Source organism: Corallococcus sp. AS-1-6 (genome assembly GCF_020037015.1).
Classification (GTDB): Bacteria; Myxococcota; Myxococcia; order Myxococcales; family Myxococcaceae; genus Corallococcus.
On sequence record NZ_JAIQDE010000013.1, the window covers coordinates 113,948 to 171,218 of the forward strand.

At 70.8% G+C, this 57,271-nt stretch carries 48 protein-coding genes (2 of these 48 cut by a window edge); 16 read left to right on the top strand and 32 right to left on the bottom strand.

Annotation, left to right across the window (positions count from 1 at the left end; genetic code table 11):
- Positions 1-495, bottom strand: partial view of a dienelactone hydrolase family protein gene (locus K8612_RS19695; RefSeq protein ID WP_223763409.1) — the 5' portion only. 246 nt of this gene lie to the left of the window's left edge; 495 of the gene's 741 nt are visible here — the first part of the coding sequence; it begins with the start codon at positions 493-495; its stop codon lies beyond the left edge, outside the window.
- 129 nt (positions 496-624) lie between these two features.
- Positions 625-1,491: a hypothetical protein gene (locus K8612_RS19700; protein ID WP_223741617.1), complete on the bottom strand. Its 867-nt coding sequence runs from the start codon at positions 1,489-1,491 to the stop codon at positions 625-627.
- A 236-nt stretch (positions 1,492-1,727) separates the two neighbouring features.
- Between K8612_RS19700 and K8612_RS19705 the strand changes: the two genes are divergently transcribed.
- Both K8612_RS19705 and K8612_RS19710 read left to right on the top strand, forming a co-directional pair.
- Positions 1,728-2,843, top strand: a complete 1,116-nt coding sequence (locus tag K8612_RS19705; protein WP_223763410.1) for an alpha/beta fold hydrolase — start codon at positions 1,728-1,730, stop codon at positions 2,841-2,843.
- Positions 2,844-2,861: 18 nt separating this feature from the next.
- Positions 2,862-3,377 carry a GNAT family N-acetyltransferase gene (locus K8612_RS19710; protein ID WP_223741619.1) on the top strand — a complete coding sequence of 172 codons (516 nt, stop codon included), beginning with the start codon at positions 2,862-2,864 and terminating at the stop codon, positions 3,375-3,377.
- On the opposite strand, the gene K8612_RS19715 is transcribed toward K8612_RS19710, so the two are convergent.
- From K8612_RS19715 to K8612_RS19725, 3 genes are all read right to left on the bottom strand, one after another.
- The gene (locus K8612_RS19715) at positions 3,358-6,099 is read right to left on the bottom strand and encodes a PQQ-dependent sugar dehydrogenase (protein WP_223763411.1); all 2,742 of its coding nucleotides are present in this window, start codon (positions 6,097-6,099) and stop codon (positions 3,358-3,360) included. The genes K8612_RS19710 and K8612_RS19715 overlap by 20 nt on opposite strands.
- A gap of 33 nt (positions 6,100-6,132) precedes the next feature.
- Complete coding sequence (locus K8612_RS19720) at positions 6,133-6,675, bottom strand: hypothetical protein (protein WP_223763412.1); 543 nt, start codon at positions 6,673-6,675, stop codon at positions 6,133-6,135.
- 174 nt (positions 6,676-6,849) lie between these two features.
- Positions 6,850-7,404, bottom strand: a complete 555-nt coding sequence (locus K8612_RS19725) for a hypothetical protein (RefSeq protein ID WP_223741624.1) — start codon at positions 7,402-7,404, stop codon at positions 6,850-6,852.
- Positions 7,405-7,606: 202 nt separating this feature from the next.
- On the opposite strand from K8612_RS19725, the gene K8612_RS19730 reads away from it, so the two are divergent.
- On the top strand, positions 7,607-8,944 hold the full coding sequence (locus K8612_RS19730) for a S9 family peptidase (protein WP_223763413.1): 1,338 nt from the start codon (positions 7,607-7,609) through the stop codon (positions 8,942-8,944).
- Between the two features lie 7 nt (positions 8,945-8,951).
- Here K8612_RS19730 and K8612_RS19735 read toward each other — a convergent pair whose 3' ends face one another.
- Both K8612_RS19735 and K8612_RS19740 read right to left on the bottom strand, forming a co-directional pair.
- On the bottom strand, positions 8,952-9,980 hold the full coding sequence (locus K8612_RS19735) for a prephenate dehydrogenase/arogenate dehydrogenase family protein (RefSeq protein WP_223763414.1): 1,029 nt from the start codon (positions 9,978-9,980) through the stop codon (positions 8,952-8,954).
- A 101-nt stretch (positions 9,981-10,081) separates the two neighbouring features.
- Entirely contained in the window at positions 10,082-11,584 is a 1,503-nt protein-coding gene (locus K8612_RS19740; RefSeq protein ID WP_223763415.1) for a hypothetical protein, read from the bottom strand.
- A gap of 517 nt (positions 11,585-12,101) precedes the next feature.
- On the opposite strand from K8612_RS19740, the gene fusA reads away from it, so the two are divergent.
- From fusA to K8612_RS19770, 6 genes are all read left to right on the top strand, one after another.
- Complete coding sequence (gene fusA, locus K8612_RS19745) at positions 12,102-14,207, top strand: elongation factor G (protein ID WP_223763416.1); 2,106 nt, start codon at positions 12,102-12,104, stop codon at positions 14,205-14,207.
- 127 nt (positions 14,208-14,334) lie between these two features.
- Positions 14,335-15,591: an RNA polymerase sigma factor gene (locus tag K8612_RS19750; protein WP_223741715.1), complete on the top strand. Its 1,257-nt coding sequence runs from the start codon at positions 14,335-14,337 to the stop codon at positions 15,589-15,591.
- 142 nt (positions 15,592-15,733) lie between these two features.
- Positions 15,734-16,873 (top strand): glycosyltransferase family 4 protein, encoded by a 1,140-nt coding sequence (locus tag K8612_RS19755; RefSeq protein WP_223763417.1) that lies wholly within the window; start codon positions 15,734-15,736, stop codon positions 16,871-16,873.
- A gap of 21 nt (positions 16,874-16,894) precedes the next feature.
- A complete protein-coding gene (locus K8612_RS19760) occupies positions 16,895-18,031 on the top strand; it encodes a glycosyltransferase family 4 protein (protein ID WP_223763418.1) in 1,137 nt (378 codons plus the stop codon).
- A gap of 335 nt (positions 18,032-18,366) precedes the next feature.
- Positions 18,367-19,005: a bacteriocin fulvocin C-related protein gene (locus K8612_RS19765; protein ID WP_223763419.1), complete on the top strand. Its 639-nt coding sequence runs from the start codon at positions 18,367-18,369 to the stop codon at positions 19,003-19,005.
- Between the two features lie 109 nt (positions 19,006-19,114).
- Positions 19,115-20,650, top strand: a complete 1,536-nt coding sequence (locus K8612_RS19770) for a hypothetical protein (RefSeq protein ID WP_223763420.1) — start codon at positions 19,115-19,117, stop codon at positions 20,648-20,650.
- A gap of 39 nt (positions 20,651-20,689) precedes the next feature.
- Here K8612_RS19770 and K8612_RS19775 read toward each other — a convergent pair whose 3' ends face one another.
- Positions 20,690-21,934, bottom strand: a complete 1,245-nt coding sequence (locus K8612_RS19775) for a glycosyltransferase family 4 protein (protein WP_223763421.1) — start codon at positions 21,932-21,934, stop codon at positions 20,690-20,692.
- 298 nt (positions 21,935-22,232) lie between these two features.
- Between K8612_RS19775 and K8612_RS19780 the strand changes: the two genes are divergently transcribed.
- The 4 genes from K8612_RS19780 to K8612_RS19795 all read left to right on the top strand — a co-directional run bounded on the left by K8612_RS19780 (position 22,233) and on the right by K8612_RS19795 (position 29,978).
- The gene (locus K8612_RS19780; protein WP_223763422.1) at positions 22,233-24,053 is read left to right on the top strand and encodes an aminopeptidase P family protein; all 1,821 of its coding nucleotides are present in this window, start codon (positions 22,233-22,235) and stop codon (positions 24,051-24,053) included.
- A gap of 100 nt (positions 24,054-24,153) precedes the next feature.
- Complete coding sequence (locus tag K8612_RS19785) at positions 24,154-24,516, top strand: hypothetical protein (RefSeq protein ID WP_223741633.1); 363 nt, start codon at positions 24,154-24,156, stop codon at positions 24,514-24,516.
- A 246-nt stretch (positions 24,517-24,762) separates the two neighbouring features.
- On the top strand, positions 24,763-28,161 hold the full coding sequence (locus K8612_RS19790; protein ID WP_223763423.1) for a Dauer Up-regulated: 3,399 nt from the start codon (positions 24,763-24,765) through the stop codon (positions 28,159-28,161).
- 230 nt (positions 28,162-28,391) lie between these two features.
- Positions 28,392-29,978: a peptidoglycan-binding protein gene (locus tag K8612_RS19795; protein ID WP_223763424.1), complete on the top strand. Its 1,587-nt coding sequence runs from the start codon at positions 28,392-28,394 to the stop codon at positions 29,976-29,978.
- Positions 29,979-30,012: 34 nt separating this feature from the next.
- Here K8612_RS19795 and K8612_RS19800 read toward each other — a convergent pair whose 3' ends face one another.
- The 4 genes from K8612_RS19800 to K8612_RS19815 form a co-directional block, all read right to left on the bottom strand.
- Positions 30,013-30,597: a TetR/AcrR family transcriptional regulator gene (locus K8612_RS19800; RefSeq protein ID WP_223741636.1), complete on the bottom strand. Its 585-nt coding sequence runs from the start codon at positions 30,595-30,597 to the stop codon at positions 30,013-30,015.
- Between the two features lie 63 nt (positions 30,598-30,660).
- Positions 30,661-31,836, bottom strand: coding sequence for a toxin-antitoxin system YwqK family antitoxin (locus tag K8612_RS19805; protein WP_223763425.1), 1,176 nt, complete (start codon positions 31,834-31,836; stop codon positions 30,661-30,663).
- Between the two features lie 148 nt (positions 31,837-31,984).
- A complete protein-coding gene (locus K8612_RS19810) occupies positions 31,985-33,214 on the bottom strand; it encodes a S8 family serine peptidase (protein WP_223763426.1) in 1,230 nt (409 codons plus the stop codon).
- Between the two features lie 150 nt (positions 33,215-33,364).
- Positions 33,365-35,524 (bottom strand): M13 family metallopeptidase, encoded by a 2,160-nt coding sequence (locus tag K8612_RS19815; RefSeq protein WP_223763427.1) that lies wholly within the window; start codon positions 35,522-35,524, stop codon positions 33,365-33,367.
- A gap of 215 nt (positions 35,525-35,739) precedes the next feature.
- Here K8612_RS19815 and K8612_RS19820 point away from each other — a divergent pair, with 215 nt between their 5' ends.
- From K8612_RS19820 to K8612_RS19830, 3 genes are all read left to right on the top strand, one after another.
- Positions 35,740-36,396, top strand: coding sequence for a GNAT family N-acetyltransferase (locus K8612_RS19820; RefSeq protein WP_223763428.1), 657 nt, complete (start codon positions 35,740-35,742; stop codon positions 36,394-36,396).
- Entirely contained in the window at positions 36,393-37,937 is a 1,545-nt protein-coding gene (locus tag K8612_RS19825) for a CocE/NonD family hydrolase (protein ID WP_223763429.1), read from the top strand. Before K8612_RS19820 ends, K8612_RS19825 begins: the two co-directional genes overlap by 4 nt.
- A gap of 84 nt (positions 37,938-38,021) precedes the next feature.
- A complete protein-coding gene (locus K8612_RS19830) occupies positions 38,022-39,629 on the top strand; it encodes a hypothetical protein (RefSeq protein WP_223763430.1) in 1,608 nt (535 codons plus the stop codon).
- 29 nt (positions 39,630-39,658) lie between these two features.
- On the opposite strand, the gene K8612_RS19835 is transcribed toward K8612_RS19830, so the two are convergent.
- The 20 genes from K8612_RS19835 to mdcG all read right to left on the bottom strand — a co-directional run.
- Entirely contained in the window at positions 39,659-40,090 is a 432-nt protein-coding gene (locus tag K8612_RS19835; protein WP_223741643.1) for an excinuclease ATPase subunit, read from the bottom strand.
- Positions 40,091-40,107: 17 nt separating this feature from the next.
- Entirely contained in the window at positions 40,108-41,346 is a 1,239-nt protein-coding gene (locus K8612_RS19840) for a beta-ketoacyl-ACP synthase (RefSeq protein ID WP_223763431.1), read from the bottom strand.
- The gene (gene fabG / locus K8612_RS19845) at positions 41,343-42,074 is read right to left on the bottom strand and encodes a 3-oxoacyl-ACP reductase FabG (RefSeq protein ID WP_223763432.1); all 732 of its coding nucleotides are present in this window, start codon (positions 42,072-42,074) and stop codon (positions 41,343-41,345) included. The genes K8612_RS19840 and fabG overlap by 4 nt, the downstream gene beginning before the upstream one ends.
- Positions 42,067-42,534, bottom strand: coding sequence for a hotdog family protein (locus K8612_RS19850; protein ID WP_223741646.1), 468 nt, complete (start codon positions 42,532-42,534; stop codon positions 42,067-42,069). Before K8612_RS19850 ends, fabG begins: the two co-directional genes overlap by 8 nt.
- Positions 42,531-43,712, bottom strand: a complete 1,182-nt coding sequence (locus K8612_RS19855; protein WP_223763433.1) for a beta-ketoacyl-ACP synthase — start codon at positions 43,710-43,712, stop codon at positions 42,531-42,533. The genes K8612_RS19850 and K8612_RS19855 overlap by 4 nt, the downstream gene beginning before the upstream one ends.
- 6 nt (positions 43,713-43,718) lie before the next feature.
- A complete protein-coding gene (locus K8612_RS19860) occupies positions 43,719-44,285 on the bottom strand; it encodes a DUF3261 domain-containing protein (protein WP_223741648.1) in 567 nt (188 codons plus the stop codon).
- Positions 44,273-45,502 carry an NAD(P)/FAD-dependent oxidoreductase gene (locus K8612_RS19865; protein ID WP_223763434.1) on the bottom strand — a complete coding sequence of 410 codons (1,230 nt, stop codon included), beginning with the start codon at positions 45,500-45,502 and terminating at the stop codon, positions 44,273-44,275. The genes K8612_RS19860 and K8612_RS19865 overlap by 13 nt, the downstream gene beginning before the upstream one ends.
- Entirely contained in the window at positions 45,499-47,796 is a 2,298-nt protein-coding gene (locus K8612_RS19870; RefSeq protein ID WP_223763435.1) for an MMPL family transporter, read from the bottom strand. The genes K8612_RS19865 and K8612_RS19870 overlap by 4 nt, the downstream gene beginning before the upstream one ends.
- The gene (locus K8612_RS19875; protein WP_223763436.1) at positions 47,786-48,394 is read right to left on the bottom strand and encodes an outer membrane lipoprotein carrier protein LolA; all 609 of its coding nucleotides are present in this window, start codon (positions 48,392-48,394) and stop codon (positions 47,786-47,788) included. Before K8612_RS19875 ends, K8612_RS19870 begins: the two co-directional genes overlap by 11 nt.
- Positions 48,391-48,810 carry a thioesterase family protein gene (locus tag K8612_RS19880; RefSeq protein WP_014398647.1) on the bottom strand — a complete coding sequence of 140 codons (420 nt, stop codon included), beginning with the start codon at positions 48,808-48,810 and terminating at the stop codon, positions 48,391-48,393. The genes K8612_RS19875 and K8612_RS19880 overlap by 4 nt, the downstream gene beginning before the upstream one ends.
- A complete protein-coding gene (hutH, locus tag K8612_RS19885; protein ID WP_223763437.1) occupies positions 48,800-50,359 on the bottom strand; it encodes a histidine ammonia-lyase in 1,560 nt (519 codons plus the stop codon). Before hutH ends, K8612_RS19880 begins: the two co-directional genes overlap by 11 nt.
- Positions 50,331-51,278 (bottom strand): acyltransferase, encoded by a 948-nt coding sequence (locus K8612_RS19890; RefSeq protein WP_223741653.1) that lies wholly within the window; start codon positions 51,276-51,278, stop codon positions 50,331-50,333. The genes hutH and K8612_RS19890 overlap by 29 nt, the downstream gene beginning before the upstream one ends.
- A complete protein-coding gene (locus K8612_RS19895) occupies positions 51,275-52,012 on the bottom strand; it encodes a glycosyltransferase family 2 protein (RefSeq protein WP_223741654.1) in 738 nt (245 codons plus the stop codon). Before K8612_RS19895 ends, K8612_RS19890 begins: the two co-directional genes overlap by 4 nt.
- Entirely contained in the window at positions 52,009-53,718 is a 1,710-nt protein-coding gene (locus K8612_RS19900; RefSeq protein ID WP_223763438.1) for an AMP-binding protein, read from the bottom strand. The genes K8612_RS19895 and K8612_RS19900 overlap by 4 nt, the downstream gene beginning before the upstream one ends.
- A complete protein-coding gene (locus K8612_RS19905; protein ID WP_223741656.1) occupies positions 53,711-54,262 on the bottom strand; it encodes a hypothetical protein in 552 nt (183 codons plus the stop codon). Before K8612_RS19905 ends, K8612_RS19900 begins: the two co-directional genes overlap by 8 nt.
- Positions 54,259-54,519 carry an acyl carrier protein gene (locus K8612_RS19910; protein ID WP_223741657.1) on the bottom strand — a complete coding sequence of 87 codons (261 nt, stop codon included), beginning with the start codon at positions 54,517-54,519 and terminating at the stop codon, positions 54,259-54,261. The genes K8612_RS19905 and K8612_RS19910 overlap by 4 nt, the downstream gene beginning before the upstream one ends.
- 35 nt (positions 54,520-54,554) lie before the next feature.
- Positions 54,555-54,818 carry a phosphopantetheine-binding protein gene (locus K8612_RS19915; RefSeq protein ID WP_207048466.1) on the bottom strand — a complete coding sequence of 88 codons (264 nt, stop codon included), beginning with the start codon at positions 54,816-54,818 and terminating at the stop codon, positions 54,555-54,557.
- Positions 54,805-55,584 carry a 1-acyl-sn-glycerol-3-phosphate acyltransferase gene (locus K8612_RS19920; RefSeq protein WP_223741658.1) on the bottom strand — a complete coding sequence of 260 codons (780 nt, stop codon included), beginning with the start codon at positions 55,582-55,584 and terminating at the stop codon, positions 54,805-54,807. Before K8612_RS19920 ends, K8612_RS19915 begins: the two co-directional genes overlap by 14 nt.
- Positions 55,577-56,308, bottom strand: a complete 732-nt coding sequence (locus tag K8612_RS19925; protein WP_223741659.1) for a beta-ketoacyl synthase chain length factor — start codon at positions 56,306-56,308, stop codon at positions 55,577-55,579. The genes K8612_RS19920 and K8612_RS19925 overlap by 8 nt, the downstream gene beginning before the upstream one ends.
- Before the next feature lie 347 nt (positions 56,309-56,655).
- Positions 56,656-57,271 carry the 3' portion of a malonate decarboxylase holo-[acyl-carrier-protein] synthase gene (gene mdcG, locus K8612_RS19930; RefSeq protein ID WP_223741660.1) on the bottom strand. The gene runs 44 nt beyond the window's last position, so 616 of the gene's 660 nt are visible here — the last part of the coding sequence; its start codon lies beyond the right edge, outside the window; the stop codon is at positions 56,656-56,658.

Below are 57,271 nucleotides of genomic sequence, written 5' to 3' on the forward strand. Positions count from 1 at the left end.
GCGGTGGGGGCTGTCGGGCGAGTCCGTGGCCAGCCGGCCGCCATGGGACGACGCCACCGCGCCGATGCGGTCCGGGAAGTCCGCGCCCATGCGCACGGCGAGGCCGCCGCTGAAGCAGTAGCCGGCCACGCCCGCCTTCGGGCCCTTCACGAAGGGCTGCCGCGCGAGGAAGTCCAGCACCGCGCCCGCGTCCATCTTCAGGCGCTCCGGCGTCAGCGCTCCGGCGAGGCCGAAGAAGCGCTTGCGGAACGCCTCGTCCGCGAAGGAGCCCCGGGCGAGGTCCAGCTTCGAGGTGGGCCCCTCCCGGTAGAACACGTTGGGCAGCAGCACGACGTAGCCGGACTTCGACAGGCGCCGGGCCATGTCCTCGAAGACGGGGCGGATGCCAAAGGCATCCGGAATCATGATGACCGCCGGCCACGGCCCGGAGCCCTCCGGCCGGGCCCACTTCGCGTCCATCACTCCGTCCGCGGTCTTGATGTCGACGTCCTGCATGGCGTGGGTGACCTCCCGCGCGGGCGGTGCATGCGCCCGGCAGGAGGGTGACACCACACGCGCGGGCTGCGCGCCATCCGTTTCGTGACGGGCCCCCTCCTCCCCGCGCGAAACGGACACTGGCCTGGACTACTTGACGCAGTTGCTCCAGCCGCGCTTGCTGTTGCTGACCGTCATCTCCCAGTAGCGGGTGCCGCTGTTGTAGTCGATGGAGACGCCGTCGTTGTAATCGCTGGTGTTGAAGTTGCCGCCGATGCCGGACAGCAGGCAGGCCACGCCACCCGGGTCGTAGGCCAGGTTGTGCGTGAAGGTGCCGGGGTTGCCCGCGATCCACAGCCAGCCGCCCGCGTCCGTGGGGACGTCCACGCAGATGGCGCGAGCGCCGCCGGACGCGCCCAGGTTGCCGCCCAGGTACCAGTTGTACCCGTCATTCCAGACCCGGGCGTAGTCGGAGTTGGACGTGAAGCCGCCCGCGGCCTCCACCTGCGTGAGGAAGCAGCGGCGCGACGCGGTGACCGCGCCCAGCAGCTTCGCCGCCTGGCCGTCGTACCAGGCCATCTCCGGGGTGCGGTTGGTGGCGGTGTTGAGGCATTGGACGGCCGTGCTCAGCGCCTTGCTGTTGGACTGGTTGATGAAGATCTGCCAGTTGCCCGCGTACTGGAACACGCCCGCGCCCGCCCAACTGGTGCCCTTCAGGTTGCCCTGGATGCCGCGCAGGAAGCAGGTCCGGTTCGTCGCGGTCCCGATGGCCGTGGAGGTCAGGCCGTTGGCGGAGGTGCCCCACCAGTACGAGCCGCCCAGGGACACCGCCTGCTCGCTCGTCCCGAGCGCCGCGTCCTCCGGGGCCACGGGGGCGGCCGTCTCGGTGACGGCGTCGCCCGGCGCGGCCTCGCCCATCATGGCTTCGTCCATCATCGGGTCGCCGCCGCAGCCCGCCGCGAAGAGGCAAAGGGGCGCCGCCAGGAACAGCTTCCGCGCGAAGTGATTCGTGTGCATGTCGCTTCTCCGTCGTTTGGAAATGCCGTGGCGGGCCATGAGCAACGGGGATGCCAGCGCCGCGTCCCTGGAGCGCGTGCCGACACTGGGCGTGGGGAACGGCAAGCCTTGCGCGTCCACGCCGCGTGCGGGACGGCAAGGCTTGCACGGACGGCAAGAGTTGCACGAGGTGTCCTCCGAGCGCGGCTCCTGGCAGGATCGCGCGCGAGCCAAAGGAGCGGGAGGGCAAGGTGGGCATGCATCGCGAAGGCGCGGCCGGGGTCCGGATGCTGTTGCTGCTGGCCGCGTTGGCCGGGGCCGACGCGCGGGCGGAGGTGACGCGCGCGGAGTTCCTGGTGCCGTCGGAGGAGGGCATCGAGGTGTCCGTGCGCGAGGTGAAGGACACGGGCATGCAGGTGGCCAACCTGCCGCCGCTCATCCTCCTGCACGGCGCGCGGGTGCCGGGGCGGGCCTCGTTCGACCTGCCCGTCGAGGGCGGCTCCCTGGCGGCGGAGCTCGCCCGCGCGGGGCACGCGGTGTACCTCATGGATGCGCGCGGCTATGGCGGCTCCACGCGGCCCCTGGCCATGAGCACGCCCGCGAGGGGCCGGCCCCTGGTGGGCTCGCACGAGGTCGTCCAGGACGTGCACGCGGTGGTGGGCTGGGTGAAGGCGCGCACGGGGCAGCGCCGCGTGGGGTTGGTGGGCTGGGCCACGGGAGGGCACTGGGCGGGCATGTACGCCAGCCTCCATCCGGACGACGTCAGCCACCTGGTGATGCTCAACGCGCTCTACGCGGGCAGCGCGGAGCACAAGATGCTGGGGAAGGGCACGGACTTCGAGGACCCGAAGCGGCCGGGGCACTTCAACGCGGAAGGCCTGGGCGCCTACCGGTGGAACACAGGCGCGTCGCTGATGGCCGTGTGGGACCGGCAGCTCCCCGAGGCGGAAGAGGAGCGGGTGAAGTGGAGGGACCCGGAGGTGGCGGCGTCGTTCCAGCGCGAGGCGGTCACGAGTGATCCGCTGGGGCCGTCACGCACGCCGTTCGCCTTCCGGGCGCCGTCCGGGGCGTTGGAGGACAGCTTCTACCTGGCCACGGGACGGCAGTTGTGGGACGGGGCGTCCATCACGGCGAAGGTGCTCATCCTGCGCGCGGAGAACGACTTCTGGAGCCGGCCGGAGGACGTCACGCGCCTCCAGGAGCACCTGAACCACGCGGCCAGCGTGAAGGCCGTGGTGCTCCCGGGCGCGACGCACTTCGTGCACCTGGAGCGGCCGGAGCGGGGCCGCCGGCTCCTCATGGACGAGCTGCTGCGCTTCACCGGCGCCCGCGTCACCCCCGCGACGAAGCCCCCGAAGCCGGCCCCGCCGTGAGCCGCTAGACTGGTGGGGATGATTTCCATCCGGAGACTCGAACAGGCGACCCCCGGGGAGCTGGAGGCGCTGGCCGAACTGCTCATCGACTCCGTCGAAGGCGGCGCGTCGGTGGGCTTCCTGCCGCCGCTCTCGCGGGACGCGGCGGAGGGGTACTGGCGGGGCGTGCTCGCGGCGCTGGGGCCGGGGCTGCTGCTCTGGGTCGCGGAGGTGGACGGGCGCATCGACGGCACCGTGCAGCTCGCGCCGTCGCTGCGTCCCAACGGGCTGCACCGCGCGGAGGTGCAGAAGCTGCTCGTGCACTCGCGGGCCCGAGGCCAGGGGCTCGCGTCGCGGCTGCTCCAGGAGGTCGAGCAGTACGCCCGGGGCGCGGGGCGCACGCTGCTGGTGCTCGACACGCTGGCGGGCTCGAAGGCGGAGGCCGTCTACCGGCACTTCCAGTGGCAGCGCGCCGGAGAGATTCCCGACTGGGCGCGGCACACCGACGGTGAGCTGCACCCCACGGTCCTCTTCTTCAAGCGACTGGTCCCCTGACGCTCGCGCACGAGTGCTTGCGCCGGGTGGCCAGCGCGACGAGCGCCAGCCACGCGAGCGGCGCCACCGGGGCCGCGCCGCAGCCGCAGCCGGAGTCGTCCTCGGGCAGGGGGTTGCCCGCGCCTGCGTCCGGATTCCCCGCGCCCGCATCCGGTCCGCCCGCCTCGCAGCTCCCGTCTCCGACACAGACCGTCACCGTGGCTTCGGCGGTCGCGCCCGCCGTGTCCGTCACCACGAAGCGCAGGGTGTGCGGGCCCGGCGATAGGCCCGTGGTGTCCCAGCGGCCCGGCGCGCCACCGAAGTAGAGGCGGGTGTCCGAACGGTCGTCCGTGTAGGCCAGCGTGCCGTCCACGTAGAACCCTGCGCCGGTGCAGCCCACGTCGTCCTCGCACTCGCCGAAGAACTCCGCCGTGGCTCCGGAAACGCGCTCGCCCTGGGTGGGACGGATGAGGACGGCGCGCGGCGGTTCATCCACCTTCGCGGTGAGGCTGAAGGCCTGCTCCGCGTCCGGCGACACGCCGTTGGCCGCCCGCACGCGCACGTCCACGGTGCCCGCCGCCGTCGGCGTCCAGGTGATGAGGCCGGTGGTCGCGTCGATGCTCATGCCCTGCGGCACCGTGCCCTCCAGCGAATACGTGGGCCGGGGCCGGCCCACCGCCTCCACGTCGTAGCGGTACTCGACGCCCACCAGGGCGGTGGTGACCTGCGTGGAGGTGATGGTGGGCGGCAGCGGTTCGTCATCCGCCTCCACGGCCTCCAGCGTGCGCGCGTCCAGGCCCGGCATGGCGAGCGTGAGGGTGGCCGTGCCGTCCACGTTGTCCGCGTCCTGCGCCGCCTGGAGCGTCACGGTCTGGGGCGTGCTCCAGTTGGACGTCGTGAACGTGAGCGTGGACGCGGAGGCCACGCTGATGTCCGGGTCCCCCTGCGTGGGCGCCACGGTGACGGTGACGTTCGACGAGGGCCTCAGCGACAGCGACACGTCGAAGGTGGCGGTGCCGCCCTCGGGCACGGTGAGCCGGGCGGTGGACAGCACCAGCCGGGGCGAGTTGTTGTCGATGGTGGTGGCCACCACCGACTCGGTCGTCAGGCCCTCCGAGGCCACGGTGAAGGTGGCGACGTCCGCGTCCGCGTCCGCGTCCTCCACCGCCTCGAGCACCACGACCTGCGGCACGTTCCAGTTCGTGGGGGAGAAGGTCAGCGTTCCACCCCCCGACAGGCGCACGTCCTCGGAGCCGCCCAGGGCCCGCGCCACGTCCACCGTCACGGGCGCGGTGGGCGCCTGCGCCAGCCGCACGGTGAAGGCCGCGCGCCCGCCCTCCATCAGGCGCAGGTTGAGCCCGGACACGACCAGCTTCTGGCCGGTGGCCGTGGGCATCACCCGGCGCACCACGCCGTTGGTGTACCCCAGCATGTAGAGCGCGCCGTCCGGTCCCACGCTCATGTCCACGTTGGCGGAGAAGCCCGTCCCCCACGCGTCCACCGTCGCCACCGAGTTGTCCGCCGCCAGCGTGGCGCGCGTCACCTGGGCGCTGTTGAAGTCGCCGAAGAAGTAGTTGCCGCGGTACTCCGGCGGGAAGAGGGTGGCGTCGTAGAAGACGCCGCCGGTGATGGAGCCTCCCAGCGCCTGCGTCATCGCGGAGCCGCCGCCACTGGTGGCGTCCGGCAGGCCCGGCTGGGCCACGGTGAAGGTCGTCGTGGTGGGCGCGTTGTCGGCGCTGGCGACGTAGAAGTCGCCGTCGAAGCTCGCGTCGCCCACGCCTTCAAGCGTGAGCTTCTCCCCCTTGCGGAAGCCGTGCGGCGTGGCCGTGGTGAAGGTGGTGATGCCCCCGCTGCGCACCGCGCCCGTGGCGGTGAGGTTGCGCGTGTCCGTCCCGTTGGTGCGGTACTTGATGACGGGAGGGATGAAGTCGTTGGTGAGGGGCTGGTTGTTCTCGTAGTCGTTGTAGCCGGCGTGGCTGCGCCGGTTCACGATGAAGACCTGCTCGTAGTTCGTGCCCACGCCGTTGACCCACAGCAGGCCGGTGGTGGGCTGGAACGTGAAGGTGAAGGGATTTCGCAGGCCGCGCGCCCAGATGTATTCGTTGTTGGGGCCCACGCCGTCGTTGAACGGGTTGTCATTGACGGGCGTGCCGTCCAGGTTGGCGCGGCTCACCTTGGCCGCCAGCGACGTCAGGTCCGCGTCCACGCCGGTACCGTTGCCCAGGTCTCCAATGGACCAGTAGAGCTTCCCGTCCGGCCCGAAGCCCAGCCCGCCGCCGTCGTGGTTGTTGCCCGCCGTGGGCAGCCCGGTGACGATCTCCGTGCGCGCGATGCCCGTGCCGTGGGAGTCCGTGTAGCGGACGATGCGCTGCTCGGAGGCGGAGACGGTGACGAAGAAATAGACGTACCGGTTGACCACGTAGTTCGGGTCGAACGCGATGCCGATGAGGCCGCACTCGCTGTTGGTGTGGACCGCGGGCTCCGTGGCGAACGTGCGCGTCACCAGCGTGGAGGTGCCGGGCTGCGTCTCCAGCACGCCGTCCTTCATGGCCACCGTCCGCACGACGCCGTTCTTCAGCGTGACGAACAGCCGCCCCGAGCCATCCGGCGCCCACGCCATGCCGGTGGCGGGCGTCAGGCTGCTGGACGAAAAGGCCGTCTCCACGAAGCCCGCCGGCACGGCGGCCTGGGCTGGCGCGGACATCATCAGGAACAACAGTGAGGCCATGAGGGGCGTGCGCATGGCCTCCAAGCCTACCGCACCCGGAGTGGGTCCCTACCGCGTCGCGGTGAAGTTCCGTTGGATGAGGCACTTCACGCTGCTGTCCTCGGTGGAGAAGAGCTCCAGCGTGTACTCACCCTCGATGCGCGAGCTGTCCGTGTCCGAGCGGGGCGCGGGCGCGGCCACCGTCGAGCGGATGTCCAGGGTGCGCCGGACCTTCTCCTCGGTGAGGATGCGGGCCGTGGAGAAATCGAGCCTCCGTGCGGGCTCGCCGGAGTAGTGGGTGGACAGCTCGTCGTCGCCGAACCGCGTGGTGATGTAGCTGCCGCCCGTCATCGTCAGCACGAGCGGGCCCTGGGGCAGGCGCTGGCCCAGGGCCTCGCATCCCTCGCCAGGCGGCGATGTGTCCTCGAACTGGAGTGTGTAGGTGCCCGCGATGGCGCAGCCCTCCTCACAGTCGGGATAGGTGTTGCCGCCACAGCCCGGGTTCCCCATGCCGCTGCCCATCGTCATCATGCCCACGGCGAGCAGCACCGGGATGCGGAGGAACGTCACGGCCTTCGGAGAGCGGGCGCTGCGCGGCGATTCGCTGTGCATGAAAGACTCCAGGTGCAACGGGAGGCATCAGCCTAGCCAATGCCTGCCCGGGTTCGCACCTGGGGTCCGGGGTGCTTCACACGACGACGGCGCGTGTCACAGCGTGACGTTGCCGGACACGACCTCGGTGAACTTGCAGAGGATGTCGCTGGCGTGGGGACACACCCCGTGAAGTCAGGGCCTGCGGGACGCCACGGCGGGCGCGGCGCTCATCGCCTGGCTGAGCTTCCGGGCCCCTTCCGAGAAGGCGCCGCGCGCGAGCTCCTGACCGGAGGTGCCGAGCACCTGGGCGAACACCCGGTTGAAGCCCTTCTCCAGCCCCATGGACTTGTGGGGTTCCCCCTTGGAGTCCGCGACCATGTAGAGCGACGAGTCCAGCTCGGCGGGCGGTGCCTCGCCCTTCTGGCGGTACAGGTCCTTCATGGCGGCGAGCGACTCGTCGTGGCTCTTGCGGATCTCCCCTCGCGCCATGCCCTTGAAGAGGCCCGGGACGTCGCGCAGGTCCACGTGGATGACGACGATGGGCTTCTTCTCACGCACGTCGTAGATGAACTGGGAGGCGCGCTGGCGCAGCTCCTCCTTGGTTCCCTTGTTGGCATACAACACCAGCGTGGGCCGACCCTGCCCGATGGGGACCTCCTTGCCGAACACGTCCTTGAGTTCAGCGGCGCTGGCCGGGATGGCTCCCAGCAATCCGAGCAAGCAGGTCAGCAGGGCGGTCTTCTTCATGCAGTGGCTCCTAAGGGTGAAGAAACGCATTGGGTCCACCAACATCGCCATCCCCACCCTGAATCCCGAGCGGTGCATTCAGTCCGTCCCCGGCGATGAGGGGCCGGCTTGGCGAGCCCTGGCACGCAAAGGCTGGGTTGGGTGACAGATGTGAAGGCCAGGGGTGTTCGAGCCGCCAGCACTTCGCTGGAGGCCAGAGACCATGGGCATCACACTGGACCGTCGCTCCCTCATCCAAGCCAGTCTGGGATTGACCGGGGGGCTCGCGCTCCTCCGGGGCGCTCCCGCCGAGGCGGCCGGACGGCCGTTCACGACGTCCGCGTCCCCGGACGCGCCCCGGCCCTGGTGGGAGCTGGGGCTGATGGCGGACCCCATCATGGAGAGCCAGTTGCTGCACTTCCTGGCCGGGACCTACAGCGCCCAGTCGGACATCAGCGAGGTGCTGGACACCGCGACCCGCATCGTCGCGGGGGATGACTGGAGCTGGCCCAACGAATGGGTCGGCACCGCCGACCGCATCCGCGCCATGGGCGACGTGAGCCTGTCCCGCCGCCATCCCATCAGCGCGGGCCATGCCTACCTGCGCGCCGCCAACTACTACCGCGCCGCGCTCATCCACCACCCGGAGCCCGCCCACCCGAGCGTGGTCGCCACCGGGCGCAAGGCGGTGGACGCCTACAACAAGGCCCTCCACCTGCTGAAGATACCGGGCACGCCCGTGCGCATCCCGTACGAGGGCACCACGCTGCCCGGCTACTTCTTCCGCGCCCCGAGCGCCCGGAGCATCGCGCCGCTGCTCATCTTCCAGCAGGGCCGCGACGCGTGGCCGGAGGAGTCCAAGTACGTCATCGACGCGGCGCTCGCGCGAGGCTACCACTGCCTCATCGTGCACGCGCCCGGCCAGGGCATGGCCATCCGCGAGCAGGGGCTGCCCTTCCGCCACGACTGGGAGAACGTCATCCGGCCGGTGGTGGACTTCGCCCTGTGCATCGCGGGCGTGGACTCGCGGCGCATCGCGCTCCTGGGCTGGAGCATGGGCGGGGCGCTGGTGCCGCGCGCCGCCGCGTTCGAGCGGCGCATCAAGGTCCTCATCCCCAACCCCGGCGTCCTCAACTGGGGGGCGTCGTCCTTCGAGCAGTTCCACATGTACTTCCCGGAGCTGATGCCGCTGCTGGACAGCGACCCCCAGGCCTTCGACGCGGCCATGGCCCGGCTGATGGAGCAGGTGTTCCTCTTCCGCTGGTACATGAAGGACGCGATGTCCAAGCACGGCGTGAGCACGCCGTCGGCCCTGCTCTTCGAGCTGCGCCGGTTCAACAACGAGCCCGTCGTCCACCGCATCCGCTGCCGCACGCTGGTGATGGACGGCACCGCCGAGGCGTTCTCACAAGGCCAGGCCCGGCTGCTCTTCGACGCGCTGGAGTGCCCCAAGGACTACATGCTCTTCACCGCCCAGGACACGGGGCTGCTGCACTGCCAGGAGGGCGCGCAGGCCGTGGCCAACCACCGCATGTTCGACTGGCTGGACGAGTCCCTCTAGCGCCGCCTCAGCGCGGGCCGCCGCCCAGCACGACACGGAAGACGGCCTCCACCTCCTGCGCGTCCACGCCCAGCTCCCGGGCCCACGCCCGGCGCACGGCGAGCAGCGCCTCCGTGCGGGCCGGCTCGTTCCCGGCCTCCTGGGCCCGGCGCTGACGGCGGGCCAGCTCCTCCCGGCGGGCGAGCAGCTCCACCAGCTCGCGGTCGAGCGCGTCGAGGTGCTCGCGAGGCTCGCGGGGCGCGGGGGCCTCCGGTTCCAGCCCGGGCACGGCGACGCCCGAGGCCCCGGGGGCCTGCGTCGCGGTGGGCGCGGCCTCCAGGTCGCGGTGGATGCCCTGGAGCGCCGTGAGCAGTTGCCCTCGCGCCTGCGTGGCGAACGGGTTCTCCTGCTGGATGGCGTTGAAGAGGTGGCCCGCGTCCGCGCGCACGGTCTCGATGGTGCGCGACAGCGCCTTGAAGCTGGCCGGCGCGAAGGGCACGTCCGCCGCCGCGCCGGAGTCCACCATGCCCTTGGCCACGAAGAAGGTGAGCGCGTGCGTGCGGGCCATCACCTGGTCATGGCCCTCCGGCGTCTGCTCGATGACCTCGCAGCCCAGTCCCTCGTAGAAGCGCCGGGCGCGCGGGGCGGCCTCCGGATGCAGCGGGTTGGGGCAGAGCACGACGCGCATGGGGCGCTCGGCCATGGCCAGGCTCAAGGGGCCGAAGAGGGGATGCGTGCCCACCCAGGGCACGTCGGCGCCCAGCACCTCCGTCAGCGCCTCCACGGGCTTCACCTTCACGCTGCCCACGTCCAGCACCAGGTGCTCCGGCCTCAAGTGGGGCCGCAGGGAGCGCAGCACGTCCCGCATCTGGGGCACCGGCACCGCCACCACCACCAGCTCCGCCCCGTCCAGCAGCTCACGCACCGAGTGCGCGCGGAGCGGCTCCGGGATGTCCGCCACCGGGTCCAGGGCGCGGTGCTCCACGCCCACCGCCTCCAGCAGCGTTCCCAGCGCGCGTCCAAACCGTCCGTAGCCCACGAGTGCGACATGCGACATGCGCCGGAGTCTACGCGGGCCCGCGCTCAATAGACGACCGCCGGGTCACCCGTGAAGAGCGACCCGGCGGGGGATGACTTGCCAGGAGGGAAGGCGGAGGACTACCGCTTGAGGAGCATCTGCTCCGTGAGGCAGGAGTCCGTCTTCTCCGGGACGACGAAGAAGGGCTGCTGGCGGCTCAGGCCCTGCGTGGTGCCCAGCCAGCCGTCGCCAATCTGCCCGGCGCCGTCGTACACCAGGGCCAGCCAGTCATTCTGCGACGCGGGGAAGAGGTCCACGCTGTCGGAGTCGCGGTTGAAGTTGTAGGCGAAGGACGCGGTCTGGATGGCGCCGCTGCCGTTGATGTCCAGGTTCGCGCTCGCGGTGCCCGCGCGCTGCACGCCGTTGATGCGCACGCCGATGCGGGCCAGGTCCGCCTCCGTGGTGGGGGCGATGGGCGCGAAGGCGGACACCTCGTTGACGGACGTCTCGCTCACGGAGGCGACGCGGACGCGCGAGTAGTCCAGCACGTTGTCCACGCCGTCGATGCGCAGGCCGAACGTCTGGTACTCGTAGTTCATCACGCTCAGGTAGTTGGGCTTGTAGTTGGCGTCGTCGGTGCCGCCATGGCGCAGGCCGATGTTGTGCCCCAGCTCGTGCATCAGGGTGCCGGCCTGCTGCAGCTCCGTGCCGCCCGGCGTGGACCAGCCGCCCAGCGTCACGATGAGGTCATGCGCGGGGATGCCGCGCGACAGGCCGCTGGAGGTCGTCGTGCCGTAGGTGTTCGCGAACAGGGCGTAGTGGAAGAAGGGCGCCCGGCGCGACTTGAAGTACTTGCTCTTGATGGTGTCCACGCCCACCCAACCGGTGTCCAGGTTGGAGATGGCGTCCGCGGCGGCGATCTGCGAGTCCAGCACCAGGTGCAGCGCGATGCCCGTGGTCCCGTTGGGGTTGGACACCGGCGCGTTGGCGAACGCCGCCGTCACCTTGTCCAGCGCGCCCTGCGTGGGCTTGCGGTCCGCGTAGTAGTCCACCTCCACGAAGACGTCCTTCTTGCGCGGATCCGCGCCCCAGTAGCGGAGGTCCACGCCGCCGTAGCCGTACAGCTCCGCGAAGTCGCTGATGCGGTCGCCGTCCGTGTCGGAGCTGTTGGGGTTGGTGCCGTACTGGTTCTCCGCCGCGTCACAGACGCCGTCGCCGTCGGTGTCCACGGCGCTGAGCGCGCACAGGTACACGGGCTGCACGGCGGAGACCTGATAGTCGGTCCCGTTCTGCGTCATCGTCGTGTAGTTGGGCCGGTGGTGGACGGTGACGGAGCGGTAGCCGGCGCGGCTGTAGACGAGCCGCACCGCCTCCTCGCCGGACGCCGGCATGATGAGCTGGACGTTGTCCTCGCCGTGTTGGTTGCCGTAGGCGTCGAAGATGAAGAGGCCGGACGAGTCCGTCGTCTGGGTCGCGAGGCCGGTGCCGCAGCCCGTGCCGGAGCAGGTGCCGGAGGCGACGTAGACCGTCACGCCCTCCACGGCGCTGCCCGTCGCGGAGTCGTAGATGAAGCCGTAGACACAGCCATTCAAGCCGACGAGACCCATGGAGGCCGTCAGCAGGCTCTTGTAGAACGTGGACATACTTCCCCCTCGGAGGAACCAGGGGTTGGCTTCTGTCGCCAACCGCCACATCTACGGCGCGCCCGGCGGATATTCTTTCGGGGATTTATTTCCGGAGCCGGGACACGGCGGAGGCCGCCGGGTTGACAGCGGGGGCTGTCTGTCTTACTCCTGTCTCATCATGAGGCCCGTCTTCTTCCATGCCCTGCCTGTCCTGAGCGCCTTCGCGCCGGCGGCGGACGTGCGCCTCGCCCCCCGTCACGAGGTCCTGCTCGATATTTGAGCAGGCGGACCGGAGTCCTCCGGTGCGCGCGTGGCTGGTTGCCCGCGCACCGTGAACTCCGTCTCCGCCCGTCCCCTCCCTGGGGGCCTTCGTGTGTCCTCGCGCGTTCCCGTGGCGGCCTGACGTGCCGCCGTAGGCCCCGCGTGCGCGTGCGCGCCTGAAGGCAGCCTCCGGTCCATCCCTCTCATCCAACCGGCGTCTCAATCCAATACACACCCGCGGGCCTCGCTGCCCGGACGGGAACGGGAGTCTTCCATGTCTCGCACCACGCGCATCGAGCGGTATCGCAACATCGGCATCATGGCCCACATCGACGCGGGCAAGACGACGCTCACCGAGCGCGTCCTCTTCTTCACCGGCCGCATCCACTCCACGGGAGAGGTGCACACGGGCTCCACGGAGATGGACTGGATGGAGCAGGAGAAGAAGCGCGGCATCACCATCACCTCCGCGGCGACGACGGCCTTCTGGCAGCCCCGGCACGGGCGGGAGGCGGGCGTGCCCCACCGCATCAACATCCTGGACACGCCGGGCCACGTGGACTTCACCATCGAGGTGGAGCGCTCGCTGCGCGTGCTGGACGGCGCGGTGGCGGTGTTCGACGCCAGCCAGGGCGTGGAGCCGCAGTCGGAGACGGTGTGGCGTCAGGCGGACCGCTACGGCGTGCCGCGCATCGCGTTCATCAACAAGATGGACAAGGTGGGCGCGGACTTCGCCCTGAGCGTGCAGTCCATGGTGGACCGGCTGGGCGTGCGCCCGGTGGCCGTGCAGTGGCCCGTGGGCGACGGCGCGGACTTCCAGGGGCTCGTGGACCTGGTGCGCATGCGGCTCGTGCGCTTCCAGGGCGACGACGGCGGCTTTGACGACAGCGCGCCCGTTCCTCCGGAGCTGGCGGAGGCGGTGCTGCCGTACCGCATGCGCCTCATTGAAGTCTGCGCGGACCTGGACGCGGGCGTGATGGAGAAGTTCGTGGACGGGCGGGTGGAGGACATCACCGCGGAGGAGCTGGAGCGCGCGCTGCGCTCGGGCACGCTCGCGCGGACGCTGGTGCCGGTGCTGTGCGGGTCGGCCTTCAAGAAGAAGGGAGTGCAGATGCTCTTGGATGCGGTCGTCAGCTACCTGCCGTCCCCCGCGGACATGGCCGCCGTGGAGGGCTTTACGCCCGTCACCGGCGAGCGCGTCAGCCGTCCCGTGTCGGACTCGGGGCCGCCCACCGCGCTGGCGTTCAAGCTGATGAGCGACAAGGCCGTGGGAGGCATCGTGTTCCTGCGGGTGTACTCGGGCACGCTGCGCGCGGGCACCGTCCTGCTCAACCCCGTCACCGGGCGCAAGGAGCGGGTGGGGCGCCTGATGTTCATGCACGCCAACCGCCGCGAGGAGGTGGCGGAGGTGCACGCGGGCGACCTGTGCGCGGCGCTGGGGCTCAAGGGCGTGCGCACCGGCGACACGCTGTGTGACCCGGAGGCGCCGGTGGTGCTGGAGGCGTTGAACGTGATGGAGCCCGTGGTGCAGCTCGCGGTGGAGGCGCGCTCCCCCGCGGAGCTGCCGAAGCTGGAGGAGGGCCTGCAACGGCTGGCGGCGGAGGACCCGTCGCTGCGCCTGGGCGTGGACCCGGAGAGCGGCCAGGTGCTGCTGTCCGGCATGGGTGAGCTGCACCTGGAGGTGGTCGTGGACCGGTTGAGGACGGAGTTCGGCGTGGAGGCGCGCGTGGGACAGCCGAAGGTGGCGTACCGCGACACGCTCCGGGGCGCGGTGCGCCAGGAGTACCGCCACGTCCGTCAGTCCGGCGGGCCCGGACAGTACGCGCGCGTGGTGCTGGACGTGGGGCCGGCGCCGCGAGGAGCGGGGCTCGTCTTCGTGGACGCCACGAAGGGGGGCTCCATCCCCCGCGAGCTGGTGCCCGCCATCGAGAAGGGCGTGGCCGGGGCCATGGCGCGGGGCGTGCGGGAGGGCGTGCCGCTGGTGGACGTGGAGGTGCGGCTGGTGGATGGCGACACGCACGTGAAGGACAGCACGCCGCAGGCCTTCGCGGTTGCGGGCTCGCTGGCGCTCCAGGAGGCCGCGCGGCGCGTGGGCGTGCAGGGGCTGGAGCCGGTGATGGAGGTGGAGGTGGTGACGCCGGAGGAGTTCCTGGGCGACGTGCTGGGTGACCTGGCGTCGCGGCGGGGACGGGTGCTGGGGATGGAGGCGAAGGGCACGGCGCGGTGCGTGTCCGCGCGGGTGCCCATGGCGCGCCTGTTCGGCTACGTGACGGCGCTGCGCGGCCGCACGCAGGGACGCGCCCAGGCGAGCATGCGCCTGGGGACGTACGAGCCGGTGCCGGAGTCGGCCGCAGCCCTGGCCTCCGAGGCGCGGGCGTGAGGTGACGGCCCCGGGCTTCCCCACGAGGGGAGGCCCGGGGCCGTGCTGTTCGCGCGGGAAATTGAACCCCGTGTCGATTTCCGGGGCGCTCATTCGACGTGCATTTGATTGAGTTCGCGCCGTGACGATGTCCAAGGCGCAGGCCGCGGTGCACGCGGTGTGGAGAATCGAGTCCGCCCGGCTCATCGCCGGGCTCGCGCGCATGGTGCGCGACGTGGGGCAGGCGGAGGAGCTGGCGCAGGACGCGCTGGTCGTGGCGTTGGAGAAGTGGCCGGTGTCGGGCGTGCCGGAGAACCCGGGCGCGTGGCTGATGGCCACCGCGAAGCGCCGCGCCATCGACGAGATGCGCCGTCACAAGCTGCTCGCGCGCAAGCACGAGGAGCTGGGGCACGGGCTGGAGGAGGCGGAGGTGCCAGACCTGGACGCGGCCCTGGACGACGACGTCGGCGACGACCTGTTGCGCCTCATCTTCACCTCCTGCCACCCGGTGCTGTCCCCGGAGGCGCGGGTGGCGCTCACGCTGCGGCTGTTGGGCGGCCTGACGACGGATGAGATTGCCCGCGCGTTCCTGGTGCCGGAGCCCACGGTGGCCCAGCGCATCGTGCGGGCCAAGCGGACGCTGGCGGAGAAGGGCGTCCCCTTCGAAGTCCCCCGGGGCGAGGAGCTGGCGGCGCGGCTCGCGTCGGTGCTGGAGGTCGTCTACCTCATCTTCAACGAGGGCTACTCCGCGACCGCGGGGGGCGACTGGATGCGGCCGGAGCTCTGCCAGGACGCGCTGCGCCTGGGCCGCATCCTCGCGGAGCTCGCGCCGGGCGAGCCGGAGGTGCACGGGCTGGTGGCGCTGATGGAGATTCAAGCGTCGCGGTCCCGGGCGCGGGTGGGGCCCTCGGGAGAGCCCGTGCTGCTGCTGGAGCAGAACCGCGCGCAGTGGGATCAGCTCCTCATCCGCCGCGGGCTCGCGGCGCTGGAGCGCTCGGGGAAGGCCGGGCCGGCGGGGCCGTACACGGTGCAGGCCTCCATCGCGGCCTGCCACGCGCGGGCGCGCACGCCGGAGGAGACGGACTGGCCGCGCATCGCGGCGCTCTACGCGGTGCTCGCGAGGATGACGCCGTCACCGGTGGTGGAGCTGAACCGCGCCGTCGCGCTGTCGATGGCGTTCGGCCCCGCGGTGGGGCTGGAACTGGTGGACCAGCTCGTGGCCGAGCCGTCGCTCAAGCACTACCACCTGCTGCCGAGCGTGCGCGGCGACCTGCTCCAGAAGCTGGGGCGCCTCAAGGAGGCCCAGGCGGAGTTCGAGCGGGCCGCGTCGCTCACGCGCAACGCGAAGGAGCAGGCGCTGCTGCGCGCGCGCGCCGCCGCCTGCACGGGCGGCAAGCCGTCGTAGTCCTGTCCTCCAGGGGCTGGCTCCGCGCGGAACCGTGTCTTCACGCTCCGAGAAGGAACTTCGACTGTCAGACATCTTCCGGGGCGCGGGCCGCCCCCGGGGGGTTGTGGGCTCGGGGGGCGTGCCTAGCTTGGCCGCGTCCATGAAGAACGAAATGCACTCGACGGCGCGCCCGACGCGCGTGGCTCACGTGATGTACGGCCTGGAGATGGGCGGGCTCGAACAACTGGTGGTCCGATTGTCCCAGCACGGCCGCGAGCGGGGGATTGAATCCGTGGTGCTGGCCCTGGGCCCGGACGGTCCGGTGCGGGAGCTGCTCCAGCGCGCCAACGTCCTCACGGTCTGGCTGGGAGGCCTCGCCGGGATGACGCCCGCGGCCATCCGCCGGCTGGCCCAGGAGGTGGACGCCTTTGGCGCCGACGTGGTCCACGGTCACGACGTGGGCCCCTGGCTCAACGCCGTCGCCACCCGGACGCTGCGTCCGCGCACGCCCGTGATGGGCACCTTCCATCAGACGGTGGAGCCGCAGGGCAAGCTGCGCCCCGCGGCCATGGCCGCCGCCATGTTCACCCAGTCCCTGGTCGCGTGCGGCAGCGAGGTGCGCGCCAGCCTGGAGCGCTGGAGCCCGAAGCTGCTCTCCAACGTGGTCACCATCGAGAACGGCGTGCCGCTGGAGGTGGCCACGGGCGAGGAGGCTCGCCGGGCCGCGCGCGAGCGCCTGGGCCTTCCCCAGGGCGCCACGGTGGTGGGCTACCTGGGCCGTCTCTCCGAGGAGAAGGGCCCGGACCTGCTGGTGGACGCGTTCCTGCGCCACTTCGCGGACGCGAAGGACACGCACCTGGTGATGATTGGCCCTGGCCCCATGGAGGCCTCGCTGCGCGCTCGCGCCGCCGCGTCTCCGCTGGCCGGCCGGGTGCATTTCACGGGCGCGCTGCTGGAGGCGAGCAAGCTGCTGCCCGCGTTCGACGTCTACGTGCAGCCGTCCCGCCGGGAGGGCCGCTCGCTGTCGCTGCTGGAGGCGATGGCGGTGGGGCTGCCCACGGTGTCGCATGCCATCCCGGCCATCCGCGAGGTGCACCGCGATGGGCAGACGGCGCTCCTGGTGAAGTCCGAGGACGTGGATGCGCTCGGCGGCGCGGTGAAGCGCCTGACCCACGACGCGGAGCTGCGCTCCCGCCTGGGGGAGGCCGCGAAGCGCGAGGCGCAGCGCTACTCGCTGTCCACGATGGTGGACACGTACGCGAAGCTCTACCGGGGGGCCGCCGCTCGCGCCCAGGCGTGAGCGGGCACGGGAAGGCCACGCGTGTCGCCCACCACCATCCTCCATGTGCGCAGCACCTGCGGCCTGTATGGCGCGGAGCGGGCGCTGCTGTCGCTGGCGTCGTCCACGCCGTCTCCGTGGCGCGCGCAGGTGTGCAGCCTCGTTCCGCCCGGACGGGTGGACGTGCTGTCGGGCGCGGCGCGCGAGCAGGGGCTGGACGCGCTGACGCTGGAGGTGCCCGGCCGCTTCAGCGCGATGGCCGTGGCAACGCTCGCCTCGGAGGTGCGCAGGCGCGGCGTGGGGCTGCTGCACGCGCATGACTACAAGTCGCTCACCCTGGGCGCCGCCGCGAGCGCGCTCGCCGGAGTGCCCCTGGTTGCGACGTACCATGGGGACACCGGCGCCACGCCCGCGTTGATCGCCTACGAGGGGCTCGCGCGCGTGCTGGGCAACTGCACACGCGCGGTGGCGGCGGTGTCGCGCGAGCTGACCGCGCGCCTGCGCCGGTACGTCCACCGCTCGCCGGTGGTCTACATCCCCAACGCGCTGCCGCTCGCGGACGCGTGCACGGACGCGGAGCGGATCCATGCTCGCGAGGCATTGGGGCTCGCGCCGGAGGGTTCTGTCATCGCGATGGTCGGGCGCCTGTCGGTGGAGAAGGGGCCCCAGGTGCTGCTGGACGCGATGCAGCGGCTGGCCCGGACGCCTGGCGCCACGCTGCCCACGCTGCTTCTGGTGGGCGATGGCCCGCTGCGCGAGTCGCTGGAAGCGCAGGCGCAAGGGCTGCCGGTGCGCTTCCTGGGGTTCCGCTCGGAGGTGCGCAGCGTGTACGCGGCGGCGGACGCCGTGGTGATGCCCTCCCTGCGAGAAGGCATGCCGCTGGTCGCGCTGGAGGCGATGGCGCTGGGACGGCCGCTGGTGGCGTCCGGAGTCGGAGAACTGCCCCACGTGCTGGGCACGGGGCGCGGGCTCGTAGTGCCACCGGGAGACGCGGGCACGCTGGCCTCGGCGCTCGCGGGATTGCTCACGGCGCCCGGCTGGCGCACGCGGATGGCGCAGGCGGCACGTGAGTACGTCGTGGCCCACCACGCGCCGGAGCGGATGGCGAATCGCTACATCGAATCGCTGTATCTGCCCGCCCTGATGGGCCCGCGCGAAGAACAGGTCGTGGCCGGGTAGTGCGCGTAGGCACGTTGTCGTGTCTCCAGCGCCCGAGGATGAGCACGGCAGCCGCTGACGGCTCGGAGCTTCCGGGGACGCTCTTGACGGCGTCCAATCCTAGCAGTCGCAATGCCTTCCCATCCTTGGCGGATTCCTGACCCAGAGGGTCCAGAACAACGCACGCCCAGGTGCGTTGCCTGTGGAAAAATCCGCGAGCATCCATTTCAAGCTCAACCGCCGCTGGCATGTTGGCCTCAGTGCATGGCGTGGCGGTCCTTGCATTGATTTGGTAGAACGAGATAGACCAAAAAAGCCGTATTTGTCTGCTCTGTTAATCCATGGGAGGGCCAAGCATGAAGATGAGCAAAGTTCTAGTGGCCGTCGCGGGTCTCGTGTCGATTGTTGTGACCGCGGGGTGCAGCTCCCAGCCATCCGCAGCGTCAGCCAGCGAATGCGAAAAGGTCCAGAAGTGGGTGCAGGCAAATGCGAAAAGGCTGCCGCACAGCTACTCGGAGCTGACGGAATATCCTACGGCTTATCGGCGGGCCATCTATGCCACCTATTCTCCTGATGAGAGGAGCGCGGTGTGGCAGGGGCATTTCGATGCGTACTTGATGCAGCATCCCGAGCTTGGCCAGGAGCAGGTAGACTACTTGCGCCGCGCGAAGGAGCTGGCGACCCCTGCGTTCTTTGCCAACGCCAAGTTGAAGGAGTCTCGCGCGCAGCTTGAGTCTTTGCGCACCGGCCTGGAGACGCTGTTTGGCTCCGACGAGGCGTTCAACATCCTCGCGCAACTTGGCCCTTCGGATGATAGCCTGATCAGCACCCTGTACGGTGGTGGTGGCGGAGGCGGAAACTGCTCGTGCTCTCTCTCAAGCGACTGGTGTGGCGGCAGCAGTCACTGCGCAAGCGGAGGCTGCACGAACGTTGAAGACGAGTGCGGCACTCTCTGGACGTACCTCTGCAACGGCAATTGCCATCCCAACACGTAAGGGCTTTTGACGAGCCTCCTTCGGACCGGTGCAAAGGCCGCGCGGAGGGGGCAACCCCTCCGCTCACCTGGGCCGGATGCCGAAGCGTCAAACGGTGTTGGAGTAGCCGATGCTCGTGCGCCTGGGTGATGGCAAGTATTCAGTAACCCGAAGTGGGATGCTGGACCTGGTATCGGCGCTTGCCGTCTCCGGTCTCTTCATCTGGTCGGGATTCGCGCGCGCGAGCTTCTTGCTCCAATCCCCTCACCCGATGGGGGTGGACGGCTACTATTACGCCATACAGCTTCGATCGCTTGCCGAGGACTGGCGGCTCTTCTATCCCAGCCTGCCACTGTGCTTCGTTTGGCTGTTGCCCTTCAGCCTGTTGAGCGACCCCATCATCGGTACAAAGCTTGGTGCAGCGATAGCGACTGCCGCGGCAGTGTTCCCGGTCAATGCCCTCGCGCGGCGATTCACGGGTGACCGGGGTGCAGGTCTTGTCGCGGCGACCCTCGTTGCCATCAGTGCTCAGTCTCGATTCCTCTCGACAGAGTTTGTCAAACAGGGGGTCGGTCTTACATTGGCAGCAGGGACATGGGCTTTGCTGGGTGCGTCACTGGACCGTCCCAGCAAAGGTCGATTTGCGTTGGCGCTAGGGCTGCTTTCTCTTACGGCATTGACGCATCGGTTCGCATTCTGCGTAGCGCTCTTTGTCACGCTGCCCGTGTTCGTCACATGGGTCTGTCAGACTGTAGATTGGAAGGCAGATCGCCGAAGCCTTTTGTTGCTGGGAGGAACTGTCGCTGTCTCGGTGGGCGTTGGTGTGATATGGCGATTGAGCTTCGGAAATGACTTCGTGGTCATGTCCAAGCTGTTCCAGATGAAGCCAGACTGGTCCTTCGCCACGCTTGCCCTGCCGGGAGCGCCCCCGCTTGTTTTCCACCACGAGGTGCGGTGGGCCGCCGTAGCCTCCCTGCTGACCCTGGGACTTTCCAGTTCTCCGGGAGCAGCGCGTGCGTCCCCCTTGAGGGGGCACGTTGTCGCGTTCAGAGCGGGCTTCGTGTCCCTGGCGCTGTTCGTGGCTGTCCCCTGGCTGGATATTTCGAACGCGGAGGGGCCTGCGATGAGGCTGCGCCTTGTCGCATTCCTGCCTTTGGCGATCTGCGCAGCGCTGGTTTTTCGTCAGTGCCTTGGCCGACTGACGCCTTCCGTGCGTCTGATTGTCGGCGCGATCATGGCTGTCGGTCTCCCCTGGATCCCAACTGCTCGGCATGAGGGCACCGTGACCACCGCTCCTTCGCGTGTCATGGCCATGAAAGAATTGGCGGCGAAGTTGCCTGCGGATTCGCTCGTGGTGACCACCGAGCGCCAACTGGCGTTCATGGTGACCTGGTATGCACGTGCTCCTGCTCAGCGCGCGATTCCTGCCTTACTCAACCCGGACCGGACCTTCCGGCTCATTCCTTCAAACGCATTGGAGCCTGATATGGCACTTGCGCTTGCGGCGCGGCGTAAAAGGGCCACGGGAGTCGATGCGTGCCCGCAGGATCTGCTTCCCTCTCGGCCGGGTTCACTCACCCTGTTGCAGGAGCAGATCTACCAATCCCTGACCCACTCGCTTCCATTGGAGTCTCAGATGTACTGGCAGGCCTGGCCAGCGCATTGAGCCTCGGCGGGCATCATGCGCTGGCTTGCGGCCTGAGGCTCAGTGGGCTTCCGCCCCGGACGGCTCCTTCCCTTCGCCACTGGCGGACACCGCGTTCAGGTAGAGCTCGCCCAGGCCGGCCCCGATGCCGTCCCACGCGAAGGACTCCGCCATGCGGCGGGCGTTCCGCGCCAGCCTGCTGCAGAGGTCCGGATCATTGCGCAGCCGGCGCAGCGCGGCGGCGAACTCCTCGGGGGATTCCGCCAGCAGGACGTGCTGCCCCTCCACCACGGGCAGCCCCTCCACCGCCAGGCGCGTGGCCACCACGGGCACGCCCGCCGCCGCGGCCTCCAGCACCTTCAGGCGCGTCCCGCTGCCCGCGCGCAGCGGAATGGCCGTCGCCAACGCGCGCGCCAGATACGGCGCCACCGACGGCACCGAGCCCGTCACCACCAGCCGCTCGTTCTCCAGGGCCCGTACGGACGCGGGCGGACTGCGGCCCACCACCATCAGCTTGCTGGTCGACAGCTCCGACGACACCAGCGGCCACACCTCGCGCGCCAGCAGCAGCACCGCGTCCTCGTTGGGCCACCAGTCCATGGACCCCACGAAGACCAGGTCGTCGCCCGTGCTCTCCCGGGGAGCGAAGTCCGGCAGCTTCACGCCGTTGGGCACCACCTCCACCCGCTTCGCCCCCATGGCGCGCAACTGCTCGGCGTCCACGGACGAGCACGCCAGCACGGTGTCCGCCTGGCTCACGCACTCGCGCTCCAGCCGCTCCACCCGGTTGAACTGCCAGCGCAGGAACGGCCGCATCGGCGGCGGGCTCAGCGGCGCCATCCGCGCGAGCAACTGGCTCTCCACGTTGTGCTCGTCGATGACCAGGTGCGCGGACGGGTTGAGCTGGCGCGCCAGCGGCAACAGTTGCGCCATGTGCAGGTGGTCGAAGTGGATGATGTCGAAGGGGCCGCGCTCCGCCAGCACCCGGCGCAGGGCATCCCGCACCGCCCGGCGCGCGAAGCGCACGTAGGTGAGCGGCGTGCCCCGCAGGAAGGCCCGCGTGCTGTTCAGCGTCTCCTGGGGCGCCACGCGCGGCAGGTCCACCAGATGCAGCCGCGAGCCCGGCACGCCCAGCGCTCCCAGCCAGCGCCTGAAGCCCTCGGCGTCGTTGCCCACCCGGTTCACCGCCAGCACGTCCAACGAGAAGCGGGAGGCAAGGGCGCGCACCAGCTCGAGCGTGCGCAGGGTGCCGCCCGTATCCGAAGGCAGCGGAACATAGGGAAGGATGGCGAGAACGCGTCGCACGGTGGGAAACCAGGCCTGCTTCAGGAGACGGGTGGAGCCCGGCCGCGTGCTCCTCACCACGGCCACCGGCTTGGTAAGCACCCACCTGCGAAGGGCCCAGGCCCCCGCGGCGCTTTCCCGTCGATGGACAACACATCGTCCGCGCGCGAGGCAGCGGGATGCCGCATCGCGTCTTCCGAGCGACAGCCGCATTCCCGGCGGTCTTGACCCGCGCGGGAGGCCTCCCTGTCCGGGAGGGGCCTCGAAAAGGCGCGCGGTTTGCGGCATGAGGACGCACGGCGCAACGACGGAGGATGCCATGGGCCTTGAGCAGACGCAGGGGGCCGCGGCGCGCGAGCGGATCGCGCGGGTGCGGCAGGTGATGCGGGAGCGCGGTGTGGCGGCGGTCTGGGTCCCGACGAGCGACCCGCACCTGTCCACCTACGTGCCGGCCCGCTGGAAGGGCCGGGAGTGGGCGTCTGGCTTCACCGGCTCGCTGGCCACGCTGGTGGTGACGGCGGACTTCGCCGGCCTCTGGGTGGACAGCCGCTACTGGGATCAGGCGGACGCCCAGTTGAAGGGCAGCGGCATCGCGACGGTGCGCACGACGAACGCGCCCGGGCAGTCACACCTGGACTGGCTGGCCGCGAACGTGCCGCAAGGACAGACGGTGGCCGTGGACGGCGCGGTGCTGGGCCTGGGCGTGGCGCGCGCGGCGGCCGCGCAGTTGTCCGCGGCGGGGCTGGTGCTGCGCACGGACCTGGACGTGGTGGCGGAGGCGTGGGCGGACCGGCCGCCCCTGCCCGCCGCGCCCGTGTTCGCCCACGCGCTGTCGCCCGTGTCGCGGACCGACAAGCTGCGGGCCGTGCGCGCGGAGATGGGCGTGCTGGGCGCGACGCATCACTTCATCTCCACGCTGGATGACGTCGCGTGGCTGATGAACCTGCGCGGCGCGGACGTGGACCACCTCCCGCTGTTCCTCGCGCACCTGCTGGTGGAGCCCGGTGGGGCCCGGCTGTTCATCGGGCAGGGCAAGGTGCCGGACGCGCTGCGCGCCGCGCTGGAGGCGGACGGCGTCACCCTCCACCCGTACGACGAAGCGGCCCGCGCGCTGGGGGCCCTGCCGGACGGGACGCGGCTCCTGGTGGATCCCCGGCGCATCACCCACGGGCTGCGGCAGGCGGTGCCCAGGGGGGTGAGCGTGGTGGAGGGGCTCAACCCATCCACCGTGGCCAAGTCGCGCAAGACGGACGCGGAGCTCGCGCACTTCCGCGACGCGATGGAGCAGGACGGCGCGGCGCTGTGCGCGTTCTTCGCCTGGTTCGAGTCGGCCCTGGGCCGCGAGCCCATCACCGAGCTCACCGTGGACGAGCGCCTCTCCGCGGAGCGCGCGCGGCGCCCGGGCTTCGTGTCGCTCAGCTTCTCCACCATCGCCGCGTACAACGCGAACGCCGCCATGCCGCACTACCGGGCCACGCAGGCCTCGCACGCGACGGTGTGCCTGCCGGGGCAGAAGCCGCAGGGGCTGCTGCTCATCGACTCCGGCGGCCAGTACACGTCCGGCACCACGGACATCACCCGGGTGGTCCCCGTGGGCGAGCCCACGCCCGAGCAGCGGCGCGACTTCACCCTGGTGCTGCGCGGGAACATCAACCTGTCCCGCGCCCGCTTCCCCCGGGGGACCCGCTCCCCGAACCTGGACGCGCTGGCGCGGGCGCCGCTCTGGGCGGAGGGGCTGGACTACGGCCACGGCACCGGCCACGGCGTGGGCTTCTTCCTCAACGTCCACGAGGGGCCGCACGGCTTCTCCCCGACCCTGCCCAATGACATCACCACGGCGATGGAGCCGGGGATGATCACCTCCAACGAGCCCGGCCTCTACCGTCCGGGCCGCTGGGGCATCCGCATCGAGAACCTCCTCGCCGCCGTGCCCGACCGCAAGACGGAGTTCGGCGACTTCCTGCGCTTCGAGACGCTGAGCCTGTGCCCCATCGACACGCGTCTGGTGGACCCATCCCTGCTGTCCCGGGAGGAGGTGGACTGGCTCAATGCCTATCACGCCACCGTGCGCGAACGGCTCCAGCCCCACGTCCAGGGCGCTGCGCGCGACTGGCTGCTCCAGCGCACCCAGCCGCTCTGAAGCGCGCTGCTCCGGACCCGCCGCGGAGGCCGGTCCGGGTGGACAGTGTCCGCTGGAGGGGAATGGCCAGGGGCCCCGGACCTGGGCTGGACTGGAGCCCATGCCCAAGTCCCCGCCGTCGCGCCGCTGGATGCTGACCGCCTTCCTCGTCTGGCTTCCAGGCCTCGTGCACGTCTTCCCGCTGCTGGGCGTCTACATGCTGATGTTCAACAAGGCCTACGGGCTGGCCTTGTTCGTGGGCTTCGCCCTCACCGGGCTCGCCCTGGGCCTCATCCAGGCGCTCACGCGGGGCCTCCGGGCGCTGTGGGTCACCCCGGCGTCCTTCGTCGCGGGGTGGTCGCTGTTGCCGCTGCTCATGACCCTGGACGCCCCCTTCGGCGTCGCGTGGACGCTGACCCTGTTCACCTCCGCCGGCTTCGTGGCCCTGGGCCAGTGGATGCTCCGCTCCGATGCCCCGGCCTGAATCGCCCTGGAGGGCATGACGCGGCCGGACAGGAGCGGGGCGCCGCCTGGAGTTTCCATAGCGTCCGCTATGCCTTCTTGCGTCATGCGGGGCCCGCGCGATCCCTGTAACCCGCCGAGCGACACTGACGTATCGCCTGCATCGCCCAGGGATTCACGCGATTGCGGAGAGTCAGGCAACATTCGCCGCGAAATGTAGAGAATCCCGGGGACTTTCTCGATTCTCGAAAAGGTAGGAGTCCTGCCCATGACCACCCCCATTGATGGTTCCGCCGCCGCCGCTGCCCGCGCCGCCGCCGAAGCCGCCGCGCGCGCAGCCGCCGAGGCCGCCGCCCGTGCCGCCGCCGCCGCCGCCGCGAAGGCCGCCGCTGAAGCCGCCGCGAAGGCCGCCGCGGAGCAGGCCGCGAAGCAGCAGGCGCAGCAGCAGACGAAGCAGCCCACGGTGAAGCTCTTCAATGACGGGTTCTCCGCGGGCGGCGCGCAGAACAACCGCAACGGGGTGAACCGGCTGACGGGAGAGACCACAAACCCGTTCGCCACGCCGCTCGGCATCAGCGGAGGCCACGCGCGTCCCCTCAATGGCCCGGTGACGGGGAACGCCAACGGCGCGGTCCCGGTGCGGGCCGACGTCAACGGCGCCGCTCCGGCGGCGGATCCGAAGCCGCCGCACGCGGAGGCGCTGCCGGACAAGCCGGAGGACCTGCCCAAGCTCTTCCCGGAGCTGAAGGACAAGAACAAGGAGGACCTGAAGAAGGCCTACGACTCGCTCAACAAGCTGGGCACCGGCACCTTCTCCGAGAAGGCCACCGCCCTGGGCGAGCTGGCCTCGCAGTTCCCGGAGACCGTCCCCAACGCGCTGGAGCGCCTGGGCCTCAAGGACGACAAGCTGGCGAAGCTGGCCACCAACCCGGACGCGCTCACCTCGCTGGGCAAGCTGACGGACCCCAAGGCGAGCAAGCTGGACAAGGCGCAGGCCGCGCTCACCCTGGCCAAGGCCACCGGCGACACGTTCGCGCCGGAGGACCTGAAGGGCGTGCTGGACACCGCGCTCAAGGGGCTGCCCGCGGCGGAGAAGCTGGTGGGCGCCATCGGCAAGTGGACGGACCCCGACGCCTCCGCCACGGACAAGGCCACCGCCACGCTGGAGCTGGGCAAGGCGCTCAAGGACTTCGCCGGGGACAAGTTCCCCGCGCTCGCCAATGACCTGCGCAAGCTGGACGGGTCGCTGCGCGCCGCGGGCGCCGCCATCACCCTGGCGGACCCCAACGCGTCCACGCAGGACAAGGCCCTGGCCGCCGCGCAGCTTTTGGCGGAGGTCCCCGACCTCAAGAAGGACCTCAAGGCCTTCGCGGACGTCCTCAAGAACGCGGGCGTGAAGAACGCGACGGACGTGGCCCAGCAGGGCGCGCGGATGGCCGACGTGAAGGTGAAGGGCCTGGACCCGCAGCTCGCGTCCAAGCTCACGCCGGATCAGCTCAAGAAGCTGGAGGCCGCCGCCACCAGGCTGGGCGGTCCGGAGTCGATGGAGGCCGCGCTCAAGGGCATCACCGACCCCAAGGCCCTGGACAACCTGGTGGGCCAGCTCAACAAGGCGGACGCCGCGGCCGGCAAGCGGCTGGTGAGCGCCCTGGGCGGCATGGAGCACAAGGTCCTCAACGAGGTCCTGTCGGATCCGAAGACCACGGAGCAGTTCGCGAAGCTCGCGGGCCGGCTGGACGACGACGCGGCGAAGATCGTCTCCAAGCTGGTGTCGGACATGGACTCCGGCGCCGTGAAGTCGCTGCTCAATCTCACCGACAAGCTCGGCGCGGACGCGCTCAACACCACCGTGAAGACCCTGGGCCCGCTGCTGGACAAGGCGGGCAGCAAGCTGGTGGGCCAGGGCCTCAAGGTGATGGACAAGGTGCTGGGCAAGATCGGCGTGGAGATCACCGCCGACGTGGCCGGCAAGGTCTTCAAGAACCTGGCGAAGGTCGTCCCGGTGGCGGGCGCGCTGCCCAACGCCATCGACGCGGCGAAGTTCGAGAAGGAATCCCTGGAGCTGCACGGCAAGAACAACGACCTGGGCTACTTCGCGCACACCGCCGCGGCGCTGAACGTCGCGGACGCGGGCATCGGCATCGCGCTGGACCTCACCGGCGTGGGCGTGGCCGCGGACGTGGGCGCCAGCGTGCTGCTGGGCGCCGCCGAGCTGGCGATGGACATCGGCTTCACCCAGGAGAAGGCGAAGTACGAGGCCGACCCCGAGGGCTACGAGGCCCCGGACTGGATGAAGGCCGTGAACCTGGCGGGCGCCGCGGCGCAGGGCCCCGCGGGCCTGGCGCACATGGCCGCGTACTACGGGCCGGAGGGCACCGCGCAGCTCATCCAGTGGGGCGTGGAGAAGGCCGCCAAGGGCGCGGTGAAGGCCGCCGAGTTCGTGGGCGTGTCCCAGGCGGAGCTGGCCGGCGAGGGCCTCAAGGGGGCCGCGAAGGTCATCCACAAGCTGGCGGACGTGGTGCGCAACCCGTCCAAGTACGGCGAGGCCGCGGTGAAGGCGGCGACGGAGGCCTTCAACACCGCCATCGAGAAGGGCGGCGAGCTGGCGAAGGAGGCCAAGGAGGTCCTCGACAACGTCATCGACGGCGCGAAGAAGCTGGGTGAGAAGGGCCTTGAGACGCTCAAGTACATCGCCCAGAACCCGGGCGAGGCCGCGAAGAAGGCGCTCGACGGCATCAAGAGCGTCGTGGACTCCGGCCTGGACCTGGCCACGGACGCCGGCAAGGCGCTCTACAAGCAGGCCGTCTCCACGCTGAACGACCTGAAGGCCGGCTACGACAAGCTCACCGGCGCCGCGAAGGAGAAGGCCAAGGAGCTCATCGACGGCGCGACCACGCTCGTGTCCAACACGGTGAACAAGGCGAAGGAGCTGGGCGAGAAGGGCCTGGAGCTGCTGGCCTGGACCGCCCAGAACCCCGGCGAGGCCGCGGCCAAGGCCAAGGAGGCCATTGGCGACGCGCTGGCCAAGGGCGGCGAGCTGGCGAAGAAGGCCTGGGAGTCCGTGAAGGACCTGGGCGCGAAGGGCGCCGAGCTGGCGGAGGGCCTGGTGAAGGGCCTGGCCAACGCGGGCGAGAAGGCCGTGGAGACGCTCAAGTACATCGCCAACAACCCGGGCGAGGCGCTCACCCAGGCCGGCGAGTGGGTGGGCAGCACGCTGTCGGACATGGCGCGCAAGGGCGGCGAGCTGGCCTCCAAGGCGGCGGGGGCCATCAAGGACTTCGTCGACAACCGCGTGTCGTGGGCCAAGGACTTCGCCAAGGACCTGCTCAAGGACGGCGTGGAGTCCTTCATGAACGTCGCCAAGGCCTGGAAGGACAACCTCTCCGAGGGCGGCAAGGAGCTGCTCATCGCCGTGGCCGACCTGGGCGACGCGGGCGTGGACGCGCTCAAGGACCTGGCCGGCGCGGGCGGTCAGTTGGCGGAAGCCGCCGTCAACCACCTGGGCGACATGGCGAAGAAGGGCGTGGACGCGGCCAAGGACGCGCTCGGGACCCTGGTGGACCTGGGCGGCGAGGTGGGCGAGCTCGCCGGGGACGTGGCCGGCAAGGTGAAGGACTTCTTCGACGACCTCATCCCGGACGACATCCCGGGCATCCCGGGCATCTAGCCCGCCGCGTCACAGGCCTGTCGCCACCACGCACGGGGTCTGCTCCTTCACGGGGACAGACCCCGTTCGCTTGACCCATTCGTGACGCGGCCCCCAGGTAAGACAAGTTTGAGCGGAAAATTACGCGCTGACTAAACTAGGAGATCTTTATTTACTGATCTCGCGCAACTCGCGGGGAGGGGTCTGGATAATCGGGGCAGGAATCACAGCCGCCACCGAGGAATCCCCGAATGAGCCTCTCCGCGACCACGTCCCAGCGCACGAACTCCGTCTTCTCGAATCGTTCCCAGGCGCTGTCGACGAGCGCGGTTCGCACCAGCGCGAACCCCAACGCCATCCTGTCCCAGTACCAGCCCACGGGCGCCTCCGCGCGCACGGCGCGGCAGGACGGGCTGCAGCCGGGGGTGGCCGCGTCCACGAAGATGGCGCAGACGGACCTGGCTCGCCTGCAGCAGTACAAGGGCAACATCGAGGCGGCGGCGGCGAAGCACGGCCTGCCCCCCGCGCTGCTGGCCGCCATCGCCAGCCGTGAGTCGCGCGCGGGCGCGGCGTTGGACCGGACGGGCCACGGCGACGGCGGCAACGGCTTTGGCGTGATGCAGGTGGATCACCGCTACCACACGACCCGGGGTGGCCCCACCAGCGCGGAGCACATCGACCAGGCGGCGGGCATCCTCAAGGGCTACGTCAACGACATGAAGAAGGCGCACCCGGACTGGTCCGAGGCGCAGCAGCTTCGTGGCGCGGTGGCCGCGTACAACTCCGGCCCGGGCAACGTCCGCACCATCCAGAACATGGACGTGGGCACCACGGGCAATGACTACTCCAACGACGTGTGGGCGCGCGCGCAGGCGCTGGCGCCGCACTTCGGCGGTGCCGCGACGCCCGGCACCACCACCACGAACACCCCCACGCGCCCGTCGCAGACCGCCGACACCTTCGAGCCCGCGAGCACCCCGCAGCGGCCGGGGACGAGGCAGTGGACCCCCGCGCCCTCGATGGACCAGGTGAAGGTGCGTGGCAACAACCTGCGAGAGGGTATGCAGGGCCCGGCCGTGAAGCAGCTCCAGGAGATGCTGGGCATCCCGGCGGACGGCAAGTTCGGCCCCGTGACGAAGAAGGCCGTGGAGGACTTCCAGCGGGCGAACGGCGTGCGCGCGGGCAACAACGCGGGCCAGGTCGGCCCCGACACGCTCAAGGCGCTGCAGGGCAACCGCCCCGGCACCACGAACAACACCCAGGGCACGAACAACACCCAGGGGACGAACAACACCCAGGGCACGAACAACAACGGCGCGGTGCTGGGCAACGGCGTCCGCATCGACACCAACAACGCCACGCTGAAGAAGCTGGCCACGTCGCGCCTGAACAACGGCCAGACGGGCTACTGCGTGCGCACCACGCTGGACAACATGACCCGGCTGGGCATCCCGAACACGCCGGCGGCGACGGGCAACGACCCGAACAACCCCCGCGGCGGCATGGCGCAGATGCTGCGCAACGGCTGGGAGTCCATCCCGTTCCCGGGCGCGCAGCAGAAGGCCATCAAGAGCCCGTACGGCAACGCCACCGCGAACGTCGTGACCGCGGACCAGTACCGCAAGCTCGTCGCGGACGGGAAGGTGCCGGACGGCGCCATCATCTTCCAGACGCGCCACGGCTGGGACTACAGCGGCGGCTCCAAGGGCAACGACATGGGCATCGTGCGCAACGGCGGCAAGACGACCCACAACTACCAGGACATGAACTCCATCATCTATTCGGACTGCAAGGAGGTCGTCATCCTGGTCCCGAAGGGCGCCATCCAGCGCGACTGATGCGGTCCTGATGGGACGGGGAGGGGGCCGGGCTTCAGGCCCCTTCCTTCGTCAGCAGCTCCGCGCCCAGCTTCTTCGCGGCGTCCAGGAGCTCGTCCCCCAGCTTCGTGCCGCGCACGGCGCGCGACAGTGACAGCGCGCCGTACATGAGCGCGATGGCGGCCATCGCCTTCTCCCGGCGCCGCGCTCCGGGCGGCAGCAGCTCCGCGTACGAGCGGACGAACTCCTGGAGCTCCGCCTCCAGCGCGCCCCGGTAGGGCTCCCCCGCGCGCGACACCTCCGCGGTGATGCTGGGCAGCGGGCAGGTGGGGGTGACGGCGTCGCGGTGCTTGCGCGACAGGTAGCGCTCCAGCACCTTCAGCGCGGGCGCGTCCGGCGCGTCCTCCTTCGCCTTGCGCAGGAGCGCGTTCCACACCGTGCGGGCGGTGCCCCGGAGGGTCTCCGTGAACAGGTGCTCCTTCGAGTCGAAGTGACCGTAGAAGCCGCCCACGGTGAGCCCGGCCCCCTTCATCACGTCCATGATGGAGCTGGCCTGGATGCCCCGCTCCAGGAGCAGCGTGGCGGCGGACGCGAGGATGGCGTCATGCGACTTCTGCTTCTGCTCCGTCTTCTGGGTCATGATGGATGACGGCAGTAATCTTGCCGTCATCCTCCGTCAAGGCGGCGCCCGCTCGCGCGCCTGCTACTTCTTCTTGCGCGAGCCGTCCTCGTGGAAGGCCTCGTCCTCCACGAGCCCGCCGTCCGGGTTCCAGCGCTTGCGCGCGGTGACGCGGCCGCCCGTCCACTGCGAGTCCTCGATGAGGGTGCCGTTCTCCGCCCACACCTGGCGCCGGCCCTCCGCCTTGCCCTTCACGTAGTGCTCGCGGCGCTCCGTGCCGCCGTCCGGGAGGAAGGTCTCCGACACGCCGTCGGGGTCGAAGCCGTTGTGGAAGTCGCCCTTGATGAGGTTCCGCCGCTCGCGCAGCGAGCCGTCGTCCTCGAAGAAGGACTCCACCGCGCGGTCTCCGCTCACGACGAGCTCATGCTTGCGCTCGCCGTTCTGGAAGTAGTCCACGCGCTTCACCTGCTGGCGGTTCTTCCAGGTGACGACCTCCTTCTTGCCGCCGTCCTTGAAGAACTCCGTCTCGTCGCCCTCGCGCTCGCCCTGGACCCAGGTGGTGGAGTGGAGCGCCTTCCCGTCGGCGTACCGCGTGCTCACGCCGTCGAGCACGCCCGCGGCGTACGCGTTGGTCGCGGTGCGCTGCCCGTCCTTGTCGAAGAGCTCCGTCACCCCTTCGCGCCGCCCGTTCTTCAGCGGGATGACGGCGCGCTTCTGCCCGTTGGGGTGGAAGAACACGAGCGGGGAGGGCCCCTTCCAGACGCAGTCCTTCAGGCCCGCCTCCCAGGAGGACTGGAGGCCACAGCCCGCCTTGGTGAGCCGCCCGGTCTCTTCGTAGTCCTCGAAGGTGCTCTTCGCGTCCTCCGGCTGCCGGTCCACGCGCCGGGACACCTTGCCGTTGGGGTGGTAGCGCAGCGACTCGCCCTGCTCGTGGTCGTCCACGTAGTGGGAGGTCTCCACCAGCCGGCCGTCCTCGTAGCGCTTGAAGCCGCCGTGGCGCTTGTCGGCCTTGTACTCCTGCTCCACGGCGCGCCCGTCGGACCAGCGGCGCACCTCCCAGCCGTCCTTCTTGCCGTTCTTGAACGAGACGGTGTGCGTCTCCTTCTTCGTGTCCTCGTCCACGCACCGCACGGTGCCGGTGAGGTTCGCGGTGGAGTGGCCGTTGTCCAGGTTGATGGGCTTGCCCTGGAACGAGCAGCGCTCGATGGCCCACGCGGGCGCGGAGAAGAGGGGCACGGACAGCAGGACAAGACGCATCACGGACGGCGCGCGCATGGGTGGCTCACGAGAAGGAGGCTGGGTGCACCGTAGCCGCGAGCCCCCGGGTCCTGGAACGGCTTCCGGGCCCACACCCGCCATGGACATGGCGAGGGGGCCCGGAGGGAAGACCGCGAAGGGGGGGGCTTCTTCAGCGCGAGGCGACGGGCTGCGTCTCCGGCTTCGGCTCCAGGGTGGCCCTGGCGGCGTCGATGGCGGCCTGGATGTCCAGCTTGCCGCCGGTGATGACCTTGCCCTTGAGGTCCGGGTCCTGCTCCACCGTCTTGAGGATGAGGTCGCGCACCTGCACGGCCGTCAGGTCCGGGTTCTCCGCGAACATGCGCGCGGCGGTGGCGGCCACGGTGGGGGTGGCCATGGAGGTGCCGCTCATCTCCTCCCAGTCGTTGCCGGGCACGGTGCTGAGCACGTCCTCGCCCACCGCGGCCAGGTCCACCACCTTGTCGCCGTGCGACGAGAAGCGGGCCAGCTTGTCGTTGTTGCGGTCCATGGACGCCACGGTGAGGACGTTGGGCAGGTCCACGTTGGCGGGCATGTCCGGCACGTTGTTCATGTTGCTGCCGTTGCCGTTGGCCGTGGCCGCGAGCAGCAGGATGTCCGCGTCCGCCAGCTTCTGGATGGCGGCCTCCCAGCGCTTCTGGGACGCGGCGTCGCGGTAGGAGTCACCGAAGCTCGCGTTGGCGGCGCGGATGTTCACGCCGTGCTCGGTCTTCATCTTCACCAGGTAGTCCACCGAGCGCTCGAAGTTGGTGAGCAGGTCCGCGCCGTCGTACAGGCCGCCCACGCTCAGAATCTTCGCCTTGCCCGCGGCGATGCCGGTGTTGCCCTCGCCGTTGTCCTCGGCGGCGATGATGCCCGCCACGTGCGTGCCGTGGTCCGTGCCGTCGCCCTTGAACGGGTCGCCCTTGCCGGTGCCCACGTTGAAGCCGTGGATGTCATCCGCGATGCCGTTGCCGTCGTTGTCGATGCCGTCCCCCGCCACTTCACCGGGGTTCGTCCACATCGCGTCGTCCAGGTCCGTGTGCTTGTAGTCCACGCCACCGTCGATGACCGCGATGACCGGCTCGCCCGTGAGCTTCGGCCTGGGCTGGGACGGGTCCACCGCCTTCGTGTCGGCGACCTTGTTCGCGCCCGGCTTCACCGCGACGTTGGCGCCGCCAAAGGCGAAGGCCGACGCCGGAACGCTGGCGCCCGGAGGCGTGGGGCGGCCCGTCGGGCGGTCCACGAAGTTGGAGGGGCGCGCACCCTGGGAGTCGAAGCCGTCATGCACCGTCAGCGGCTTCGCCTTGGGCGCCTGGGCGCGCGAGGTGGCCGCGTTGGCGGTCGGGGCGATGGAGGCGGGCGACTTGCGGTTGATTTCCATGGGGTTCCTCCGGGGGGGATGAGGAGCGGCCTACTGACTCCTACATTGTCGCATCGCGGCGATTCAAGTTTCGTCCGCAATGGTTTTTCAGGAGGACCCCGGGTGCACCGGACGCACGGCCTGCGTGCGCCCGGTGCGGGTGGGGCGGTGCTACCAGACCTTCACGCGCTGCTCGGGGGCCAGGTAGAGGCCCTGGCCGGGCTTCACGTCGAACGCCGGGTACCACGCGTCCAGGTTGCGCACGGTGGCCGCGCGGAACATGCCGGGCGAGTGGCCGTCCGTCACGAGCAGCCGGCGCAGCAGCGGCTCGCGGAACTTGTTGCGCCACACCTGCGCGAAGCCCATGAAGAAGCGCTGCTCGCCCGTGAAGCCGTCCAGCGTGGGCGCGGGCTTGCCCTCCAGGGACATCACGTAGGCGTCATGCGCGATGGAGACGCCGGCCACGTCGGCGATGTTCTCGCCCAGCGTCAGCTCGCCGTTCACGTTCATGTCCGGCAGGGGCTTGTACGCGTTGTACTGCGCGGCCAGCGCCTTGCCCGCGGCCTTGAACTGCTCCAGGTCCTTGGGCGTCCACCAGTTGTCCAGCTTGCCCTTCGCGTCGAACTGCGCGCCCACGTCGTCGAAGCTGTGGACGATTTCGTGCCCGATGACGGAGCCGATGCCGCCGTAGTTCACGGCGGGGTCCGCGTTCGGGTCGAAGAACGGGGGCTGGAGGATGGCGGCCGGGAAGATGATGGAGTTCTGCTGCGGCGAGTTGAGCGCGTTGACCTCCTGGGGCGTCATGAACCACTCCATGCGGTTCACGGGCTTGCCCAGCTTGGCCAGGTTGCGCTGGTGCTCGAAGCGCTCCGCGCGCTCCGCGTTGCCGAAGGCGTCTCCCTTGATGATTTCCAGGCCGGAGTAGTCGCGCCAGGTGTCCGGGTGGCCAATGCCCACCTGCACCGTGCCCAGCTTCTCCTTGGCGCGGGCCTTGGTCTCCGGCGACATCCACGCGAGCGCGTCGATGTGGCGGCCCAGCGCGGCCAGGATGTTGCGCACCATCTGGTCCGCCTCGGCCTTGGCGGCCGGCGGGAAGTGCTTCTCCACGTAGCGCTTGCCCACCGCTTCGCCCATGGCGGAGTTGGTGAAGTTCACGCCGCGCTTCCAGCGGTCGCTCAACTGCTGCGCGCCGGAGAGCGTCTTCCCGCTGAAGTCGAAGCCCGCGTCCACGAAGGCCTTCGACAGGTAGGGGGTGCCCTCCATGATGGCGTGGAAGGCCAGGTAGTCCTTCCACGTCTGGAGCGGCTCGCTGCCCACCAGCTTCGCGATGCCGGTGATGGCGGACGGCTGCCAGACGATGAAGTCCTTCTGGGACCCGAGGCCGGCGCTCGCGAAGTACGCGGCCCAGTCCATGCCGGGCGCCTTCTTCGCGAAGTCCGTCTGCTTCCAGGGGTTGTTCACCTTCTCCACGTCCTGCGTGTCCTGCGCGGACCAGTGGGCCTGGGCGATCTTCATCTCCAGGCCGAAGATGGCGCGGGCCTTCGCGTCCGCGTCGGGGATGCCGGCGTTCTTCAACTGGGTGGCGATGTGCTGCTGGTACTTCTCACGCACCTCTTTGAAGCGCGGCGTGTCCTTCAGATAGAAGTCGCGGTCCGGCAGGCCCAGGCCGCCCTGGAGGATGTAGGCGGCGTAGCGGCTGGGGTCGTTCAGGTCCTCCGCCACCCACAGGCCCAGGAGGCGGCCCGTGGTGGCCTGACCGGTGTTGAGCGGATCCACGTCGCTGCGCAGCGTGGTGCCCAGCAGCGCGGCCAGGGACTTGCGGTTGGCGACCGCGGCGATGCGCTCCAGCTCCGGCTTGAGCGGCGTGGCGCCCCGGGCCTCGATGGCGGCCTCGTCCATGAAGCTGGCGTAGAAGTCACCCAGCTTGCGCTCCTCGCTGCCGGCGGGGGCGTCCGACTTCGCGGCGGCCTCCAGGATGTCGCGCGTCTGCTTCGTGGCGTCCTCGGCCAGGCGCGTGAACATGCCGAAGGAGGAGCGGTCCGGGGGAATCTCCGAGCTGTCCGCCCACTTGCCGTTGACGTAGCGGTAGAAGTCGTCGCCGGGGGCGACGGAGGTGTCCATGCCCGGCGTGTCGACGCCGAAGCTCCCGAAGTGCGGCTTGGGAGCGGCGGGGGCGGCGGGAGCCGGGGCCGGGGCCGGGGTGGCGGTGGCCTGGGCCGGCGGGGACTTCTCCGCGGGCGTGGTGGAGGCGCACGCGGTGATGAGCGCGGAGGCGCAGACGCCGAGCGTCATGCGCGCGGCGCCAAACGGCGGTCTGGAACGGAACGACATGGAGGCTCCTGGATGTGGCCCGTACGGGGTGGCGCACTCTGGCGCACGCGGGCGCGTCCCCAACAGCGCAAACGGCGGTTTCATCCCATGAAAACCGCGGACGCTTGCGCGGGCCCGGAGCTCAAGGGCGGGAGAAGCGGACAGCAGCGGCCAGACGATGCATGCGATGCTCCAGGGCCTGGCTCCGGTAGGGGTTCGAGCCATTCGAGGGGCGTATGACTCCCACCGCGTTTCGTCCTGCGTACACGGTCCAGACCGCGCACACCGTGCTCCGGTGCTGGTCGCCGGCTGACGCCGCGCTGGCGCTGCATGCCATCGAATCCAACCTCGAACACCTGCGTCCATGGATGGAGTGGGCCAAGCGCTATCCAATGAACGTCGCGCAGCAGGCCGGGCAGCTTCGCCGGATGCGCGGGCTGTTCGACCTGGGACAGGACTTCGCCTACGGCGTGTTCAGCCACGACGGCAGCGAAGTCCTCGGGGGAACGGGCCTGCATCCCCGGGTGGGCGAGGGCGCCCTGGAGATCGGCTACTGGATTTCAGCCCGCCACACGGGCCGGGGGCTGGCGACGGAGATCGCCGGGGCGCTCACCCGCGTCGCCTTCGAGGTCGAGGGCGTGCGCCGCGTGGAGATCCACTGCGACCCCCGCAACGTCCGCAGCGCGGCGGTCGCCCGGAGGCTGGGTTTCGTTCACGAAGGCACGTTGAGACAGCGGCTCGTCGCACCCGACGGTGCGCTGCGCGACACGATGATCTGGACCCTGCTCGCGGAGGAGTATCCGGCCAGCCCCGCCGCCGCGATTTCCGTCGAGGCCTTCGACGTGCTGGGACAGAGGCTGCTCCGAGATGACAAACCCGAGGTGTCTCGATGACGTTGAAATTGCCCGTGGTCCTGTTGTTCCTGCTGTTGCCGCTCACAGGCCTGGCGCTGCCGACCACCGGCTTCCGGTTCGTCGACATCCCCGGGAGCGACGGCACCATCCTCAAGGCCAACTACATCGCGCCCACGACGCCGGGGCCGCATCCGGCGGTGGTCTTCATCTCGAGCTGGGGCCTCAACGACCTGGAGTACCTGGCCCAGGCCAACGCGCTGGCGCAGAAGGGCTACGTGGCGCTGTCCTATACGCCGCGTGGCTTCTGGGCGTCCGGCGGTGGCATTGACACCGCCGGTCCGGCGGACATCGCGGACACGTCGCGCGTCATTGATTGGATGCTCGCCAACACGACCGCGAACCCCTCGCGCATCGGGCTCGCGGGGGTTTCGTATGGCGCGGGCATCTCGCTCATCGCCTCCGGCTTCGACTCGCGCGTGAAGGCGGTGGCGGCGCTCTCCGGCTGGTCGGACCTGGTGGCGTCGCTGTTCGGCGGAGAGACGCGGCGTCCGCAGGCGGTGGCGCTCCTGAACCTCGCGGCGACCCTGCTGGGCCGCCCCAGCCCGGAGCTGAGCACCACCATCGACGACTACTTCGCCAACCGGAACATCGAGTCCATCAAGGCCTGGGGCCGGGTGCGCTCGGCGGCGACGTACCTCCAGCGCATCAACGCCAACAAGCCCGCCATCCTGATGGCCAACGCGTACGGCGACAGCCTCTTCCCTCCCAACCAGCTCGTGTCGTTCTACGGCCAGCTCGCGGGCCCCAAGCGGCTGGAGTTCGCGCCGGGGGACCACGCCGTCGTGGAGGCCACGGGGCTGCTGGGCCTGCCCAACGGCGTCTGGACCAGCGTGACGCGCTGGATGGACCAGTACGTCGCGGGCGTGGACACGGGCATCTCCCGCGAGGCGCCCGTGGTGCTGCGCACCTACGACGGCGACACGGAGGGCTATGCATCGTGGGCCCAGGTGGCCACGGGCACGCAGCGCTACGGGCTGGGCGCCATCCGCCTCCTGGATGGCACCGGCACCCTGGGCGGCACGCCTTCGACGAGCGGCTCGCGCACCGTCTGGTCCGGCTTCGACACGAACGCGGACGCGGGCGTGGCGCTGCTGACCAACGGGCTCCAGGCGCTGACGGGCATTCCGCCCGTGGTCTGGCTGCCGGGCGTCAACCGCCTCAACGCGGGCGTCTGGACGTCGTCCACCACGCTGAGCGGCATCTCCATCCGGGGCTCGGCCACGCTGCGCCTGCGCGTCACGCCCTCCACCGCGTCGGGCACCGTGGTCGCGTACCTGTACGACCTGCTGGGCGACTACGGCGGGCTCATCACGCACGTGCCCCTCTCCTGGAAGAACGCGACGCCGGGCGTGCCGCTGGACCTGGACCTGGCGTTCCCCGCCACGGCGTATGACGTCCCCGTGCTGCACCGGCTGGCGCTCGTCGTGGACACGGAGGACCCGCTCTACCTGGACGCCAACACCACCGGCGCGACGCTGTCGCTCGGCGGGCCGTCCTGGTTGGACCTGCCGACGCGCTGAAGCGCCGCGTGACGGAGGGGCGCTCGCAAGGCGCCCTCCGTCGTTCCAGGGGGCGTGCCCGGTGTGTTAACGCTCCCGGCGTCCATGGGAACCGCCGTCTCGGAACGCACCCGCGCCGCCCTGCTCGTCCTCGCTGGCGGCGTGCTGGCCCTGCTGCTGTCGCACCACCCCGCCATCCTGTCCGGGCTGCGCCTGGTGCAGGGGGACGAGGGCGACGTGCGCTTCAACCACTACGTCCTGGAGCACGGCTGGCGCTTCGTCACGGGCGACCCGGCGCACGCGCGCTTCTGGGATCCGCCGATGTTCCACCCCGAGCCCAACGTCGCCGCGTACTCCGACGTGCTCCTGGGCGTGGCCCCGTTCTACTGGGTGTGGCGCGCGCTGGGCCTGGGCGCGGACCTGTCGTGGCAGGCGTGGTCGCTCACCATGGCGGCGCTCAACTACGCCGCCGCGGTGTGGCTGCTGCGGCGCGGGTTCGGCCTGCGCGTCCTCCCCGCGGTGGTGGGCGCGGTGCTCTTCACGGCCGGCGCGCCGCGCATCAACCAGCTCAACCACCCGCAGTTGGAGGGGCAGTTCTTCGCGCTCCTCGCCGTGGGCGCGGTCATCGCGCTGACGCGGCCGGAGACGGACCGGCGGCGCGGCGTGTCCTGGGCCGCGCTGCTGGTGGGCGCGTTCGTGGCGCAGCTCTACGCGGGCTTCTACTGGGGCTGGTTCCTCTTCTTCTTCCTGCTCCTGGCGTTCATCGCCGGGCTCGCCTTCCGGGACACGCGCGGTCCGCTGCTGACGGCGCTCGGCCGCCACCTGCCGGCGCTCGCGGGCTTCGGCGTCGTGGGGCTGGCGCTGCTCGCGCCGCTCGTCCTGCACTCGCGCCAGGCCATTGGCACGGTGGGGCTGCGCACCTTCGCGGAGGTGTCCCCCATGGTGCCGCGCTTCTGGAGCTGGTTCTTCGTGGGCCAGGACAGTTGGCTGTACGGGTGGACCCACGGCTTCTCCAAGTTCCAGCGCATGCCCGTGGCGTGGGAGCACCGCCTGGGCTTCGGCTTCGTCACCCCGGTGCTCGCGGGCATCGGACTGTGGCAGGCGCGCTCACGGCCCGCGGTGCGGCTGCTGCTCGTGGTGGCGGTGGCCACGGTGCTGCTCGCGTCGCGCTACACCGGCGGCTTCACGCCCTGGTGGCTCGTCTTCCACGGCGTGCCCGGCGCGGCGGCCATCCGGGCCCTGGCCCGCATCGGCATGTGGCTGCTGGTGCCCGCGGCCGTGGGGCTGGCCCTGTACCTCCAGCGGCAGTGGGAGTCCGGGCGCGCGGCGCTGGCGGTGGGCCTGGGCGCGCTGTGCCTCCTGGAGCAGGGGCTCGCCAGCCCCGCGTATGACCGGCACGAAGCCCGCGCGGACGTGGAGGCGGTGGCCGCGCGCATCGCCCCCGGCTGCGAGTCCTTCTTCTACGCGCCCACGTCCGGCGAGGCCCAGGAGTGGAAGTACCAGTTGGATGCCGTGTGGGCGTCCGGCGAGCACGGCGTGCCCACGGTGAACGGCTACTCGGGCAACTACCCGCAGGGCTGGAAGCTCCAGGACAACCGCCGCTTCAACGCGGAGGCCGCGGCGCGCATCGACCGGGACCTGGAGGCCTGGATGCGCTCGCGGAGCCTTGCGCCCGGGAGCGTCTGCCGCATCGAGGTGCCCGCGCGGCGGTAGGGCCCGCCGCGCGGAAAGTGCCTCCAGGGCTACTTGGCGATGGTGGCGTAGTCGCCCTTGAGCGCGACGCCGGTGACGAAGCTGCCGGCGTGGCACTCGATCTCGGTGGCGCTCTTGAACTCCACCTTCTTGTAATAGCTGACGATGTTGACCACCGCGTTGGCGCCGTTCTTCTTCGCGCCATCCTGCAGGGCGATGAGGGCGGAGAGTGCGGCCCACTTGCAGGCGTAGTCGTCCGACTTGCCCACGCCGTTGGTCTTCTTGTTCGTGGTGTCGGTGCCCAGCGTCTTGAGCACCTTGGGCGTCTTCGCGCCGTCCATGAAGAACTTCACCGAGCCGTCCAGCTTGTCCTTGGCCTCGGGCAGGGCCATCACGTCCGCCAGCTTCACCTTCGTCACGGTGTCGCGCGCCAGGGCGGGGCTCGCGGCGGTCAGGGCCAGCAACAGGAGGGCTTTCTTCATGGCGGGGTCTCCAAACATCAAGGCCAGCGGCGGAAGATCAACGACGTGTTGATGCCGCCGAAGGCGAAGTTGTTGCTCATCACCAGGTCCGTCTGCAAAGCACGTCCCTCGCCCATGACATAGTCCAGGGGCGCGCACTTCGGATCCACGGAGTCCGCCGTCAGGTGCAGCGTGGGCGCGAACCAGCCCGAGCGCATCATCTGGACGGTCATCCACGCCTCCAGCGCGCCGCAGGCCCCCAGCGTGTGGCCCATGTAGCTCTTGAGGCTGGAGATGGCGACCTTCTCCCCGAAGACGGACCGCGTCGCCGCGCTCTCCGCCACGTCGCCCGTGTCCGTCGCCGTGCCGTGCGCGTTGACATAGGGGATGGCGGACGCCGGCACGCCCGCGTCCTCCAGCGCCAGCCGCATGGCCTCCGCCATGGTGTCCGCGTTGGGCTGCGTCACGTGGCGGCCGTCGCTGTTGGTGCCGTACCCCACCAGCTCCGCGTGGATGGTGGCGCCGCGCGCCTTCGCGTGCTCCAGCTCCTCCAGCACCAGCGTGCACGCGCCCTCGCCCAGCACCAGCCCGTCGCGCTGGGCGTGGAAGGGGCGGGGGGACTGGTGCGGCGCTTCGTTGTGCTTCGTGCTGGTGGCGAAGAGGGTGTCGAACACCGCCGCGCCCGTGGCGTCCAGCTCCTCCGCGCCGCCCGCGAGCATCGCCACCTGGCGGCCCAGCTTGATGGCCTCGTACGCGTAGCCGATGCCCTGGCTGCCGGAGGTGCACGCGCTGGACGTGGTGATGATGCGCCCGGTGACGCCGAAGAAGACGCCGATGTTCACCGCCGCCGTATGGGACATCATCCGCAGGTACGTCGTCGCGGTGATGCCCTCCGTCGTCTTGTGGGTGATCATCTTCCCGAAGTCGCCCATGTTCTCCGGCGTGCCCGCGGAGGAGCCATAGGCGATGCCCATCTTCCCGCTCTTCACCAGCGGGCTGCCCAGCAGGCCCGCGTCCAGGAGCGCCAGCTCGCTGGCCCGCGTGGCCATCAGCGCCACGCGGCCCATGGTGCGCGTCGTCTTGCGCGAGTACGTGGATGGGGGCAATTCGAAGGGCAGGGCGGGCGCGCCCAGCCGCGTGTTCAGGCCTTCGTACTGCTTCCAGGGCTCCATCACCTGGACGGCGTTCTGGCGCGCGCGCAGCGCCGCCTCGACCGTCTTCCAGTCATGGCCCAGGGGGCTCAGCGCACCGACTCCGGTGACGACTACGCGCTTCATCCGATCATCCCCCCGTTCACCGAAATCACCTGCCGCGTGATGTAGCCCGCTTCTTCCGACATGAGGAAGGCCACCGCGGCGGCGACCTCCTCGGGTCTGCCCATCCGGCGGGCGGGAATGAGCTTCAGCGCCTCCTCCAGCACCTCCGGAGGCACCATCTCCGTGTCGATGAGGCCCGGCGCCACGCAGTTGACGGTGATGTCGCGCTTGGCCAGCTCCACCGCCAGCGCCTTCGTCGCGCCGATGATGCCCGCCTTGGCGGCGCTGTAGTTCACCTGGCCCCGGTTGCCCATGAGGCCGGACACGGAGGACAGCGTGACGATGCGGCCCGGCTTCCTGCGGCGCACCAGGGGCATCGTGAGCGGGTTGAGCACGTTGTAGAAGGCGTCCAGGTTGGTGTGGATGACGCCGTCCCACTCCTCCGCCGTCATCGCGGGGAAGGCGTTGTCGCGGGCGATGCCCGCGTTGCACACTACGCCGTAGTAGCAGCCGTGGGCCTCCACGTCCGCGAGCAGCGCGGCCTGCGTGCCCGCGCGGTCCGCCACGTCGAACTGGAGCACGCGCGACTCGCGGCCGGCTTCGCGGACCTGGGCGGCCACCGCGTCCGCCTCCTCGCGCTTGTTGCGGCAGTGCACCACGACGTCGTAGCCGTCGCGGGCCAGGCGCAGCGCGATGGCGCGGCCGATGCCCCGGCTGGAGCCCGTCACCAGCACCGTCTTGTCACCCATCTGTGTTGCCCCTTCCCAGGTCCTGCCCCGGTTGCGGCTCGTAGACCGTCAGCGCCGCCGTGGCCACCTGCTCCGTCCCGATGCGCAAGGTGCAGTCGAACTGGCCCAGCCCGTTGTCCGCGGAGAACTGGCGGTGGACCTCGACGCGCAGGGTCTCGCCAAGCTTGAAGACGGGGCGGCTGCACTCGTAGCGGCGCGTGCCCAGCAGGAAGCCCACCCGGGGCGTGCCGCCGCGCTTGCGCGCATGCCACCCGGCCCACGCGGCCACGGCCTGCGCCATGTACTCGATGCCCACCCAGCCGCCCACGGCGCCGTCCGCGCAGAAGAGGCTGTCCTCGCGCACGGTGACCTCCGCGAGCAGCGAGTCCGCGTCGCCCTCCAGGACGCGGTCGAGCAGCCGCATGCGCCCCTGATGGGGCACCAGCTCCTCGACGGGTTGATCAATCACGATGCGCATCATGCGCGCTCCAGCACGAGGGCGGTGTTGCTGCCCCCGAAGGCGAACGAGTTGCTCAGCACGCTCTTCACCGGGCGCCCCAGCGCCTCGCCCGGCTTCACCAGCGACAGCGCCGGCAGTGCCGCGTCCACGGCCCCGTCCCAGAAGTGCCCGGGCAGGTGGCCCTCCGGGTTGTCCACCAGCGTGAGGTACGCGAAGGCCGCCTCCAGCGCGCCCGCGGCCCCCAGCGTGTGGCCGGTGAGCGGCTTGGTGGAGCTGGCCTTCACGCCGGGCCCCAGCAGCGCGTGCACGGCGCGGGACTCCATGGCGTCGTTCTGCGGCGTGGCGGTGCCGTGCAGGTTCACGTAGTCCACCTGCTCCGGCGACAGGCCCGCGCGCTCCAGGGCCTCCTGGATGGCGGCCATGGCGCCCTTGCCGCCGGGCTCCGGCGCGGAGATGTGGTGCGCGTCGGAGGACTCGCCCCAGCCGGACAGGCGCACCGGCCCCGGCTCGCGCGTCATCAGGAACAGCGCCGCCGCCTCGCCGATGTTGATGCCGTGGCGGTGGGCGCTCATCGGGTTGCAGCGCTCCTCGCTCACGGAGTCCAGCGCGCGGAAGCCCGCCACGGTGAAGCGGCACAGCGAATCCACGCCGCCCGTCAGCACCGCGTCCACGCTGCCCGCGCGCAGCATCCGCGCCGCGCTGGCCAGGGCCTTGGCGCTGGAGGAGCACGCGGTGGAGATGACGTAGGCGGGGCCCCGGGTGCCCAGCACATGCGCGAGCGCCAGCGCCGGGGAGCCCAGCTCCTGCTGGTGCAGATGGAAGCGCGAGGGCAGCGCCCCCGTGGCCAGGAGGCCCGCCATGGCCGCCTCCCCCTCACCGATGCCGGACGTGCTGGTGCCCAGCACCACCGCCACGCGCGAGGCGCCGAAGCGGGCGATGGCGGCGTCCACCTGGGGGCGCACCTGCGCGAGCGCGGTGAGCAGGAGCGCGTTGTTGCGGCTGTGCTGCGAAGGGGGCAGGGCGTCCTGCCCCGCGAGCTCCGAGGTGACGACGCCCAGGTGCAGCGGCCGGTCCGCGTAGCCCTCGTGCGAGGCGACGCCGGACACCGTGTCCGCGAACAGCGCCCGGGCCACCTCCTGCTTCCCGGAGCCCAACGCGCAGACGACACCCAGGTGGTTGAGGAAGACAGGAGGAGGCATCGGGTGTCACTCGGATGCGTGCGATTCGATGGTGAGCTGGTAGTGCTCGGAGTGGTTGGTGAGCTGCGTGCGCCCTTCCCAGCGCGGCGTCCCATCGTAGCGCACCGTCACCCATTCCCTCCCGTCCTTCGACAGGGTCCGCCGCGTGGGGCCGTCCTCCAGCGTCCAGCCGGCGGGCAGGGCGGCGCGCACGGCGTCGGCCGGCCAGTAGACGAGCTGCACGTCCCGCAGCACCAGGGCGGAGTTGAACTGGGCGGGCAGGCGGGGGTCGCGCTCCTCGTCCAGGCGGCTGCCATCCCAGCGCAGGGTGAGGATGCGCTGACCCATGGCCAGCCCCGCCAACTGGAGCTGCTCCGGCTCCACCTCCAGCAGGGCCTCCAGGGAGCGGGGGCCTCCGGGGTCCTGCTCGTGCGCGAACACCAACTGCTGCGCCAGGCTCACGGACGCCCCGAGGGCGGCGGGGGCCAGGCGCAGCTCCGGCAACGGCTCGCCGGGGGCGGCGGGCCGGGGCCGGGGCGGGGTGGCGCATGCGGACAGCCCCGCGACGAGCAGGGCGGTGACTACGCCGCGCACAGGGCCTCGAGGACGCCCAGCCGCCGCTTGCTGTCCGCGACGTAGGGGTTGTTCTTGTCCCACGCGTAGCCCGCCAGGATGGCGGAGATCATCTTGCGCACGTCGTCCGACGGGTTCGGGTGGAAGATGATGTTCTGGAATCCGCCCTCGTACCAGGACTCCACGAAGGTGCGGAAGGTGTCCACGCCCGCCTTGAGTGGCTTCGCGTAGTCCTTCTCCCAGTCCACCTGCTCCCCGGCGAACTCCCGGGCGATGCAGGCCGACGCGAGGCTCGCGGACTTGAAGGCGATGGTGACGCCCGAGGAGAACACGGGGTCCAGGAACTCGCCCGCGTTGCCCAGCAGCGCGAAGCCCGGGCCCCACAGCGACTTCACGTTGGCCGCGTAGCCGGTGAGCTTGCGCGCGGGCGTGTCCCAGACGGCGTCCTTCAGGAGGCCCTGAAGCGCCGGCGCCTCCTTCACGATGGCCTGGAGCCGCTCCGTGTCCGTGCCGGTGTACTGGTCCAGGAACTCCTTCTTCGCGACCACGCCCAGCGAGCAGCGGCCGTCAGAGAAGGGGATGGTCCAGTACCAGACGTGCACGTGCTCCGGGTGCGTCGTGACGCGGATCTTGTTCCGGTCGAAGGTGCCGAGCGGGATGTTGTCCACCACGTGCGTGAAGATGGCGCCGCGCACGGGGAAGTTGGACGGTGTCTCCAGGTTCAACATGCGCGGCAGCACGCGGCCGAAGCCGCTCGCGTCCAGGAGGAAGCGCGCCTTCACCTGGTACGTCTCGCCTTCGGGGGAGCGCGCCGTCACCACCGGCTGCCCGCTGGAGAAGTCCACGGACAGCACCTCGTGGCGGAAGCGCACGGTGGCGCCCTTCTTCTCCGCGGCCCGGGCCAGGATCTGGTCGAAGCGGGCGCGCTGCACCTGGTAGGTGGTGCCCCAGCCGGGGCTGAACTTGTCGCGGAAGTCGAAGTCCGTGTACCGCCCGCCCCGCTCGAAGGCGGCGCCGTTCTTGAACTGGAAGCCCGCCTCCACCACGTCCTGGAGGAAGCCGGCCTCCTGGATGTACTCCATGCTCTGCGGCAGCAGGCTCTCGCCAATGGAGAAGCGCGGGAACTGCTCGCGCTCCAGCACGAGGACGTCTCGGCCCTGCTTGCGAAGGAGGCCCGCCGCGACGGAGCCCGCGGGGCCCGCGCCGATGATGAGGATGTCCGCTGATTCAGTTTTCAATGTGTGGCTTTCCCGGGTGGAAGTCGGAAACAAGGGGTGAGGATCCAGATGGTGACCTCGCCCACCAGCATGGCGAGGCCGAAGGAGCGCAGCGCGGGCGTGGCGGAGAGGCCCAGGAGCCCGAAGGAGAGCAGCGTGCTCACGCCGGCCAGCGCCACCGCGAGCCACGCGGAGCCGTCACCGGGGTGCTCCAGAAGGAAGATGCCGTAGTCCACGCCCATGCCCAGCAGCAGCACCAGCCCCAGCACGGTGAAGAGCTGCAGCGGCGCGCCCACCCAGCCGAAGAGGGCGAGCGTCAGGAGCGTGCCCAGCACGGAGGGAATCCACGCGCGCCACGCCTGGCGGCCGAAGCGCGCCACCAGCGTGAGCAGCACCGCGATGTAGCCCGCGACGATGAGCCCGCCCATGATGCGGCGGTAGCGGCTGAGCAGGCCTGAGATCTCCGCGGTCTTGTCCACCCAGCGGACGCCCTCCAGGCCCCGGGCCACCTCCTCCAGGCGGGGCAGCACCCGCGGGTCGTTGAGGCCGCGCAGCATGAGGACGCTGTATTGCGCCTGGCCCAGCGTCCCCAGCCACTGCTGCCGGATGGCGGCCGCGGCGGGGCCGGTGAGGAAGCGCTGGAGCGTGAGCGGCTCCGGGGAGAACGCGGCGCGCGTGGGGGCCTCCCCCGTGGACTCGCTGACGGCGGCGACCGCCAGGGCCTCCGCGCGGGCGCTCAGGGCCGCGTCCTCGCGCTGCTGCGACTCGGAGGGGAGCCAGTCGGACACGGCGCGGTAGCCCGCGAACACCTTCTGCGCCACCAGCGCGTCCAGCTTCGTCTTCAGCGCGGCCTCGCGCGCGAGCACCTGATCGTCGCTGTCACCCTGCACCAGGAAGAACTGCGCCGGGCTGGGCAGCCCCAGCAGGCGCCCCAGCTCGCGCTGATCCGCGATGAGGTTCGCGGGCGCGCCCTGCAACTGGCGCAGGTCGTCCCGGGGCTCCAGCTTCCAGAGGCCCACGGCCACCAGCACCGTGAGGACCGCGCCGGTCCCCCACCACGCCGGGGTGGACGCGATGCGCGGCCAGCGGGTGATGGACGCGGAGAAGCGCTCGGAGAACGAGGTGACGGGCAGGGCGCCCGTGTCCAGCGAGGGGAACCAGCACACCACGGTGAGGAACGCGGCGGTGAGGCCGGCGGCGGAGAACACCGCCATCTGCCGCAGGCCCGGGAAGGGCGCGACGCCCAGCGCCAGGTACGCCACCACGCTGGTGACGAGCGCGAGCACCATGCCGGGCAACAGCGCGCGCATCACGGGGCCGCGCTCCGACGGGGCCTTGCCCTGGCGCGCGGCGAAGTAGTGGAAGCCGTAGTCCTCCGCCACGCCCACCAGGCTGGAGCCGAAGACGAGCGTGAGCAGGTGCACCCGGTCGAAGACGAGCGCGGTGACCGTCAGCGCCACCGCGCAGCCCAGCGTGAGCGACACGCCCACGAGCAGGATGGGCCGCAGCGAGCGGAAGGTGAGCCAGACCAGCAGGAGCACCGCCGCCAGCGACCCGAAGCCGATGGTGGACATCTCCCAGCTCGCCTGCGCGGCGGCGGCCTCCGCGTACAGCGGCACGCCCGCGGCCACCAGCCGTCCGCCGGGCACCGCCGCCTCCACCTGGGAGCGCGCCCGCTCCACCGTGGCGGTGACGCGCGAGCCGTCCCCCAGCGCGAAGGCGGACACCTTGCTCTTCCACATGAGGAGCACCCACTCGCGCCCCTCGCCGGACAGCCACATCCGTCCGTCGCGGGGCCGGGCGGACGTCTCCGCCGCGCGGGCCTGCCACCAGTCCTGCCACAGGCCCAGCGGATCCGCGTTCCAGTCCGTCAGCCGCGCGCCCGCGGGCTGGTACAGCTTCATCAACGCCGTGCCGCCCAGCTCCTCCGGCGTCGCGCGTGACAGCCACTGGCGCTGCGCGGGCGTCAGCAGCCGGTCGCGGTAGGGACGGTAGAAGTCCACCGCCTGCTCCAGCGCGGAGGTGTCCACCACCGCCGGCTCCAGCAGGTCCGAGGCCTCCGTCAGCACGCGCGTGGCCTCGTCCGCGGCCTTCTGCGCGGAGGGCCAGTCGTTGGCGCCCACCAGCAGCACCACCTGCCGGCCGGCGTCGTCGGCGAGCTTGCGCGTGGCGGCGTCCACCTCCGGCGCCTGCTCGTCCTCCGGCAGCAGCGCGAGCACGTCCGTGTCCAGGCTCGCGGAGCGCCAGAACCGGACCTGGTGCACGCCCACGGCGAGCACCACCAGCGCCCACAGGATGGCCAGCTTATTTGCCAAGGCGTTCCGCTTCCGTGGCGTCGGGGGGAGGCGTCCGCGCGAGCTGCTCGAACGTGATGACGCTGCTGTCGCCGCGCGTCTCGTCCAACTGGACCTGGCGCACGTACCCGTCACCCTCCAGGTGGATGTGCTTGAAGACGCGCGCGAGCCCCGCGTCCGTGGGCGTCAGCTCCAGCTTCCAGCCCTGGTCGCCCACCAGCTCGCCCTCCACCTTGAAGCGCTTCTGGAGCGCCGCGACGTCGCCCGACAGGAGCGCGAAGAGCAGCTCGTTCACCGCCGCCAGCGCGGGCTCCTTCGTGGAGTCCAGGTGGTACGCCGCGCCGCCCGTGGCCTGCTGCGCGCTCAGCGACTTGCGCGTGAGCGTCAGCGTGGAGGCGAACGGCGTGCGCGTGTTCCACAGCACGCCCTGGTCTCGCGCGAGGAGGAAGTCCCCCCTGGACACCAGCGGCTTCTTGAAGCCCGCCACGGACTTCTTCTGCTCGAACTGGCCGCGCACCAGCGGCGCGTCCACCAGGCGCGCGCGCACGTCCCTCACCAGGTCCGCGGCGTGGGCGCTCAACGACACGAGCGCGAAGGTCAACACGAGGAAGGGCTTCATCCCGGCCACACTCCCAGCTTCTTCCAGAGGACTTCCGGGCAGACGTATTCCATCTCACCCGTCTTCAAGGACACCGCGACCTGGATGGTGTGGGCCTGGTTCACCTTGCGGCCGGTGTCCGCGTCGCGCAGCAGGTAGTCGAAGCGCAGCCGGTTCTCCCACTCGGTGATTTCAGCGCGCACGATGATGCGCTGCTTGTAGTGGATGGGGGAGACGTACTTGAGCTTCATCTCCACCACGGGCCAGCCGTAGCCGGACTCGCGCATCTGCGGCCAGTCGTAGTCGTGCTTGCGCAGGATGACGGCGCGCGCCAGCTCCAGGTACTTCACGTAGTGGCCGTGCCAGACGATCTCCATCATGTCGAGGTCGTGGAACGCCGGGTCGATCTCCAGCTCGCAGCTCAGGTCAGGCTTCATGCAGCCTCCACTCCCGGCGGCGGATGGCGGTGATGAGGCCCTGCAGCTCGCCGTCCAGCGCCCGGTCCTCCACCAGCAGGGGGATGCGCGCCTCCAGGTCCGCGTGCATGGCGGCCAGCGCGGGGCCGGGCTTCGCGTCCGCGTCCAGCCGCTGGCGCAGGGTGACGCCCTGGCGCGCGGCGATGAGCATGGCCGCGGCCACCTGCTCCGTCAGCTCCAGCACGCGCAGGCAGTCGCGCGCGGCGATGGTGCCCATGCTCACCTTGTCCTGGTTGTGGCACTCGGTGGAGCGGGAGAAGACGGACGCGGGCATGGTCTGCTTCAGCGCCTCCGCGGTCCACGCGGAGACGCTGATCTGCGCCGCCTTGAGGCCGTGGTTGATGGCCGCGCGGGCGCCGGTGGACGCGGAGAGGTTCGCGGGCAGCCCGTGGTTGAAGCGCGGGTCCACCAGCAGCGCGAGCTGCCGGTCCAGCAGGTCCGCCACGTTGGCCACCGCGTTCTTCAGCCCGTCCATGGCGAAGGCGATGTGGCCGCCGTAGAAGTGGCCGCCGTGCAGCACCCGCTCGCCGTCCGGGTCGATGAGCGGGTTGTCGTTGGCGCTGTTCAGCTCGTTCTCGATGAGCGTGCGGAAGTACGGCAGCGCGTCCTCCAGCACGCCGATGACGTGCGGCGCGCACCGGAGCGAGTACCGGTCCTGGAGCCGCTGCTCGTTGCGCGGCGGCCGGTCCGTCACCAGGTCCGAGCGCAGCCGGGCCGCCACGCGCTGCTGGCCCGCGTGGGGCTTCGCCGCGAAGAGCGTCTCGTCGTAGTGGTGCGCGTTGCCGGCGCTCGCCAGCACGTTGAACGCCGTGAGCCGCGTGGCGAGCCGCGACAGGTACTCCGCGCGCTCCCACGCCAGGCACGCCAGGGCCGTCATCACGGCGGTGCCGTTCATGATGGCCAGGCCTTCCTTCGGCCGCAGCTTGAGGGGAGAGATGCCCAGCTCCTTGAGCACCTGCGCCGCGGGCTTGCGCTCGCCCCGGTGCCACACGTCGCGCTCGCCGCACAGCACCGCCGCCACGTAGGACAGGGGCGTCAGGTCGCCGGACGCGCCCACGGAGCCCTCCGCCGGAATCAGCGGCAGCACGTCGTGCCGGAGCAGCAGCTCCAACTGGGTGAGCAGCGGCACGCCCACGCCGGAGAAGCCCTGCGACAGCGAGGCCAGCCGCGTGGCCAGCACCGCGCGCGTCTCCTCCGGGGTGAGGAACCGGCCCGCGCCGATGCCGTGGTACGTGTACAGGTGGTGCGGCAGCTCCGCGACGAGCGCGGGCGGGATGGACACCGTGACGGAGTCGCCGTAGCCGGTGGTGACGCCGTAGATGACGCCGTCCTCCGCCAGCAGCCGGTCCAGGAACGCGGCGCCCCTGGCGATGCGCTGGCGGAAGGCGGGGGCCGTGCCCAGCTCCGCGGGGCGCTCGCGGCGCGACAGGGCGCCCACGTCCTCGAGCGTCAGCCGCCCGCCGTCGAAGCGGACCGGGGTGTCAGAAGGTTGGGGGCTTCGCGGAGACATGCACCTGATCCCAGAAGGGAAAGAAGTTGAACCAGTCGTAGGGGGCGCGCTTCAGCAGCGCCGTCACCCGGCCTGCGTAGTGCTGGGCGCAGTCGGTGAGCGCGGCCTCGCGCTTGCCCCGGGGCAGCACGACGCGCTCGAAGAGGCGCTCGAAGTGGATGGTGTAGCCGTCGCCTTCATGGATGCAGCCCAGCAGGTAGAGCGGGCACTTGAGCAGCGCCGCCAGCACGTAGGGGCCCACCGGAAATGGCGCCGGGTGGCCGAGGAAGTCGACGCGCACGGTCTGCGCGGAATTCACCGGGATGCGGTCGCCGGCGATGACCACGAACTCGCCGGCCTCCACGCGCTCGTTCAGCGCGACGGCGGTGGCCGGGCCCATGTCCGTCACCTCCATCAGCCGGAAGTCGTTCTCCGGGTTGAGCCGCTTGAGCAGGCGGTTGAACTGCTCCGCGTGCAGCGTGTGCACCAGGATGTTGAGCTTCACCTCGCCCCGGCGCTCCGCCATGGAGCGGCACAGCTCCAGGCAGCCCATGTGCGCGGTGACGATGACGCCGCCCCGGCCGGACTTCGCCGCCTGGTAGAACTCCTCGCGCCCCTCCGTGCGGACGCGGTCGAAGCGGTAGCGCCCGCTCACCGCGAGCAGCTTGTCCAGCAGGGTCTCCGCGAACATCAGCACGTGCCGCACGCTGTCGCGCCAGCGGGGCGCGTGCCCCAGGGCCCCCGTGGCGGCCTGCATCCGCTCCAGGTACTGGCCTGACGCCTGACGCAGCGCCGGGCGCCTGAGCCAGTTCACCAGCACCACCGGGTAGAGGCAGAGGCGGAAGGGCCAGCGGCCCAGCAGGCGGTGGATCCAATAGAGGATCCAGATGCCGGCGACGAAGGTGGTCTCTCCCATCTCCGCCCAATGGCGGGACTTCATCTGGCCACCTTCCGCCAGAGGAGCACGGGCAGCCGCCCCAGCATCCCGAAGAAGAGCCGGGCGTGCATGCCGGAGATGCGCACGTTGTCCCAGAGCACGTCGAAGTGGGAGATGCCGTCGGTGGGGTAGCGCACCTGGGTGGGCTGGTTGAGGATGCGCATGCCGCGCCAGAACAGGCGCACCAGCACCTCCACGTCGAAGTCCATCCGCTTGCCAATCCTCACCGAGTCGATGAGCGCCACGGTGGGCTGGAGCGGATACACGCGGAAGCCGCACATGGAGTCGCGGATGGCGAACGACAGCGTGTTGATCCACACCCAGATGTGCGTGGCGTAGCGGCCGTACAGCCGGCCCTTGGGCACGGACTCGTCATAGACGGGCGTGCCGCACACGAGCATGTCCGGCTGCGCCTTCGCCAGCGCCAGGAAGCGCGGGATGTCGTTGGCGTTGTGCTGGCCGTCCGCGTCGATCTGCAGCGCGTGGCTGTAGCCCCGGGAGAGGGCCGCGCGCAGGCCCGCCATCATCGCGCCGCCCTTGCCCTCGTTCTGGGGCAGGCGGACCACCTCCACGTGCTCGCTGTCCTCGCGCGCCAGGCCGTCCAGCACCGCCGCGCAGCCGGGCTCGCTGCCGTCGTCCACCAGCACGCAGGGCAGCCCGTGGCTTCGCACGGCCTTCACCACCGCGCCCACGGCCTCGCCGTGGTTGTAGACCGGAATCACCGCGCAGACCTTCATCCTGCCCCTCCCCCCAACACGATGCGGCCGCTGGCGTGCGAGCCCGCGGCCGACGTCAACTTGAACCCCAGCCGCCCGGACTGCTTCGCCCAGGTGAGCTCCAGCGACAGCAGCGTGCCGGGCGCGATGACCTGCTGGAACTTCAGCGTCTCAATCCGGAGGAAGTCCGGCGGCAGCGCGAAGTGCTCGCGGCCCAGCAGCAGCGACCACTCCACCTGCACCACGCCGGGCAGGATGGGCGAGCCCGGGAAGTGCCCGTCGAAGTAGGGCGAGTTCGCGGGGACCTCCACCGCCAGCAGCACGCGCTCGTCGGAGCGCTCCAGCACGCGGGAGGGAGGGCGCTTCGGGTCGAAGAGGGCGGCGAGCGCCGCCTCGGTGGATTTGCCCTGGGAGTTGACCGGCATGGCCTCCAGATACCGGAACCGGCGCGGCAAGGCACTGGACTCGAAATGCGGGGCCAGCTTCTCGCGCAGCGCCTGGCTCAGGGACCGCCTGCCCCCCGACTCCTGGAGCCGCCAGCCTTCCGCGTCCGGCACCCCCACCACCGCGAGGATGACCCGGTGGCCCTCCGTGAGGGGCAGCACCCGGGCCTCGCGCAGCAGGCCGCCGGCCACCAGCGCGCGCTCCATGGCGGAGAGCGACACGCGCTTCTCCTCCAGCTTGAGCAGCCGGTCGCGGCGCCCCAGCAATTCGAAGCCGCCGGGCACGGGCCGCGCGCGGTCCTCCGTGGTGAACCACTCGCCCGGGGGCAGGTCCAGGTGGGGGGATTGGACGCGGAGGGCGTCGTCCTCCGCGCGCACCGCCACGCCCGGCATCGTGCGCCAGGACGCGCTGTCGTCCGTGTCGCGCCGGCGCCACGCGACGCCGCCCGTCTCCGAGCTGCCGTAGACCTCCACCGGCGCGCGGCCCAACAGGTCGCGGCAGGCCTGGAGCGCCTCCGGGGTGAGCGGCCCGCCGGAGGAGAACAGCCCGCGCAGGTTCCCGCGCACGGCCGCCCAGTCCAGCGTCGCCGGCAGCCGCTTGAGGTGCGCGGGGCTCGCCACCAGGAGGCCGGGGCCGCTCTGGAGCGCGGCCAGGATGTCCTCCGGATAGGGCAGGACGTGCGCGTCGAACGGACGGCCGGACGTCAGCGGCCACAGCACCCGGAACAGCAGGCCGTAGATGTGCTGGTGCGACACGGTGGCCAGCACCGGCGCGTCTCCCACGGCCGCGTCGAACAGCCGGCCCAGCGTGGCCACCTCGCTGGAGAGCTGCGACAGGCGCTTGGGGATGGCGGTGGGCTCCCCGCTGGAGCCCGACGTGTAGACGACCAGCGCGGCGAGCCGGGGCGACAGCGGCTGGAACGCGGCGGTGCTCCCGTCCTCGTTCCCCGCGGGCGCGAGCGGCCCCTGTCCCTGGGGGGCCCGGCCCGCGAAGCCGTGCACGTGGGCCTTCAGCGCGTCCAGCGTGGCGGGGCGCGCGTCCGCGGGCAGGTAGACGCAGACGCCCGCGTGCCAGGCGCCCAGCAGCGCGGCGGCGAACTCGAAGGTGTCCTCAATGAAGAGGGCGTAGCGCTGGCCGCCGTGCGCCGCGAAGGCCGTGCGCCAGCCGGCGACCCGGGCGCGGAGCGCACCGAAGTCCCGCACGCCGTCCTCGCTCCGGGCCACGGGGTGCCCGGCGGGACGGCCGTGGACGAGGAGGGTTTCGAGCGCGAGCGGCTCAGCCATGGGCGTGCCGTGCGCGCACCCGCTGCCGCACCACCCATTCGCCCGCGAACAAGAGGCCCATGAGGCCGTAGGCGATGAGTCCGTTGTAGAGCGCCCACGTCGCGTCGCTCGCGAAGAGGGCCGTGGTGAGCGCGAGCGCGCCGTTGAAGACGAAGAAGCCGCACCACACCTGCGTCACCCGGCGCGTGTAGGCCACGCCCGAGGGCGGCAGGTCCTTCTCCCGGAGCCGCGCCAGGCGCTCGATGACGCTGGGCGGCCAGGCCAGGCTGGTGGCGAAGACCGCGAGGAGCACCCCGTTCACCAGCACCGGGTAGAGCTTCAGGGGCAGGGCGTTGTTGCCCAGCATGCTGGCGCCCGCGAGCACCAGCGCGCCCAGGGCGGCCGCGAGCCACATCTTCTCCCGCGTCGCCACCGCGCGCACCACCGCCATGGCCGCCAGGGGCAACGCCATCCAGCGGGGCTCGAAGTGCCCCAGGCCCAGATAGACGAGCGGCGGGTAGGCGAGGCTCAAGAGCCCCAACAGCACCGGGCGCAGACGCTTCACGCCGCGGCGGAGTCGCTGCCGAGCAGACCGTACAGCGCGTCCACCACGTCCTGGATGGTGCGCACGGAGCGGAAGACCTCCGGCGGGACGCGCTGGCCCGTCACCGGCTTCAAGCGCACCAGCAGGTCGATGGCGTCAATGCTGTCGATGTCGAGGTCGTCGTGCAGCCGCGCCTCCGGGATGATGCGGGACGGCTCGATGTCGAAGGTTTCCTGGAGGATGGCGCTCAGGCGCTCGAACAGCTCGTGCTTGGTCATGGGGTGACTCCTCGCTTTGTTCTTGAAGGGGCTGCTTAGGAACGGGTGCGGTGGGTGCTGACGAAATCCGCGAGCGCCCGGACGCTGGCGAAGTGACGGCGGTTCTCCTTGGAGTCGCTCGCCAGCACGACGCCATAGGACTTCTGCAACGCGAGGCCGAGCTCCAGGGCGTCAATGGAGTCCAGCCCCAGCCCTTCGACGAACAGCGGCGCCGCCGGATCGATGTCCTCCGGCTTGACGTCCTCGAGGTTCAGCGTCTCGATGACCAGACGCTTTATTTCCTGCTCAAGCTCCAACATGTCCCTGGCTCCCCCTGGAGAAATGGTCGTGCAAACGGGTGGTGAGCTGGCGCGCGGCCTTCGCCGCCTCGCCCGCTTCCGCGTCCTGGGCGGACACGGGGATGTCGTCCTCCACGCGGATGACGTAGTGCATGGGCTTTGACGGCACCTTCCACCAGGGCATGCCCTTGGTGAGGCCTCGCGGCTCGCAGCGGATGATGACCGGCGTGATGTCGCAGGGGCCGCGCACCGCGATGTTGGCGGCGCCGCGCTGCAACTGCATGTTCCCGTCGAGCGGCGTGCGCGAGCCCTCCGGGAAGATGATGAGGTTGTTGCCGGCCTTCACGGACGCGATGCAGTCCTGGATGAGCCCGGGCCCGGAGTCGTTGCACAGGTAGCGCGTCGCCCGGATGGGGCCGCGCGTGAACGGGTTGTTGGCCAGGCTCGCCTTGACCACGCAGTCCGCGTTGGGCACCAGGGAGATGAGGAACACCACGTCGATGAGCGACGGGTGGTTGGCCAGGATGAGCAGCCCGGAGCGCGCCAGCTTCTCCACGCCCTGCAGTTCGTAGCGCAGCACGCCCAGGGCGCGCATGTAGCCGATGAAGAAGCGGAACGTGTAGTGCACCGCGAGCCGCGCCAGCCGCTGCTGCCGCGCCGGATCGCGCACGAAGAGCGCCAGCAGCGGGAAGTAGAGGAGCCGCAGCGCCAGCCCCCCCAGGCCGAACGTGGCGAAGGACAGCCCGGTGGCGAAGATGCGCCACGGCCGGTCGAGCTTCTCAAGCATGGCGCGCCCACCGCCAGCACCGGCCGCCCGTCGCGTGCTCCCACCGCGAGGCGCCGGAGACCAGGAAGCGCAGGGCGCGCAGGTCCGCCGGGAGGTCCGCCGCGTCCACTGGCGCGGCGGGGGCGCTGGCCGCGCAGTCCAGGTGGATGGCGTCCGCGCCCGTGCTGGCTGAAAGGAGACAGGCCCATGCGTGAGGAAACGCCACGTCCCGGCAGAAGTGTTCCCACGGCGTGGGCACGGGCTCCTCGTAGATGACGACCATCACCCGGGGGACGCCGTCCGACAGCAGGCCACACGCCTCCGTGAAGGCGGCCTCCACCGTCTCCTCCCCCGCGGCGATGGCGGCGTAGGCGGACGTGTCCCCCCGCGCGATGGAGTAGAGCGCGCCGATGGCGTTGTGCACCGACAGGCTGAAGGACGTGGGCGACAGCGGCTCCGAGCGCGCCAACTGCGTGAGCAGCTCCACCGAGCGGCCCAGGTCCCCATAACGCGATGCGAAGACGACGGGCGCGTCCGGCGCGTCCACGTGCGCGTCATACGCCGCCTGCAACGCGATGCGGCCCAGCCGATCCACCCGGCGGCGCATCATCGCGGGCATCGCCGCGAGCGCTGGCGTGCCTTCCGCGGGGAGCGGATGCGGGGTCGCGAGCCACGTTTCCCAGGAAGCAGGATTGACGAGTCCGGGGGCCCAGGCGGCCCAGCGCTGTACGGAGAATCCCACCATCGTGACGGAGAGGCCCCAATCGCCCCCAAAGACAACCTTTACCAAACCATTCACAGGGTGACAATTGGGCGGCCGACCCGAGCAGGCCGGACGCCGGGAGCCCGCCCTGCCGCCTGCCCTGTGTCTGTCGCAACCCCACGTTCTTGTTGATGAAAGACGCAACGCTGCCTCGGCCTTCAGGTTCTTCCGGGTTTGTCCAGGGAGAAGACGCACCGGTGTGTCGCGCGGCGCGTGACGCGCTCCGCGAGTCATTCGGATCGAGCGGTGCAAACGGGTTGTGACGGTGGCTTGCGTGACGTGGCGGAGGGCGCGCGTATTCACGCCGCGCGCGCCGCTGCCTGTATGTTTCAGGACTCGGAGGGGAAGAGGGCGCGCAGCTCGCGGAGCGTGCGGGGCCGGGCGCCGCGGGGGCCGGTGACCCAGATGCGCTCGGGCTCCAGCGCGAGCTCGCGCCAGGACACGGCGCCCCCGTCCGGCAGCAGCACCTCGCCGTCCAGGCGCACCACCGAGTGGCGCCGGGACACGGCCTCCAGTCCGAACAGCAGCCGCTCCACGTCCGACCAGCGCGCGGGGGCGAACAGCAGATCCACGTCCGACAGCGACCGGACGAAGGACACGCCCGAGCGGTGCTGCCAGGCCAGCGAACCGAACACGCCCACCGTCAAATCCAGCGCGGTGCCCAGGGCGATGACGTCATCCAGGGCGGGGCCCCAGGCGGCGGGGGCCGTGGCGCGCACCTCCTGCGCGGTGGGCGGCGGCAGGTGGCGCTCCACGGCGGACAGGGCCACGTGCAGCGACAGGTGGCGGCGGTCGGGCAGGGTGAGCCCCAGCCGCAGGTCGTCCTCCTGGTCCGGCAGGTCCTGGCGGGCGACGGCGAAGGGCCGGCCCTGATCCCGCCACGCCGTCACCTGCGCGTGGACGTCCGGGAGCAGGGGAGAGCGCAGGGCCTCCGCCCAGCCGGCG

Coding starts and splice junctions, on each gene's coding strand:
- K8612_RS19700 (WP_223741617.1), bottom strand. CDS start 1,491: ATGCACACGAATCACTTCGCGCGGAAGCTGTTCCTGGCGGCGCCCCTT.
- K8612_RS19705 (WP_223763410.1), top strand. CDS start 1,728: ATGCATCGCGAAGGCGCGGCCGGGGTCCGGATGCTGTTGCTGCTGGCC.
- K8612_RS19710 (WP_223741619.1), top strand. CDS start 2,862: ATGATTTCCATCCGGAGACTCGAACAGGCGACCCCCGGGGAGCTGGAG.
- K8612_RS19715 (WP_223763411.1), bottom strand. CDS start 6,099: ATGCGCACGCCCCTCATGGCCTCACTGTTGTTCCTGATGATGTCCGCG.
- K8612_RS19720 (WP_223763412.1), bottom strand. CDS start 6,675: ATGCACAGCGAATCGCCGCGCAGCGCCCGCTCTCCGAAGGCCGTGACG.
- K8612_RS19725 (WP_223741624.1), bottom strand. CDS start 7,404: ATGAAGAAGACCGCCCTGCTGACCTGCTTGCTCGGATTGCTGGGAGCC.
- K8612_RS19730 (WP_223763413.1), top strand. CDS start 7,607: ATGGGCATCACACTGGACCGTCGCTCCCTCATCCAAGCCAGTCTGGGA.
- K8612_RS19735 (WP_223763414.1), bottom strand. CDS start 9,980: ATGTCGCATGTCGCACTCGTGGGCTACGGACGGTTTGGACGCGCGCTG.
- K8612_RS19740 (WP_223763415.1), bottom strand. CDS start 11,584: ATGTCCACGTTCTACAAGAGCCTGCTGACGGCCTCCATGGGTCTCGTC.
- fusA (WP_223763416.1), top strand. CDS start 12,102: ATGTCTCGCACCACGCGCATCGAGCGGTATCGCAACATCGGCATCATG.
- K8612_RS19750 (WP_223741715.1), top strand. CDS start 14,335: ATGTCCAAGGCGCAGGCCGCGGTGCACGCGGTGTGGAGAATCGAGTCC.
- K8612_RS19755 (WP_223763417.1), top strand. CDS start 15,734: ATGAAGAACGAAATGCACTCGACGGCGCGCCCGACGCGCGTGGCTCAC.
- K8612_RS19765 (WP_223763419.1), top strand. CDS start 18,367: ATGAAGATGAGCAAAGTTCTAGTGGCCGTCGCGGGTCTCGTGTCGATT.
- K8612_RS19770 (WP_223763420.1), top strand. CDS start 19,115: ATGCTCGTGCGCCTGGGTGATGGCAAGTATTCAGTAACCCGAAGTGGG.
- K8612_RS19780 (WP_223763422.1), top strand. CDS start 22,233: ATGGGCCTTGAGCAGACGCAGGGGGCCGCGGCGCGCGAGCGGATCGCG.
- K8612_RS19785 (WP_223741633.1), top strand. CDS start 24,154: ATGCCCAAGTCCCCGCCGTCGCGCCGCTGGATGCTGACCGCCTTCCTC.
- K8612_RS19790 (WP_223763423.1), top strand. CDS start 24,763: ATGACCACCCCCATTGATGGTTCCGCCGCCGCCGCTGCCCGCGCCGCC.
- K8612_RS19795 (WP_223763424.1), top strand. CDS start 28,392: ATGAGCCTCTCCGCGACCACGTCCCAGCGCACGAACTCCGTCTTCTCG.
- K8612_RS19800 (WP_223741636.1), bottom strand. CDS start 30,597: ATGACCCAGAAGACGGAGCAGAAGCAGAAGTCGCATGACGCCATCCTC.
- K8612_RS19810 (WP_223763426.1), bottom strand. CDS start 33,214: ATGGAAATCAACCGCAAGTCGCCCGCCTCCATCGCCCCGACCGCCAAC.
- K8612_RS19815 (WP_223763427.1), bottom strand. CDS start 35,524: ATGTCGTTCCGTTCCAGACCGCCGTTTGGCGCCGCGCGCATGACGCTC.
- K8612_RS19820 (WP_223763428.1), top strand. CDS start 35,740: ATGACTCCCACCGCGTTTCGTCCTGCGTACACGGTCCAGACCGCGCAC.
- K8612_RS19825 (WP_223763429.1), top strand. CDS start 36,393: ATGACGTTGAAATTGCCCGTGGTCCTGTTGTTCCTGCTGTTGCCGCTC.
- K8612_RS19830 (WP_223763430.1), top strand. CDS start 38,022: ATGGGAACCGCCGTCTCGGAACGCACCCGCGCCGCCCTGCTCGTCCTC.
- K8612_RS19835 (WP_223741643.1), bottom strand. CDS start 40,090: ATGAAGAAAGCCCTCCTGTTGCTGGCCCTGACCGCCGCGAGCCCCGCC.
- K8612_RS19840 (WP_223763431.1), bottom strand. CDS start 41,346: ATGAAGCGCGTAGTCGTCACCGGAGTCGGTGCGCTGAGCCCCCTGGGC.
- fabG (WP_223763432.1), bottom strand. CDS start 42,074: ATGGGTGACAAGACGGTGCTGGTGACGGGCTCCAGCCGGGGCATCGGC.
- K8612_RS19850 (WP_223741646.1), bottom strand. CDS start 42,534: ATGATGCGCATCGTGATTGATCAACCCGTCGAGGAGCTGGTGCCCCAT.
- K8612_RS19855 (WP_223763433.1), bottom strand. CDS start 43,712: ATGCCTCCTCCTGTCTTCCTCAACCACCTGGGTGTCGTCTGCGCGTTG.
- K8612_RS19875 (WP_223763436.1), bottom strand. CDS start 48,394: ATGAAGCCCTTCCTCGTGTTGACCTTCGCGCTCGTGTCGTTGAGCGCC.
- K8612_RS19880 (WP_014398647.1), bottom strand. CDS start 48,810: ATGAAGCCTGACCTGAGCTGCGAGCTGGAGATCGACCCGGCGTTCCAC.
- hutH (WP_223763437.1), bottom strand. CDS start 50,359: ATGTCTCCGCGAAGCCCCCAACCTTCTGACACCCCGGTCCGCTTCGAC.
- K8612_RS19890 (WP_223741653.1), bottom strand. CDS start 51,278: ATGAAGTCCCGCCATTGGGCGGAGATGGGAGAGACCACCTTCGTCGCC.
- K8612_RS19895 (WP_223741654.1), bottom strand. CDS start 52,012: ATGAAGGTCTGCGCGGTGATTCCGGTCTACAACCACGGCGAGGCCGTG.
- K8612_RS19900 (WP_223763438.1), bottom strand. CDS start 53,718: ATGGCTGAGCCGCTCGCGCTCGAAACCCTCCTCGTCCACGGCCGTCCC.
- K8612_RS19910 (WP_223741657.1), bottom strand. CDS start 54,519: ATGACCAAGCACGAGCTGTTCGAGCGCCTGAGCGCCATCCTCCAGGAA.
- K8612_RS19915 (WP_207048466.1), bottom strand. CDS start 54,818: ATGTTGGAGCTTGAGCAGGAAATAAAGCGTCTGGTCATCGAGACGCTG.
- K8612_RS19920 (WP_223741658.1), bottom strand. CDS start 55,584: ATGCTTGAGAAGCTCGACCGGCCGTGGCGCATCTTCGCCACCGGGCTG.
- K8612_RS19925 (WP_223741659.1), bottom strand. CDS start 56,308: ATGGTGGGATTCTCCGTACAGCGCTGGGCCGCCTGGGCCCCCGGACTC.